This is a genomic window from Paracnuella aquatica (assembly GCF_003332885.2).
Lineage (GTDB): Bacteria > Bacteroidota > Bacteroidia > Chitinophagales > Chitinophagaceae > Flavisolibacter > Flavisolibacter aquaticus.
On sequence record NZ_QOWJ01000017.1, the window covers coordinates 57,672 to 115,342 of the forward strand.

A 57,671-nucleotide genomic window follows, 5' to 3' on the forward strand; every position below is an offset into this window, starting at 1 on the left:
CAGCGTGGGCATTGTTGATGTTAGAAATCCTGATGCCTGGATTTATTCTGAAGCTGAAAAGAAGTAGAGCAAAAAGCAAGTGCCATGAGGAACGAGTGGCTCTTGCTGTGGGAAGCCGAAGGTGGCTAATGTTCTGCCTTGTGGGTTAGCTTAGCTACCGCAGGCTGAAGCTAAGCTGCTGAATAGAGTTACGGAACGTACAAGTGAGTGACACAACGAAAGTTGAATAGAGATCCTGTTGCTGATAAATAAAAATCAAGATAAAACTTGTACTAAACGAAAGCTATAGTTGTATGTTGGTTGATGTATTTGCTTTGCTCCTATTGAAAATCCAATCGAATATTTTGGTTGAACCGGTAAATCTGCAACTCATTCTGACGTATATAATAATAGCAGAAAGAAAAGTTAGCAGAGCAATAAAGAGTATTGCTGTATTGAGGTTAAAGAAGTCTGCAATAATCCCTGTAAGTATTGCACCAATCGCATAACCTAAATCTCTCCACAATCTGAAAATGCCGATGCTTTTTGCCCTGTCCTGCGGATTGGTGTTTTCTGCAACAGTGGCAAGAAATGTAGGATAAACCATTGCTGTACCCCATCCAAGAATGGAAGAAAGTATTATGAAATGCAACATGGTATTTGCCCAAACCAGTAACAATAAAGCAATTGCCTGTAAGAACATGCCGAGGTAAAGCATATCCTTTTTACAAAACCTATCTGCCATCTTTCCAGTGAATAACTGACCGATGCCCCATACTGCAGGATAGATTGCCGTTACAATTCCTATCTGGCTAATGGTAAAGCCTTTTGTGGCAAGCAATATCGGAAATATGCCCCATACCATGCCATCGTTGAGGTTACTGATTAAGCCTGCCTGTGTTACCGAACCTAAGTTTTTGTTTTTCCACGTTGTTTCCCAGAAAATGTTTTTGAGACCGGGAACATTGTTCGTAGTTGCTTCTTTTGCGACATGATGCCTTGTGTCTTTTACAAAGAATATGCTGCCCAAAAGACCAAAAAATGCCAAGACAATTCCTACATAAAAAGGGTATGGTCTTATACCAAATTCACCTGCAATCCAACCTGTAAGAAATGCAATTACTGCTACAGCGATGTAACCGGCAAACTCGTTCAGCCCCATAGCAAAACCTCTCTGCTTTTCTCCTACAAGGTCAATTTTCATTACTACTGTACTTGACCAAGCCAAACCCTGGTTGATGCCTAAAAGAACATTGGCTGCAATGATCCAATTCCAATCTTTTGCAAACATCAAAACAAACGGAATAGGTAAACCAATTATCCAGCCTGCGATCAGTAAGTTCTTCCTGCCAAACCGGTTTGCTAATGTTCCTGTATAATAGTTAGTAACCGCTTTCACTATTCCAAATACAATAATGAAAGAAAGGATTGCTGTTTTAGCTGCTATGGCAAATTCTTTCTCTGCTATTTGCGGCAGAATTGTTCTTTCTAAACCTACCATGCCACCGACAAAAGCATTGATGATAACCAGTATCGTAAACTGCTTCCAGTTTTCCTTCAATCCTAAACGAACGTTTTGCATAAAGCCCATAATGATTTACTTATGAAATTGCACACCTGTTCGCGCCTGCTTCTAACTCTACAGGGTTTACATCGTCGTATTCTCCCTTTATGTTCTTTTCAACTATAGCAAGGTAGTTTGCTGGGGTTCGAGGAATGCGTTGAAGTATGGTTTGAACAAATTCTTCCTCTTTCAAATGAAGCATTGAAACATTTTGCTTTATGGAAGACAATGAGGCTTGTATAGGAATGCTGTTGAACTCGACAGGTTTACTTGTATGCCCAGGCAGCACTATAATGTTTTCATTTAGTGCTATCAACTTTTGCAAGGAGTGATAAAGTAAACTCGCCTTGTGTCTTGCTTCTTCGGGACTTGCCTTTAAATCTGGTCTTCCAATGCTTTCTATAAAAAGGGTGTCGCCAGTAAGTAATAGTTTGTCATCTATCAAATAAGATGTGCTTTCTAATGTATGACCAGGTGAATGAATTGATCTTATTGATATGTTGCCTACAGTTACAGTAACATTATCGCCAAGAGGCTTGAAGTTGAATGTGATTTTATCCTGAACCGGCAGGTAAAAAGGAATGTTGAATTTTTCAGCCAATTGCTTTGATCGAGAAAGATGGTCGGCATGAATATGCGTATCCATGACGAACTTTAGTGTTATCCCTCTTTCAGAAAGGAATTGCTCATAGTCTGCAACAGGTAATGAAGCATCTATTATTACTGCTTCTTTACGTGAAATAATCATGTACGACAAACAACCCTTTCCGGTTCGTCTGAACTGTATTACTTCAAAGTTTTCGAAAGTAAGCACAGCTGTGTTCCATGCCATGCTCCAAGCTTTCATGCCGCCTTCCAAAGAATACGCTTCAATGCCCTTTTTCCTTAATTCATTTGCAGCTATCATACTGGTTCTGCCTGCTGCACAAACCGTAACGACAGGAACATTCTCGGGAATAGCCACGTTATCTAAAACGGATGCATCGTTATTATTCAGCCGCTGGTAGGCATCTAAGTAAATACTGCCAGGTATCTGCCATTCCTCCCGTTGCTCTTTTGGTCTTACATCAAGTACAATAACGTCTTTTTTGTCTTCCAGCCAGGTTCTTAGCTGTTCTGCACCTACAGACAATCTATTATTCTCCATGTTGTGATATTTACATCACAAAGGTGGCATTAAGCCAAGACTATCCATTTATCATATGATAAATAATCAGCGTTGCCCTCTGATACGGCTAAGACTGACTTGTGTAATTCCTAAATAAGAAGCAATGTATTTCAGCGGCACTCTTTGTATGATGGTGGGAGCTTCTTCTAATAGTGCTTTGTAACGTTCTTCTGCTGTGTGAAACTGTATGCCTTCAATGCGGTTAACCGTTTCTACGTGGCTGGCTTCAAATATTTTCCTAAATAGACGTTCAATTTCCGGATAGCTATCATACAGCTTGAAAAGTTTGTTAGCATCAATTGCCACAATTTCTGCGTCTTCTAAAATCTGAATTGCTTTGCGGCTTGGTTTGCCGGTAAATAGACTTTCTACCCGTGCAATTACGTTGTTTTCGGTGGCGAAGCCATCTGTTATATCTATGCCGTCTTTGTAGTAGTAAATCCTTGCTATCCCTTTGTTGATAAAATAAACTGTTTTGCAGGTATGACCTATGGGCTGCAAGTCTTTATTTTTTTGAATATGGACAAGTTTGCTTATCCCTTCTATTGCCTCTTTTGCCTCATCCGATAAAGGACTAAAGCGATTGAAATATTCAAAAAGCTGCTTCATGGGACGATGGTTGTTTTGAGTAGATAACTTACTAAGGCGAGTGTATCAATGCTGCCCATTTCTTCTCCTTTCTCAAAATCTCCTTCTGACTGTGCCATTGAATTTGTAAGGTGAGCAAAGCAAATAATGTTATATTCTTTTACTGTGGCTAAGGCATACAAAGCCGCTGCTTCCATCTCTACACAAACAATATTTTGCTGTTTGTGAATGTTGATTGCAGATTGTGTCTCTCTGTATGGTGCATCTGTTGTCCAGCTACTTGCTTCAAAGAATGGACATCCCTTGTCTTTGAAAAAAGGTGTTAGTTGCCGGAGTAAGGTTTGCGGTAATAAGGATGGCTGGTCCGGAGGCAGGTAATGGTAACTTGTTCCTTCGTCCCTGATAGCATCTGTGATTAGTGCAAATCTTTTTGTATTGTTTGGTTGATTAATAATACCCGCTGAAGTGACACTGATTAATAGTTTGCAACCTGAAACAAAAAGCTGCTCTGCAACCAGCACAGCGTAAGAAGAGCCCACGATGCAAGGAATGATGCCTATCTGAACGCCATCTACATCAAATGTGTAAAGAACAGAGTGATAGCATGCCCAACACTCGTCTTTGGTTGCCTTTCCGTGTCTCAACAGATAGTCGGCTAAATCACCGTCAGGATCAAGAAGACAAATGACAGGAACACTGCATTCTTTCTTGCTTTTCTGTCTCCTGGCTTCCCGAAGAAGGTTTTCAGGCAGAAAGACAGACTGCTCATCGTAGTATTTATTAAGTAATATTTCACTCATCAGGTAAAAGGAAATTATATCTTGCGACAAATTTAGTCAATGAAAAAGCTGTCAATATTAAAGCTATTAATCCTAGCGATTATTTTGTCTTTAGGTGTTGATGGCTATGCTCAAAATCCTGTGAATTGGACTGAAAAACAACTTCTAGAACCGGGTGATTTGGCAAACGCTATCAATACGAAGAAAGATATTCCGGTAATTATTAGCGTCGGACCAGGTGCAACAGTACCAAACTCTGTAAATGTGGGCATGGTGAATACTCCCGAAGGCTTGGCAAAGCTAAAAGCACAACTGAAAACGATCGACAAGGACAAAAAGATAGTTGTTTATTGTGGTTGTTGCCCCTTTGAGCATTGCCCAAATGTGCGTCCTGCTATTAATGCTTTAAAAGAGCTGAACTTTACAAGTTACTATTTATTGAATTTGCCTCACAACATAAAAAGGGATTGGATAGACAAAGGCTATCCTACAACTTAGGCTCATCGTGATTTTGGTTAAAGGAGCCAATGGGATTTATCCTATTACCGCGACGCAAATTGAACAACATTGCAAATTCAATATCAGTAGGAACTTAATTCGCTTTGAAATGGCTGAAGAAACGGAAAGTGTCAATCGTCGCATTTGAAACTGGTGCTCTTCTGTAACGCCATCTTTACTTATGTACTGATAGTTGCCTTCCATAGGAACCGCCAGGAGCCATAGGCAACTTTCCAACGTTCATAAATGGGTGATTATACAAGGCAACCATATTGGTTTCAAGCTGCGGTATTGGTCTGTAGCTTGCGCAACAACTCGGGGGCAAATTGGGTATGAGAAAGTACCGTAGTTAATAATAAGGCCGATATGCTAAATAGTTCTTCATGATTGCCTTCTCAAATCAATGAATAATTTGTTGGCTGATACTATTAGAGGAAAGGTGCTAAGGTTGGCGTCTACCGGGCCATTGGTCACCTGTCCTTTGCTGTTAAACTTACTCCGGTGCGCCGGGCATTTCAACACATCGCCTGAAGCCTGCAGTTCTGCATCCTGATGGCTACATTTCATTCGCAGGGCAGAATATACAGTTTCGCTAAATCCATAAAGGCAGATCGGAAATTGAAGAGCATTGTTGCGCAAAATGAAGAAAGAACTGTACACTATACCACCTCTCTACCTTACGCGAAATTCGATACGGCCGTAACCTTCTGGGCATAAGAAGTGCTTCAGTATGCTTAGTAATGAGTCTGCGGGCAATGTTTTGCTAGCTTAATAAGATTTACAGAACTACTTTCTTTGAATGGTAATGAATGCTACAATTATCTAAAACAGCGCAAATTTATTAATTTGCGCCTGCAATGAAGGTTTTCGGCTTTATGATCGCTTTTTATATCCTTTTCCTGTCTGTCCAGCCAGGGTTAAGTGATATGATTAGCCTTACTAGCCAGAGTGTTGAGACTTGCTGTGGTGGTGCATGTGAACCGTTTGAAGAGGAGGAGCCCACGAAAGAACCTGAGCGCAATGGGTGTGACGAAAACTCTAACTGCAATCCTTTTCAAACCTGCAAGGGTTGTCCTGCTTTTACAAGCAATTTCTCTTATCAAAATATTTCACTAATTCCTTTGTTTTCTAAACATCGAATAGGAAATAATGATAGAGTGCCTCCGCTGATTACCCTCGATTTTTGGCAACCGCCTAAGATAGTCTGACTGTTTTTCCATTAACACCGGACAATATGCTTAAAACAGACATTATCTTATCCATTTTCAAAAATCATTTAAAATGAACGCAAAATTCTTCTATACACTAACCGTGACGTTAGCTTTCACACTGGCTGCTTCAACATCATCTTTTGCTCAAACAGCAAAAGACCAACCGACAACAGCCGCACAAACCCAAAAGCTGCAAACAATTAAAATAAAAGTAAGTGGAATCACTTGCAGCGGCGATTGTAAAGACATAGAAAAAGCAGTAAGCAATGCCAATGGCGTTACGTCATCAAAGTTGGTGAGCAAACCATCAGCAACCAGCGCTTTTGAAATCACTTTTGACCCGACGATAGTTTCTGAGAAAGAGATACGGAAAATAGTAGAAGCTACACCGGGTTGTGAAAACCCTAATGATAGACCCTACAAGGTAAAGCAAGGATAAACACGATTTACATGAAACAATTACTGGTAGTATTACTGATACTAACAGTTCCTTTCATATCCTTTGCTCAACCGATAAAGGGAAAAATAACCAATGATACAGGAGCACCATTACAAGGTGCTACCGTTGCATGGATCAATAGTAAGAAAGGAACCGTTACGAACGAAATGGGTGAGTTCTTAATAGACTTACCTAAGAAAAGCCCCCATAGCTTACTAATCAGTTATGTGGGGTATAAAACAGATACCATACAGGTTACTGATACTTCATTTCTCGAAATTGCTTTGCGTGCTGTATCGGCGCTGCACAATGTGACCGTAGAGGGGAGAAAAAGAGCTTCTTATATCTCCGCCAACCCGATAAAAACAGAGGTAATCACCTCGTTGGAACTGAAGAAAGCAGCTTGTTGTGATTTGTCGGGGTGCTTTGAAACACAGGCCTCCGTGCAACCACAAACAACAAACATCATTACCAATTCCAAAGAGTTGCGAATACTGGGGCTATCTGGTATCTACAACCAGGTTTTGATTGATGGTTTTCCGCAAATACAAGGTTTAACCTACACCTATGGCATCAGCAGCATACCCGGTACACTGGTGGACAATATCTGGGTGGCGAAAGGTGCCAATTCCGTGTTGCAAGGTTTTGAAAGCATCAGCGGACAGATTAATGTACTTACAAAGGAGCCGGACAAGGCGGACAAGCTTTTGCTGAATGCCTATATCAACAGCTTTGGCGAGAAACATCTGAATGCTAACTATTCATTCAGGAAAGGCAAATGGAGTAGTTTAACTGCTTTGCACATAGTGCAACCAGCAGGAAGGGTTGACAGAGATGACGACCGTTTTTTAGACCTTCCATTACTTACCCGCTATGCCATTGCTAACCGGTGGAAAAAAGGAGATGAAGCGAAGTGGGGATGGAGTACACAATTTAATGTCCGTTACCTGTCTGAGAAAAGAATCGGTGGGCAAACCGGTTTCAATTACGATAGAGACAAAGGAACGGGTAACGCTTACGGACAGGCTGTAAGCATAAACCAGCCGGAAGCTTGGTTTAAAACAGCCTTTCGAATGAATGACGAGCACAGGTTTGCTCTTTATGTTTCCGGTTCTCATCAGGATCAGCAGTCCTATTTCGGGGTAACGGCTTACAAAGCGAAGCAAGCAGCCGGATATGCTAACCTGCAATATGAATTTGGGTACAAAAACAACAGCGTATTAAAAACCGGCATAAGCTATCGACATCTGAATTTGTCAGAGAAAATTTTGTTTAGTAACAATAGCCTCAATAGAACGTATGCTGGCATTTATAACAAGGTTGAAAACATTCCTGGTGTTTTTGCTGAAAACATCATCAACAGTGCAAACGATAAACTTACCTGGATAGCCGGCATCAGGGCAGACCATCACAACCGTTTTGGTTGGGAAGTAACACCCAGAACCTTGCTTAAATATGCTGCAACGCCAAACCTAACCTTTAGAGGGTCAATCGGTACAGGATGGAGGACGGCAAACATTTTTAGCGAAAACGTTGGCTTGTTGGTAAGTTCCAGGGATATCATTTTTGCAGAAGCGTTACAACCGGAGAAAGCATTGAACGTAGGTTTCAACGCAACGCAAAAGTTCAAAAGCAAGAATGTTGAAGGATATGTTTCGCTGGATTTTTACAGAACGTCCTTTCAAAATCAAATCTTTCCGGAGTATGATGCAGACCCTACCAAAGCAATCATCAAAAACTTTACGGGCAAGTCAGTATCCAACGGGTTTCAGGCAGAAGTGAGCGGCACATTCTATAACAGATTTGCAGCCAAAGCAGGTTATGTGTACCTCGATGTTTACCAGATGAAGGATGAAGGCAAGGATATTCTGCCTTTCAACCCCAATCATAGGCTGCATACCTCCGCATCGTTTATGCCACTGAACAGAAAGTGGCACATCGATGCGAATGCTCATTGGTATGGAATCCAGAAGCTTCCGGATACAAAAAACAACCCCGTACTGTACCAGCGGCCAGGTGAGTCAAACCCCTATACGGTGGTTAGTACGCAATTCACGTACAACATCAAGAGATTTGAAGTGTATGCCGGGGTAGAAAATATTTTCAATTTCAGGCAGAATAAACCGCTTATTGGGTGGCAGGACCCATTCGGCAAATACTTTGACACCCAATTTGCGTGGGGGCCTACCAGAGGAAGAGAGGCTTATCTCGGAATTCGATACACGGTGAAATAAATAAAAAAGGCTGCTCGGTAAGGCAGCCTTTTTGTTTTATCCAAAACTGTAAAAATTAGAGCATTGTTGCAAGTGACGTTTATGATCTTTAGCAATACACTTTTTCTATGGTTAAAATGCAGCGATTATAATGAATAGAGATATAAAAGAAGTAGCCCTACTCTTTACTAAACTCGGTATTGTCGGCTTTGGTGGTCCAGCCGTTCATATTGCCTTGATGCAAGAAGAGGTGGTGAAGAAAAGGGCATGGATGACCGAAGAACATTTTCTGGATCTGGTGGGTGCTACGAATTTGATACCGGGTCCTAATTCTACTGAACTGACAATGCACATTGGTCATGAAAGAGCGGGTTGGAAAGGATTGGTGGTAGCCGGAGCTTGTTTTATTCTTCCCGCTGTCATCATTACCGCGTTTTTTGCATGGCTTTACCAGCAGTACGGACAATTGCCGCAGGTGCAGCCGTTTATTTATGGCATCAAACCCGCCATTATAGCCGTTATTGTAGCGCTAATGATAGGGCTTGGCAAGAAAGCGTTAAAGAGCATTGAACTTGGTGTGTTGGGTGTGGCTGCTGCCGCAGCGGTTCTGGTTGGCGCCAACGAGATATTGGTATTGTTTGGTGGCGGCGTATTGGGTATGCTACTTTACTGGCTAAAATCGTCCGGCAAAACAGCAAATGGTTTTTTTCCTTTCGTGCTGGTGCAAAGCCAGTCGCCAAAACTTCTGTCCGATGCCGGATTGTTTTTTACGTTTTTGAAAATAGGTTCCATTCTTTACGGCAGCGGCTATGTGTTGTTTGCTTTTTTAGATGCAGAACTGGTCAGCAAAGGGTTGCTCACAAAACAACAACTGACAGATGCCATTGCCGTAGGCCAGTTTACGCCAGGCCCTGTTTTCTCGTCGGCTACATTTGTTGGCTGGCAATTAGGTGGTGCATCGGGTGCAGTCGCAGCTACTGTCGGAATTTTTCTTCCTTCTTTCTTGTTTGTTGCACTGCTTAATCCATTGATTCCGTTCTTACGCCGCTCCAAAATCATGAGTGCTTTTCTGGATGCCGTCAATGTGGTTTCCATTGCTATCATTCTTTCCATGGTTGTTGAAATTGGAAGAGTCACGCTGCTCGACTGGAGAACCGTTTTGATTGCAGGTATCAGTTTTGCCGTGACGTTTTATTTCAAAAAGCTGAACACGGCAATTTTTATTTTTGGAGGCGCTTTGTTGGGCTATATTTTATCCCGAATGTAAGGTGATACTTTAAGTCATGACTTTTTTCGTATTATGCCAGATAATCAAAAGCAGCATTGGGACCACATTTACAATACGAAAGCCGAAGATGAAGTAAGCTGGTTTCAGTCTTACCCAAAAACATCAATGGAATTTGTAGAGATGTTTAATCTTCCCTTAGACGCCAATATCATTGATATCGGTGGTGGCGACAGTCATTTTGCAGATGCACTGCTGGACAAGGGCTATCAGAACATTTGGGTGCTCGATCTTTCTGCGGCTGCCATTGAAAAAGCAAAGCAACGTTTGGGTGAGAACGCATCAAAAGTACATTGGATTGTGTCAGACGTCACCGATTTCGAACCGCCCGTTCCATTTCATTTTTGGCACGATAGGGCCGCTTTTCATTTCCTTACTACCGAAGAAAAGATTTATAGGTATGTTGCCATTGGCGAGGAAGCTATTGCGAAAGATGGCTACCTGGTGCTTGGAACCTTCTCAGAGAACGGCCCGAAAAAATGCAGTGGGTTGGAAATAAAGCAATATTCAGAAACATCCATGTCAGCCAGATTTGAAGTAGCATTTAATAGAATTAAGTGCATTCAGGAAGACCATACTACACCGTTCAACACTGTACAAAATTTTCTATTCTCCAGCTTTCAGAGAAAGTGAACTCACACCTATGAATGGGTTTGTAAGATAGCATATCACACTACAACAACGTTCTTCATTTCTAATTATTCAAATCCTCATCCTCTGTATCCGTACCGCATTTAAAATAGCCAACAATGCAACCCCTACATCCGCTATCACCGCTTCCCACAAAGTAGCTATGCCTCCGGCACCCAAGATTAGCACAATTACTTTTACCACCATTGCCAGGATGATGTTTTGCCAGACAATACCCCTTGTAATTTTACCCGCTTTGATAGCAGACACGATTTTTGAAGGCTGGTCGTTTTGAATCACGATGTCGGCTGTTTCAATCGTGGCATCACTTCCTAGGCCGCCCATTGCAATGCCGGCATCTGCCAAAGCAACAACCGGCGCATCGTTTACTCCATCGCCTACAAAGGCAATATGCCTGCCTTCGCTTTTTAGCTTTTGCACTTTTTCTACTTTTCCTTCGGGTAATAAATCACCATAAGCTTCATCAATACCTACCTTTTTTGAAACCTGGTCAACCACGGATTGTTTGTCACCTGAAAGCATGACGGTTTTGATGTTGAGGCTGTGCATTTCATTTATCGCTTGAGCGGCATCTTCTTTTATTTCATCTGCAATGGTGATGTAACCGGCGTATTGATCGTCTACTGCAACAACCACAATCGTATCGATGACTTGCTCAATCTCGGTAGGATAAGAAACATTGAACTTGCGCAGCAGCTTCAGGTTGCCTGCAAGCACTTCTTTTCCTTCAATCTTTCCTCTCAGTCCATGACCGGCAATTTCTTCCACGTCGGTTGCTTTTGTGCCTTTATCTAACTCACCGGCATACTCGGTTACGGCTTTGCCCACCGGGTGGGTAGAATTTCGTTCCAGGGCGGCTGCTAATCGAATTAATTCATCTTTTTCAATGTTGTTGGGCACAACCTGTTGCACTTTGAATACACCCTTGGTTAATGTTCCGGTTTTATCCATCACCACGGCGTTCACTTTCGTCATCACGTCCAGAAAGTTGCCGCCTTTAAAGAGAATGCCATTTCGGGAGGCAAGACCGATGCCGCCGAAGTAACCCAACGGAATAGACACTACCAAGGCACAAGGGCAACTGATAACAAGAAACACCAATGCACGATAAAACCAGGTTTGAAAATCATACTCGTCAACAAAAAAATAAGGTACGAGGCAGACGGCAAGGGCCAGGAAGAAAACAATTGGCGTATAAACCTTGGCAAAGCGGGAAATGAAAAGCTGCGTTTGTGATTTACGGGCCGTGGCATCCTGCACCATTTCCAAAATCTTGCTCAATTTACTGTCTTTGAACAAGGCAGCTACCTTTACTTCAGCAACCGTGTTCAGGTTAATCATCCCGGCCAAAATCTTTTCGCCTTTGTACTTAGTATCGGGCTTGCTTTCACCGGTTAAGGCAGCCGTATTGAAGGATGCGGTTTCGGAAAGCAGGTCGCCGTCAAGCGCCACTTTTTCGCCTGGTTTTATTTGAATGGTTTCTTCCAACTGTATCTGTGAAGGGTCAACTATTTCGCTACCGCCGTTTCGCAGAACGGTTACCTTATCCGGCCTTATGTCCAGTAATGCTTTGATGCTTCTTTTCGCCCTGTTGACGGCTGCGTCCTGAAACCACTCGCCAATTTGATAAAATACCATCACGGCAACGCCTTCCTCGTATTCACCAATCACAAATGCTCCGATGGTGGCAACGCTCATAAGTACAAACTCATTGAAGAAATCGCCACGTTTTGCTTTGCGAAAGGCAAGATCTAAAACCTTTCTGCCCGCTAAAATGTAGGCAATCAGATTAAGAACAAGCGCAACAACATTCGGAAGTTCGGTTCTGAAGCCATATTCCAGTACAAGCAACGCCACCAAAATAAGGAGCGCCAATAATAAATCCCAATGGCTTTTCCATCCGGCCTCGTCCTTCTTAACACCGCTTCCTGCGTGTTCATGATCGTGCCCGTCGTTTTCAGCGTGTTTCTTTTCTTCCGATGTCTCGGCAATTTTCGAAAGCTCATTCAGTTCTAAGCCTTCGCCTTCTTTGGGTTTATATTGCATGCGTTTCTTATTGAACAAAAAATGTGATAATACCTGTGGCCACCAACGTCAGTCCGGTAATAATGCCTGCATTGTGCTCCCATCGGTGCCAGTTTAGTTTTAGAAGTCCCTTGTAAACAATGCGGACCCAAAGGAGCATCCCACCTAAGGTGATAGCCGAATACATAATGGCTATAAAAGCCATCAAATACCATCCCTTTGTACCAGCCAAAAGAAAATAGGCTTCTATCTCCATACAAGGCGAAAGAAACATGGCTATGACCAATGCCGTGATGATGGAGCGTTTGGACTTTTTCTCCAGCTTTTCTTTTTCCACCGCAAAATGATGGTGGTGATAGTGCTGGCGAATGAAATAAAAGCCAAGCAGTACAAGGATGGACGGTGCGATGACGTGAGCAAAATGGTCAATGTGTGCTGTAAGTTCGCCACCAATTGCTCCCAGCAAGCCGCCAATGATAACCGTGCTGATGACATGTGACAAGCCAGCGATAAAAGTGATCCGGCTCGTCTCGCCCAACGTCCATCCTTCTTTTCTTCCAATCGCCAATACCGGTAACCAATGGTTGGGTATCAGCGCATGCAGCAGGCTAATGATTAAGCTTCCCGTAATGATGCTGACCATCTTAGGCTATTGTGCCCATCAGGGCTAACAGAGAGGACAGGAGCACCACGCATTTCCAGCAATTCAGTTTCATTTCAATGTTTTTAATACGCAAGATTTAATCAAAGGCATGGGCCAGGTTTTTCAAAATCCCATGCTCGTGAATTTAATTTCGCAGGGTTACTTCATTTGCTGCTGACCATGATGTTCGTGGCAAGCTTGTTCGCATCTTCTGCATGCCTCGGCACAGCGTTTACAATGGTCATGGTCGTGCATGCCGCACTCCTCGGCGCATTTGCGACAGGCTTCTTCACAAATGACCAGGAATTTGTGTGCCAATTCGCTGTCCCGCATGAGCAGCTTTGCACCAAGTAAACAGATTTCCGCACAATCCCTGTCCAGTTCAATACAATGCGCCATCGGTGTTACATTGTCTTCGTCGAGGCAGGCGGCAGCGCACATTTCACATGCTTTGGCACAATCCAAAAGAGTTTGAATGAGGGATTCGTGATTGTGGCCTGAATGGTGATGTCCGGGTTGTTGCTGTTCCATGTTGTTTGTTTTTATGGTTAAATCAATCGTCTTACTTTCTTCCTGTAGTTCACATAGGCTGCTCCATGCTGCTTTTGCAAAAAACCTTCTTCTAACCGCATGGTCACATGCAGTATAATGTAGGCGGCAAACAATACTGCGAGTGTTAGCGCATTTGGTAGTACCAAAAAAAATCCTGCCAAAGCCGCCAGCAAGCCTACATAAATCGGGTTCCGTGAAATACTGAATAAGCCTTTTGTGATCAATTGCGTCCTGTTTTCGAAGTCAATGCCAATGCGCCAAGATTGCCGCATTTGGTATTGTGCAATGATGATGAAGAGCAGGGATACATGCCCTAATAAAAGGCCTGTGATTTTCAAGCCATTTGTCTGCATGTAGGTAAACGGAACTAAATATTGATACGCCGTTCCCGAAAGTGAATACAGTAAAACCGACGTTAACAGGAGGAGGATAAACACTTTCATGGATGCTCCAATGTAGTCGTGGGCCTCATCGTGTTTGGTAGCAAAGCGAAAAGGATTGATGCCGGTTTGCCGGTACACTCTTACGCTCGGAACAACAAATACCAATAGGATAAACACAACAAAGAAAAGCGGCAGGTAAATTTTCAAAAATGCATCCATAAAATTTGCTTTTTCTATGACCAAAGCTATTTCAGCTCCTCGTGCAACTGAATTGCATTGTTTTCGCTGCATGTGTTGCAGATGCCTTTTGCAATCAAATTCAACTCTTTTAATATAAACGCTTCAGGAAGCAATACATCCGGAACTTTGTGTTTCGGCAGGCAGAACGTCTGTTTGCAGGAATAGCAATAAAAGTGCAGGTGCAAATCGTAGTGGGAACCTGCTTTGCAGGCTGCTGCACACAAGGCATACTTGGTTGTTTCCGTACCATCTTTTATCTCATGAACCAGCCCTTTTTCTTCAAAGGTTTTCAGCGTCCTGTACAGGGTAGTCCTGTCCGAGTAGGAGAAATCCCGTTCCAGATCCTGAAGACTTGTTGTGGTAGTTTGCTTTAGCAGATACTCCAACACCAATATCCTCATGGCTGTAGGACTAATTCCTTTTTCCACAAGCATTGCTTCCAATTCTTCGTTCATGGTTATACCGTTTGATTAATGTTCATGCCCACCCGTATTGGTCATTTTAGCTAATACAAAAAAGGCTCCCTTGGTAATGATGGCCGTCTTCGGCGGAAGGTTTTTCACCGGCGTGATTTCCGTATATCCTACATCCAATGCCCCTTTTACCACCTGCACCCGTTCAAAATTTGTCATTGCCTGTTCATCGTGTTCACGTCCGGCCTTTTCGTCCTTGTGCCCGCCTTCTTCTTCGTGGTGGTCTGCTGCTGCCTGGTCTGTTTTTATAAAAATGAAATCCTGTCCCTGGTTGCTTACAATGGCATTGGTTGGCACGGCAGGCAGTACACTGGTTCCAATGCTGACCAATGCGGTAATGTTCATGCCTTCAATTAGCCCCTCCTTGTCGCCAAATACCATTGCATGTATCGGGATAGTTTTGCTTTCGCTGGCAAAAGCAGTTCCGATCGAATAAATCTTTGCATCATATTCCTTACCCGGATTGTTGGTCAACGTGAAGTGAATAACCTGGTTTTTGTGCAGCTTCGGCAAATCCTTTTCGTACACAAACAAGTCAAGGTGCAGCAGCGAGTTGTTCACGATTTCAGCAATGGGGGTGCTTTGGTCAACCGGAGAACCGATCTGCGCCGACACCGTGCTAACCGTGCCGCTGATGGGTGCCGTTATGGTGATGGTGGTAACAATGTTCCCCTTGCTTACGCTTGCTGCCGATATGCCCATTGCACTCAACTGCTTTGACAGCGCATTTCGTGTAGCCCGCAGGGTAGCCAGTTCTGTTTGCAATCGCTGCACGTTCTTTAACGGTGCTGCATTACCCTCTACTAACTCCCGCTGCCGCCGCAACTCAATTTCGGCAAGATTGATTTGCGCATTGGTTGTTTGCAACTCCTGTTGCAGTTGGGCCACATCGGGATTGACGATGGACGCAATGGCTTGTCCCTTCCGTACATAATTACCTGGCTGAATGAGCAGGGTTTTCAACACTCCGCTGTTTACAGACGTTACTAGGGCTTTGTTTTGATTGGGGACCGTAAGCGTGCCGTTGGCCCGGATGGATGTTGTCAGGTTTTTCAATTCTATTGTACCCAACTCAATCCCTGCCGTTTTCATTTGCTCCTCGGTAAGTGATACAATGTTTCCTTCCGCCTCGCTATGCCCTTCTTCCGCATGTTCTTCGGTTGCCGGTTCTTTTGCCTGCTCGTTGGTGGCTTCTTTGCCACCGCAGGAGAGCAGGAGAACTATTGCAGTGAAAATGATGATAACTCGTTTCATTTCTTTTATCGATTTAGATAGTAATTGAGTTGAATGGCTGACTGGTTGTACTGGTTTAGCACGTCCAGATAGTTCCGTTGAATGTCTATGGCCTGGGTTAAAAATTGCGCCAGCTCGGCAAAGCTGATTTCCCCTGCCCGGTAAGAAAGGTCGGCGGCCTTTATGATGGCATCGGCCTGCGCTAATCCGGTTGTTTCATAAAACCGAAGCAATTCCTCATCCTTCCGGAACTGTTGCAAGGCCTGGTTGTACTGGCTATTGAGATTCGCTATTTCGTATTGGGTCAGCGATTGTTGATAGTCCTTTTCCAACTCGGCTGCACGAATGCGGCTCCGCACTGCTCCACGATTAAATAAGGGAATGTTGGCCGTTACCGAAAAGCCGGAAAACAGGTTGCGGCTGCTGGTTCCTCCGGCATTGGCCTTTGGTACCAGCATTGGATACAATCGCTGTGTAAAAAAGCGGCCATCGAACGAAGGCTTATAGGCTTGTTGCTGCACCTTCAATTCTGCCGCAGCTATGTTTACGTTTTGCGTTTGTACCTGGATGGCCGGATGATTGCGAAGGCTGTCGGCCTGCGGTTCTACGCCAATTTTTTGCAAGGGTTGTTGCGGCGGCAAAAAGCCGTTCGCTGTGTTTGTCAGTCTTCGCAGGATTTCCTGCTGTGCGGCAATATCTCTCCCCAACAAGTTGAGCTGCACACTCATTTCCCTTGACTTGGCAATCGCCGCAATGCTGTCCAGTCCTGCGCTTTCGCCGGTGCGTACTTTCAACCGTGCTGCATCTGCCAGCGATCGGTAGATACTATCCAGCCGTTGAAAAAGGGTTTGCCGGTTTTGCAAGTACCAAATGGTGAAGTAGGCTGACTGAACATCACGCCTGATTTCCAATACCCTCAACTGTCGGCTCAACTGTGTGGCTGTCAATTGTTGGTCCAGCAGGTTTCGACGGGCTTTGTAAACCGTGGGCCAATCTAGGCTTTGCAGCATTCCTATCTTCAAAATGCCCACTGGGTCGGCCTGGCTTAGATCTTCGTTCTCCACAAAAAAGCCTGTACGGGGCAATTCACTTGCTGACCCCACCAACGTGCGGCCTCGCTGTATTTGAATGTCTGACGCCTTTATTTGCAGGTTGCCGCGGATGGCGGTGTCATACACAGCATCCACCGATGTGCGTTGCGGAACCGCACCCATTGAACCCGGTTGGGAAAAAGCTGCCGGTGAAAAAAGCAACAGTACCAACACGGTGGCGGTTGTGACAATCGTTTTATTCGGTTTCATTTTTTGTTTGCTGAAAATGATATAGAGTAAAGGAATGACGAATAAGGTGAGGACGGTGGCTGTGACCAACCCGCCAATAACAACAGTAGCAAGCGGCTTTTGCACTTCAGCGCCTGCGCCTGTTGAAATAGCCATTGGCAGGAAGCCCAATGAGGCAACCGTAGCCGTCATCAGCACGGGCCGCAAGCGGATTTTGGTTCCTTCCATCACCCTGTCAATCACGTTATCCATTCCCTCTTGTGCCAGTTGGTTGAAGGTGCCGATCAACACAATGCCGTTGAGCACCGCCACACCAAACAAGGCAATAAAACCAACACCGGCCGAAATGCTGAACGGCATTCCACGCAAGAGCAAAGCAAAGACGCCGCCTATTGCCGCCATTGGGATGGCTGTGAAAATGAGCGTTGCCTGCTTCACCGAATGGAAAGTGAAATAGAGCAATGAAAAAATGAGTAACAGGGCAATGGGAACAGCAATCTTCAGTCGGGCAGAAGCCTGTTCCAAATTTTCAAAGGTGCCGCCGTAGGTGAGGTAATAACCCGTTGGAAGGATGGAAGCATTCGCCAACTTCTCCTGAATATCTTCCACCACTGATTGTACGTCACGATCCTGAACATTGAAGCCCACAACAACCCTGCGTTTGGCATCCTCGCGGCTGATTTGTGCCGGGCCTTCTTTAAAGGCTACGTTGGCTACCTGGCTTAGCGGAATTTGTGCACCGTTACTGGTTGGAACAAAAAGATTCGCTACGTCTTCAATGGAATTTCGGTAAACGCTGTCGAGCCTGACAACCAAGTCAAACTTGCGTTCGTTCTCAAACACTACCCCTGCCGACTGGCCGGCAAAGGCGGTACTCACTACCCGGTTCACATCTTCTATGTTCAGCCCATAGCTGGCAATGCGTCCCCGGTCGTAAGTGATGGTGATTTGCGGTAACCCGGCAGTACGCTCAATCTGCGGTTCGGTGGCACCATCCACGGAGCTAATCACTGCTGCGATGCGTGGTGCTAACGCAGCCAACGTATCTATGTTCTCGCCAAAAATCTTAATTGCCACGTCCTGCCTCACGCCGGTCATCAGCTCATTAAAGCGCATCTGAATGGGCTGGTTGACTTCAAAGAAAACACCGGGGATAGCTTCCAGCTTTTCTTCCATCAGCCGGGCCAGTTCGTTGTAATCATTGGTGGTTGTCCACTCGTCCTTATCTTTTAGCGTAATGATTAAATCCGATGCTTCGGGTGGCATGGGGTCGGTAGGCACTTCGGCACTGCCCGTTTTTGCTACCACGTCTTTCACCTCGGGAAAGGAACGTATGATGCGGGAAGCCTGCATGGATGTTTCTATACTTTGCGACAGTGATGAGCCTTGCGGCAGGATGCAGTGAAAAGCATAGTCGCCTTCCTGCAATTGCGGGATGAATTCGCCACCCATGCGGGAGAAGACGATAGCAGTTAATGCCATCAAGGCAACCGAAATACCTACGATCAGGTATTTCAACCGGATAGCTGCACGTAAAGCCGGTGTGTACAGCCGTTGAAAAAAATCCATCATTTTGTCGGAAAAGTTTCGCTTGTGACTAACCGTTTTTGGAAGAAAAAGCGCCGACATCATGGGGATATACGTAAGCGATAAAAGCAAAGCCCCCAGGATGGCAAAACCTACCGTTTGCGCCATGGGGCGGAACATTTTTCCTTCAATGCCCACAAGTGTAAGAATAGGTATGTAAACAATCAGGATAATGATTTCGCCAAAGGCGGCGCTGTTTCGGATTTTGGAAGCCGATTGAAATACTTCTTCATCCATTTCGGCCTGCGTAAGCTTTGTGTTTCCTTTGCGTAATCCCAAATGGTGCATGGTAGCTTCAACGATTATCACTGCGCCATCTACGATCAAGCCAAAGTCAATGGCGCCAAGGCTCATTAGGTTTGCCGAGACACCAAAGACGTTCATCATGCCCAAGGCAAAAAGCATTGCCAACGGAATGGCAGAAGCGACAATCAACCCAGCCCGCAAATTGCCCAGGAAAATAACCAGTACAAAAATCACGATCAGGGCACCTTCAATAAGATTTTTCTCCACTGTAGAAATAGCCCGGTTCACCAATGATGTTCTGTCCAGGAAGGGTTCAATTTCCACATCGGCAGGCAGGGATTTTTTGATGGTTTCCATCTTGTCCTTTACTCTTGAAACCACATCGGCACTGTTGCTGCCTTTCAGCATCATCACAATGCCACCAACCACTTCGTGCTCACCGTTGTGCGACATGGCCCCGTAACGAATGGCATTGCCAAACCGTACCGTTGCTACGTCACTAATCAGCACCGGGATACCGCTTGTATTTTTTACCACAATGCGGCCCACGTCTTCCAACGACGAAACCAAACCAATGCCCCGTATAAAATAAGCATTGGGCTTTCGGTCAATGTAGGCGCCGCCGGTATTCTCATTATTTTTTTGAAGGGCGGAGAAGATTTCGGCAATGCTGACGTCAAGTGCCTTTAATCGGTTAGGGTCAAGGGCTACCTCGTATTGCTTCAACATACCGCCGAAGGAGTTGACCTCTGCCACACCGGGGGTACCGTAAAGCTGCCTGGCCACAATCCAGTCCTGCATGGTACGCAAGTCCATTGGCGTGTAGTTGTCCTCGCTGCCTTTTTTGGGATGTATCATGTACTGATACACTTCGCCCAAACCCGTACTTACTGGCGCTAATTCCGGTGTGCCCATGCCTTCAGGAATTTGTTCTTCGGCTTCTTTCAGCCGTTCGTTGATGAGTTGGCGGGCAAAATAAATGTCCACCTTATCGGCAAACACTACTGTTATAACCGACAGTCCGAAGCGGGAAATCGACCGCATTTCAATGAGGTCGGGAACGTTGGCAAGCGATTGTTCAATGGGGTAGGTAACAAACTGCTCAACCTCCTGGCTTGCCAGTGTAGGGGCAGTGGTGATGATCTGTACCTGGTTGTTGGTAATATCTGGTACGGCATCAATGGGGAGTTTGGTGGCGCTCCATACTCCCCAAATAGCAAGGAGCAAGGACATGAGGCCAATGATCAGCTTATTTTTTATACTGAACCGTATAATTCTATCTAGCATTCGATAACCTTTCTAGTGCGTGAACAAATAGGTACACTTCAGCCATAAAGGGCCAAAGGCACGATTACGAAAATGAAAAGGTTACACTAATTGAGGGGGCTGCCAGATGGGAAGGACAATGCTGTGAAGCCTATCCGGGAGATAAGAAGATTGAGAGCTTTGAATGGGTAGGGTGATAGTTATAGCTGCAGCAAGCCTGGTAATTACCGAGAAACTTGCACAGCAAGCACAAATGCAAAAAGGGGAACACGCATCCTCATGGCTTCCATCGCCGGGCTCCGGTATGGATTGGGTAAGTTCATAGCTGGCTTTTCCGCTGGCAACCTTAGCAACGTCGCCACAAGGAAGCATACTGAATGCCAGTACCAAAAACGCCATGATATAGCCCAAAACAATGTTCACCGGGTGCAAATGTAAATCTTAAATATTGGAAAACGCCATCATAAAATGAAACATCGTTGCAGGGGGTAATTTGTGTTTTGTTAAAGGTGTTTATAAAGACAACCGCTCTGGCAAGTGAAGGCTGCCAGGCTGGTGAGGTCGGCATCGTAAAGCATTGTTATATTCAAGTTGGCTGCTGAGATCTTGCATTTGAACGATGTTGGGCGGTATGGACAGTTCTGCCTCGACCATGTTTTTCTCCAGCGACGCTAAACCTTCTTTTACAAATTCCGGATCAAAAACGGGCATACAGCGGCTGCAAACTATGTTTTTGATGTAGAGATGCCTTGGGCAACGGTAAGCTTTGTGTGCGATGGATGCCAGGCGGTAAAAAGAGAAACAAACGCAATAAGGAAACTACCTATACGCAGCAAAACATTTCTCTTTAAGCCTTATTTTCACCCTTTTATAAACGACCAAAACAATGGCGAAAGAAAGGGAAAGAGAAGAGCTGCACCGGACCATCTGGCAGATAGCAAACGACCTGCGGGGAAGCGTGGATGGCTGGGATTTTAAATCTTACGTTTTAGGCATGCTGTTCTACCGGTTTATTTCCGAAAACCTAACGGCGTACATCAACCGGGAAGAAGCCCGTACCGGCAACAAACACTTTAATTACGCAAACATCACCGATGCCGAAGCCGAATTTGGCCGGGCCGATACGGTAAAAGAAAAAGGCTTTTATATCCTGCCTTCGGAGCTTTTTGTAAACGTTCGCAAAAAGGCTAAAGGCGATGAAAACCTGAACGAAACACTTAGCCGTGTATTTAAGCACATTGAAGCCTCGGCAAAAGGCACCGATAGCGAAGATGACCTGAAAGGTTTGTTTGATGACATTGACGTAAACAGTAACAAACTGGGCGGCACCGTACAGCGGCGAAACGACCAGCTACGGAAAATCCTGGATGCGATTGGCGGCCTGAAGCTGGGCGACTACCAGGAAAACACCATTGATACCTTTGGCGATGCCTACGAGTTCCTCATGACCATGTACGCCAGCAATGCCGGCAAATCGGGTGGCGAGTTCTTTACGCCGCAGGAAGTATCGGAACTGTTGGCAGAAATTACTGTAGTGGGCAAAAAGCAGGTGAATAAAGTGTACGACCCTGCCTGCGGTTCGGGTTCCCTGCTCCTGAAGTTTGCCAAGGTGCTGGGCAAGGAAAATGTGCGGCAGGGCTTTTACGGACAGGAGGTGAACATTACCACCTACAACCTTTGCCGCATCAACATGTTTCTCCACGACATCAACTACGAGAAATTTGACATTGCCCACGGCGATACCTTGCTTGACCCCAAACACTGGGACGATGAACCCTTTGATGCCATTGTTTCCAATCCGCCTTACTCCATCAAATGGGAAGGCGACGCCAACCCGCTTCTTATTAACGACCCCCGTTTTTCTCCGGCGGGTGTGCTGGCACCCAAGAGCAAGGCCGACCTGGCTTTTACCCTACACATGCTGCACTGGCTTTCCACATCGGGTACGGCGGCCATTGTTGAATTCCCGGGTGTGTTGTACCGGGGCGGTGCGGAGCAAAAAATTCGCAAATACCTTATTGACAACAATTACATAGATGCCGTTATACAATTGCCGCCCGACCTGTTCTTTGGAACCACCATTGCCACCTGCATTGTTGTATTGAAAAAGAGCAAGAAGGACAATGCGACGCTGTTTATTGATGCCTCTGCCGAATATGTGCGGGTTGGCAACAAGAATAAGTTGACAGAAAACTATCGCAAAAAAATACTGAACGCCTACATTGAACGGAAAGATTCTGACCATTTTGCCAAGCTGGTTTTGAACAAAGACATTGCCGATAACGATTATAACATTGCAGTTAGCAGTTATGTAGAAGGAGCAAACAATTCGGAAGCGGTGGACATACAAAAGCTGAATGCCCATATTGCCGAAATTGTTATCAAGCAGAACAAGCTGCGTACGGCCATTGATGAAATTGTTGCGGATTTGGAAGGAGGCAGTTTATGAGTAAGATTGATGAATTGATTGAACAGCTTTGTCCAGATGGTGTTGAGTTTACGGACTTAGATAAGCTTTTAGAATATGAGCAACCTAGAAAATACATTGTTTCAACCGTAGATTACGATGACAACCACAAAACCCCAGTGTTAACAGCAGGACAATCATTTATCCTTGGATATACTGATGAGCAAAGCGGAATTTATGAAGCAAGTAAAGAAAAGCCAGTTATTATTTTTGATGACTTCACGACTTCATTTCATTGGGTAGATTTCGATTTCAAAGTGAAGTCATCAGCCATGAAGATGCTGTTACCTAAGAATGATGCAAACATAAACTTTCGATTTATTTACTACGCAATGAAGTGTATAAGTTATAAACCTCAAGACCATGCACGACAGTGGATTTCCTTTTACTCTAAATTTCAAGTACCCATTCCGCCGCTCGAAATACAAAATGAAATTGCCAACATATTGGATAAGTTTAAGTTATTGGAAGCGGAGCTGGAAGCGGAGCTGGAAGCTCGTAAAATTCAATACGAGCACTATAGAAATGCTTTGTTAAGTTTTGAAGCAAAAAATGTGGAATGGAAAACGCTTGGCGAAATCGGCGAATTCACCAGAGGAAAGCGTTTTGTCAAAACCGATATTTTATCTGAAGGCGTGCCTTGCATTCACTACGGTGAAATGTACACCCACTATAAAATTTGGGCAAAAAACGCAAAGTCTTTTTTAGACCCGGCTTTAGCAGCAAAACTTAGAGTAGCAAAGCCTGGCGATGTTGTTATTGTTGCAGCCGGAGAAACAATCGAGGACATTGGGCAAGGTCTGGCATGGCTTGGCGAAACCGATGTTGTAATACACGATGCCTGCTTTGCGTTTTCACATGACATGCACCCCAACTATGTATCTCATTTCCTGCAAACAGACCTTTTTCATTCGCAAATCAAAAGGCACATTTCTTCCGGTAAAATATCATCCATCAATGCTTCCGGTTTGAGCAAAGCAAAAATTCCGGTTCCACCGATAGAAGAACAAAGGCGCATTGCCTCAATCCTTGACAAATTCCATCTGCTGATAAATGATATATCTGTAGGCATACCCGCAGAAATTGAAGCCCGCCGGAAGCAGTATGAATATTACAGAAACAAGTTGCTGACATTTAAAAATGCGGCCAATGGATAAATACAAAATCGTAGCCGAAAACCCGGAGAGCACCGTTGTTGCCGAATACAGCTCGCCTTACAAAAGGGAAACGGCCTACCAAACAGAAGATACCTTGGAAAAGGCATTCATTCAGCAGCTACAAACACAGGCTTACGAATACCTGCCCATCGTTAGCGAAGCAGCACTCATCACCAACCTTCGCCAGCAATTGCAACGGTTAAACGATTACACCTTTAGCGATAACGAATGGAACCATTTCTTTCGGAGCAAAATTGCAAATCAAAACAGCGGCATTGAAGAAAAAACAACCCTGATACAGGAAGACCATGTGCAGCTCTTGACCCGTGACGACGGAACGGTAAAGAACATTTACCTGCTGGACAAAGCCAATATCCACAACAATCATTTACAGGTTATCAATCAATACGAAGTAGCAGACGGGCAGCGGCCCAACCGGTATGATGTAACCATCCTGGTTAACGGCCTGCCCCTGGTGCATGTGGAACTAAAACGGCGTGGCGTTGACATTAAAGAGGCCTTCAACCAAATCAACCGCTACAACCGGGAAAGTTTCTGGAGCGGTTCCGGCTTGTTTGAATACGTGCAGCTCTTTGTTATCTCCAACGGAACCTATACCAAGTATTACAGCAACACTACCAGGTCTTCACATATCAAAGAGCAAAGCCAGAATGGCGTAAAGAAGAACAAACAACGGACCAGCAACAGTTACGAGTTTACCTCCTGGTGGGCCGATGCAGCCAACCGTCCCATAACCGATTTGATGGATTTTGCCCGTACATTTTTTGCCAAACACAGCTTATTGAATATTCTTACCCGGTATTGTGTGTTTACAACCGATAAGCTGTTGTTGGCCATGCGTCCTTACCAGATTGTTGCCACCGAACGCATTTTGAGTAAAATGGCTGTGGCCAACAACTACAAAACCTATGGAACAATTGACGGCGGCGGTTATATATGGCACACCACCGGAAGCGGCAAAACCCTCACTTCGTTTAAAACCGCCCAATTAGCCAGCAAATTGCCCTTCGTTGAAAAAGTATTGTTCGTGGTAGACCGAAAAGACCTGGACTACCAAACCATGAAGGAGTACGACAAGTTTGAAAAAGGCGCTGCCAACAGCAATACCAATACTTCCATCCTGAAGAAACAACTTTCCGACCCAAAGGCAAGCATCATCATCACCACCATTCAGAAGCTTTCCATTCTTATCAAGAAGGAAAGGGCTCACGCTGCCTTCAGCCAGCCTATCGTCATCATTTTCGATGAATGCCACCGCTCCCAATTTGGCGACATGCACACAGCCATTACCAAGGCGTTTAAGAAATACTTCCTTTTTGGCTTTACCGGCACACCCATTTTTGCCAAAAATGCCAGTAGCAGCAACCGGCCCGACTTAAAAACCACCGAACAAGCCTTTGGCAAAAAGCTGCATACCTACACCATTGTTGACGCTATCAACGATAAAAACGTGCTGCCGTTTCGTATTGATTACATACGAACGATGAAAGAGCAGGAGAACATCAAAGACCAAAAAGTCTGGGACATTGACAGGGAAAGGGCATTGGCCGCCCCGGAACGCATCAACAACATTGTCACCTACATCCTAGGCCATTTTGAACAGAAGACAAAGCGTAATAGCAAATCTTACAGTTTCACTTCGTTGAAGAATGTTTACGAAGTAGCTTCGGCAGGAGACCGTAATAAAGTAGAAGAAGTAAAGCAAAAAATCCGGCTGAGTGGCTTCAATTCCATTTTTGCCGTCAGTTCCATTGACTTTGCAAAAACCTACTACAACGAGTTCAAGAAGCAGCAGGCAACACTGCCAGAAATCTCACGTCTTAAAATCGCCACCATTTTCAGCTTTGGCGTAAACGATGACGAGGATAATGGCGTAATAGACGATGAAAATTCAGAAAGCACAGAACAACTAAGCGCAACTGACAGAGATTTTTTAGATGCAGCGATAGCGGATTATAACGTGATGTTCAAGACGAACTACGACACGTCCGCCGACAAGTTTCAGAACTATTACAAAGATGTTTCGCTCCGCATGAAGAACCGGGAGATTGATTTGCTTATTGTTGTCAATATGTTTTTGACCGGTTTTGATGCGACTACCTTAAATACGCTGTGGGTTGACAAAAACTTACGGCTGCATGGTTTGTTGCAGGCATATTCCCGGACCAACCGGATTTTAAACTCGGTTAAGACTTTCGGCAACATCGTTTGCTTTCGCAATCTGGAAAAGGCCACGAACGAAAGTATAGCGCTGTTCGGTGATAAAGAAGCTGGTGGCATTGTGTTACTGAAAACCTTTGATGAATATTATAACGGCTATAAGGACGGTGCTAAAACAATTACCGGTTACGTTACCCTGGTGAATGAGCTGACAAGCAAGTTTCCAGTAGGCGAATCCATTATTGGAGAAAAGGCACAGAAAGAGTTCATCCGTTTGTACGGTTCTATTTTAAGAGCAAAGAATATCCTCACCACGTTCGATGAATTTACCGGCAGGGAAATACTGAGCGAACGGGATGTGCAGGATTATCACAGCATGTACATTAACCTCTATCACGAATTTCGCAGCAGGTCTGGCGGTGATGCCGAAAATGTGAACGATGACATCGTATTTGAGATGGAGTTGATCAAGCAGGTAGAGATTAACATTGATTACATCCTGGAACTAATTAAGAAATATCATGAAGGGAACTTAAAGGACAAAGAAATCATCATTAGCATCAATAAAGCCATTGATTCGAGTATTGAGTTGCGGAACAAGAAAGACTTGATCCAGAAATTCATTGATTCGCTAACGCCAGGTAAAAATGTGGACGACAATTGGCAAACCTTTGTTGACGAGAAGAAGAAAGAAGAATTAGGCCAGATTATCAGAGAAGAAAATTTGGATGCCGATGAAACACATAAGTTCATTACGAATGCTTTTAGGGACGGCTATGTGCAAACTACCGGCACAAGCTTAGCCAAGATTCTACCGCCCGTTTCCCGGTTTACACCTACAGGAGAACGAACGCAAAAGCGGGAAACCGTGATAGAGAAGTTAAAAGCGTTTTTCAACAGGTTTTGGGATATTTCAAGGCCTGAGTAAATGTGAATGGGCTGCCGACTGTTGGATATTTCAGCCTTTAAATGGAAAAGTAAATAGCCTAATGGGATTGAAGCTGGGCATAAAAGTTGGAGCACATTTTTGAGCGGATGATAGGGTCCGTGAAAGTTGATTAGAAAAAGGATTGGTTAAGCTCATCAGTACAAAATAGGAAGCCTATCAATAGGAGGTGCCGAATACAACTTTATAAGGCCTTTTACCGCTGTGTAAATGTTCTGCTATGATTAAGGCTGATTACAGTGATAAAGAACATGTAGTTGACATCCTTGCCAAATCTTTCGACGGCAACAAGAGCGTCAATTACATTGTAAAGCAAGACGGCAAACGAAAGCAGCGGCTGCGAAGCCTTATGGCATACTCTTTTGACGTTTGCCATGCCTTTGGAGATGTGTTTCTCTCAGAGGATAAGAAGGGTTGTGCTTTAGTCCTTTTACCGGATAAGAAAGAAACGACACTGAAATCATTGTGGTGGGACGTTAAGCTCATCACCAGCTGCATCGGACTTTTCAACATCAAAAAAGCGATGGACAGGGAAGCGAAGATTAAGAAGCTGCAGCCCAAAGACAAAATGTATTACCTCTGGTTTATCGGTGTAGGCCCGGAAGATCAAAACAAAGGCACTGGAACTGACTTGCTGCAACAGGTTATTAAAAAGGGTGAATTATTGAACAGGCCTGTTTGCCTCGAAACGTCTACAATGAAAAACATTCCTTGGTACGAGAAGTTTGGCTTTAAAATTTACAATGAACTGGATTTAGGGTACCGCTTATATTTTTTAAAAAGGGAGTAAATAGTGAGGAGGGGTCGTCATGCTGCTGCCGGGAACCCAGATGCATATCGTCACGTTCATCTTCGTGTGTATAGAATTAGTCATCTTTTTCTACCTGGTTATTTACAGGCTGGCCCGGCCGGATGATAAAACAACCTTTTTGAACATCATCCTCATTTTTCTGCTACTTTGCTACAACATTACCGGCGGCTTGTTGCCTGACCCGAACCTGCCCGGTTCCTTTTTTGTGCAAATGGCCATTGCGTATGCTACCGGGTTTATTGTGCCTTGCTATTTTCCTTTTTACGTGTACAAGGCGTTTGGGCTGGAAAAGATGAAATTTCATGCATTCAAGGGCGTCTTTTTGTTTTTGCTGTTGCCATACATTCTCTTTGTGCTCACCTTTGCCGTAACAAATGATCTCAACAAGGCCAAAGACCTGCTGGTGCTGCCAGTAGCCTATGCGCTTTGGGTTATTTATACACTTGGCAAAGCCATACGGCATAAGTACCACAATACATTTCATAGTTACGACTCCAGGGAAGAAATTACTGTCCTGTTGTTTAGTTTAACACCTTGGGTGGGCCTGCCCATTATTGACTTCTTAAACCTTGGTCAGGCAGTAGAAGCTTCTGTAACAAATACCGGCTTTTTATTGCTGCTCGGTCTGCACGTGAAACGACATATCAGGCAACTGCGTGAAGAACACCAAAAGCTTATCGACTCCGAGCAGCGATTAATGAATTGGAATACCAGCCTGCAGAAAGAAGTGGCGAAACGAACAAAGGAGTTGGAACGAATAAACGAGCAAAAAACAACTACATTCGTCAACCTCGCCCACGAAACGAAAACACCACTTACTCTAATAAACAATTACCTGGAAGAGTATATCAGCAAGAATGGAACCTCCGATGAGATGAACATCATCAAACGGAACATGGACAAGCTTTCGCACGACATCATTAATTTTTTTGATCTGGAACGGTTCAACAAAGGCATGGTGGTGTACAACCATGATTTGGTATCGAACTTCAGCGAGATACTGAAAGATGCTTTGATACTGTTTAGGGAGTTTGGGAAAAAAAGGAAGATTGAAATCCATGGTAAGGTTGAAGATGACGTTTACCTGAAGGCAGACCCGGTTGCTATCATTCGTGTTGTCAACAATCTTATCGAAAATGCCATCAAGTTTTCTAATGACGATTGTATAATCGAAGTTGTGCTTCAAACCCAAGATGATCAAGTCTTCTTTTCCGTAAAAGATTGTGGCATCGGCATTCCGCCGGAAATGCATAAAAAGGTTTTCGAACCCTACTACCAGATTGCGAACCTGAAGCGAAACACGCAAGGCATGGGACTTGGCCTTCCCATTGTTAAAAAGGTGGTGGATGACTTAAATGGAGAAGTTAAGCTGGAGAGTGACCCGAAGATGGGACCCGGTACCACCATCACCGTTGCTTTGAAGAAGCATGTTCTGGCTATAGGCGAAGAAGTTTTAGCTATCAACCAATCGAAGAAACCGTTGGCCCCAATGCCTGATGTCGGTATAAAAGAGAATGTTTATGACGCGACCAAACCGGCTATCCTGGTAGTGGAAGACAATACTGCTATGGTTAATTACCTGATTAAAAAATTGAGTGAGTGCTACAATGTATTTGCGGCGTTGAACGGCAACGATGCTTTGAAAAAGATAAAAACCCTGCCGGTGCTGCCGGACCTCATCATTTCTGATGTGATGATGGACAAAGTGGACGGATACACGTTCGTCAGAATTCTTTCTAACGACCCATCTTACAGCCACATTCCGTTTATTTTCCTTTCTGCCAAATCTACCCGTGATGACAAACTACAGGGGCTGAGGCTGGGTGCCATTGATTTTATCCAGAAACCGTTTTCGTTCCAGGAGTTGGCTGGAAAGATCAGCTCTATATTGGCCCACGCCGGCAAGCAAAAACGTGCTGTGCTAAGCTCTGCATTAAATGCGTTGGCCGGACCCGATAATACCCGCCTTCGATCAACTACAGATGACTTTGAGAAAAATTGCAAACTTTATCATCTTACCACGCGGGAAAAAGATATTGCTAAGCTCATCTGTGAAGGCTATAAGTACAAGGAAATTGGCGATACGTTATTTATCTCCGAGAGGACGGTAACCAAACACGTACAGAACATTTTTGAAAAAGTCGACGTGTCAAACAAAATAGAGCTCATCAATAGATTAGAAGGTTAGTATAAAATCAGTTCCGCCGTATTTACTAAACACGCTTGCATTCTCCATATTGCGCCAGCATCACGGCTTTTGTGCTAAAGAAATAGTCATTTCTACGTAGGAAATTAGTATGAAAAGCGTAGTTGCTCAACCGTTTAAACTTTCATCTTTGTTTCCAAAGGCTTTCTAATGTTTTAAGCCTCAGCCCTTTTGTAGGGCTGTGGCCGATATGGGTTCTTTTTAGAGAAGTAACCGATGCTATTCCCCTAAACAAGGAATTCCAAATAATCGATGATGAACCTGAGGCATGGAATTGAGGTATGATGTGGAAAATCCAACCAGAATTGAACTAAATGCATAAGACAATAGCTGGTTCATGGTCAACATACGTTGAAAAACACCTGTGCTATGCCAGTTATCTTAAATAAATGGGATGAGCTTATTTCCAATACACTGAACCCAACCAATATCAATCTTATTCCTTTGACCGATGAGGTGATACGTGGCTTTATTTATCAATCGGAAGCAGAAAGGGAAAAGGTTCGAGGCCTCCTAATGGAGGGCATGATCAACCGCCCCAAAATACGGGACAAACAGCAATATGTTCAGGTTAACCAAGCACTGCTCATCCGGCTGTTGGACCGGGTGTATTCCTATAAGCAGGTTGAAGGTTTGGATGAGAAAATCATTCACCTGTACAATACCATTAGTGCACATTTGGAAGCCACCTTGAACTTTATAGAGGACTTTTTCAGCAACTATTTCGACCGAAACGAGAAGGCGCCAGCCTCGTATTTCTTAACCTCTATTGATGAGCTTTGCCGAAAGTTGGAGTTGCTGAAGGTGGCCTTGGAGGGCAGCACGACCATTGACCCTCAATTAGGTACTATCCTGACCGGCAACTTTGAACGCTTTTGTTTCGGTAAGAGAACCGGTGCAACTTACAATGAACTTTACTACCAACGGAGTTTGATGAATGAATTGCTGACGGAAGATACATTGTCGGCGGAAACATCAGTGAGACAGGTTCTGTTCTCTCTAAACTTTAATGATGACAGCTACATAGCCTATTTGATCGAAAAACTTACTGCTCTTACGGAGCAACTTGACACCAGGCGGGAAAAAGTTGCGGCGTTGCGCTTTGAACAAAAAAACATCAATCAATCAAGAACAAAGCTCAATACCATCCTGAATAGCAACATGCCGTCGATCAAGGAACAGGTGAACCAGTGGATTGACGAAGAGATAAAGTTTTTGGAAGCGGACACAACCCCTGAGACAACTCCTAAAACCGAAACGGAACAGGAAGATAAAATTCAGACGGCCTTATCAGTCGCAAAGCTTGCGTTGCTGCTCCGGCTTATGATTATTGATAAAATGATTGTGAACAGGGTGGTAGCACAAGTGTTGCGGATAACGGTAAAAACAGTAACGACTTTACAAAAGGAAAATATTGCCTTCGGCAGCTTGGAAACAAAGTATCACAATCCGGATAGAGGAACCATCAGCGCTGTGAAAGACATGTTGTTCCGGTGGATTAACATTCTCAATAAACTATGAATTGGTTGTTTTAAGGAGTTGCAAGCCGTTCAGGGAAATAAGGAAATTTCTCAGTTCCTGGTAATGATGTTGTGTAAAGTCTTCATGCATGAGCAACACATTGACTGGCCAGTTTAAAACATCTTGCAATGTTCTGAAATCATGACGGTGGGCCATCTCCTTGAAACTATCGGATAGGTTCAGCTCTGGGATTGGCTTTTGCAAAATAGAAGGGTCCATGTGTGCGCTAAAGTTATCAAAGTAACGAACAAATTAGGCGTTGCGGTCTTTTTAGACCGCACTTTTTTTATCCCTTTCGGTCAACTTACGTCGCTTATTCAAAACTATTGGTTAGAGACAGCGACAAAAAATATTTAAAAAAGCTTGGAGCAAATATTAAACGGCTGCGGGAGGCGAAGGGATTAAGCCTTCGGCAGCTTTCTTATGCCTGTAATTTAGACAATAGCAAGATTGCTAAAATCGAAAAAGGGCAAATCAACATTACGTTTACGACCCTCATGCAATTGGCAACGGCCTTGGAACTGCACCCTTCCGAACTTTTGAGCACAGATTTCGAGTAGAATTTTAAAAAATTATCTTCTTGACTATCAGCACCGTAAGTGGGGTTGTCCTACCTCGTTTACTGGTTTCATACCTCTAATCCAAAACATATTTGCATTGCAAAAGGCACTGGCGTATTAGTCAGTTCCGCTCTTCAAAAAATGCAAACTATGTTAAACAACATCTCTTGGGCTAACTACCTTTCATTTGTCATTCTTCTGCTGGTGATGTACTACGCCGTGGTTGGCGTAAAGTTTTACTCTCAGGAAATAAAAGACTTGTTATCCGGCAAAACCAAATTGCGTTTCCGGTCAACTACGTCGAATTACAGTGGAGATGAAGTTACCAATGCAGAAGGTCAATCATTGCAGTCTGAGCTGTTTCCTTCTAATCTAAACTACGTTCCAGCTACAGAGGAGCCGAACGACACGCTTCAACAAACAAAGGAGTTAACCCACAGCCTCCGGGAAACCATTGCTGAAGCGGTTGAAAAATCTTACATAAGGGAAGAATTTATCCTTTCGCTCCAGCTGCTGCTTAAAAAATACTCTTTTCTAAAAGGCACACCCTCGCTATCGGCTATCAACAACCTGATTGCATCCGAATGCGAAAAATATGGCTACGTCCAACTCAGTGCTGAAGAGCGTGTGATGTTATGGAATGAGTGACCGGATGGAAAGCCATTTCCCGAAGCCTCTCTGCCTCCGGGCAGAGGGGTGGCTGGGAAAAACTAAGTCTCAACTTTTAATTTTTAAATAGTGATGTATGAAAATGAAGCGTTTGACATTTAAGAACCCGAGCAAAAAACAATGGTTGATGATCGGCATGGCCATCGCATGTACCCTGGGTGAACTGACTACGCTGGCGCAGGACGCCAATGCCGGCATTAACGAAGCCAACCAAAAAGTGCGAAGCTATTTCGCCGCCGGAACAAACCTTATGTATGCTGTGGGTGCCATCCTTGGGTTAATTGGGGCCGTGAAAGTATACCAGAAATGGAATGCGGGTGACCCGGATACGTCAAAAGTGGCTGCAGCGTGGTTTGGCTCCTGTGTCTTTTTGGTTGTTGTCGCTACAGTCATTAAATCCTTCTTCGGTGTGTAAGCATCCGACTAATCCACTTTAAAAACTTGTGCAATGGGGAACAGTGTGTATCAAATCAACAAAGGCATCAACAAGTCCATTGAGTTCAAAGGCCTGAAGGCACAATACATCTGGTATCTGGGTGGTTGTATTCTGACACTACTCATTGTCTTTGCCGCCCTTTACATCATCGGTGTAAACACATTTGTTTGTCTCGGCTTGATATTGATCGCCGGAACGGCATCCGTTATCAAAATTTATAGCCTGAGCAACCGCTACGGAGAACACGGCATGATGAAAAAGTTGGCTAGACACAACGTTCCCCATTCTATCAAAAGCTATTCACGAAAAACCTTCAAAAGCAGGCGCCATGGAAAAACATCTTGAAGAACTGTTTCCCATTATGGGAATAGAACACGATTGCATCTTGTCCAAACAAGGGGATATCACCATTGCCTTCGAAGCAAAACTCCCGGAAATTTTTACGCTTTCCGACCAGGAATACGAAGCCTTTCACCAGGCATGGGTTAAAGCGATTAAAGTGCTGCCACGTTACAGTGTCTTTCACAAGCAGGATTGGTTTACCAGAAGCAAATACAACCCCGATTTTGCCAAAGACGATACCAGCTTCCTTTCCCGAAGCAGTGAACGTTTTTTCAACGAACGTCCTTTTCTCGACCACAGATGTTATATCCTGCTTACCAAAAAGCCACTGGGCCGGAAAGTGTCTACGTCGCTTTTCTCCAATCTGCTTCGAAAATCCGTCGTTCCGTCCCAAGTCCTGAACCATCAACTTTTGCAGGATTTCCTTGACAGTGCCGGGCAGTTCAAACGCATCATGGAAGATAGCGGCTTTGTAACCGTAACCCGATTGAAGGAGGAGGATTTGTTGAGCATGGAACGAAAAATTGGGTTGATTGAAAAATATTGCTTCCTGTCGGAGAACGAAAACGAATTTCTGATCAAGGACATTCATTTTAAAGAAGGTATTCAGGTGGGTGATCAGCACTGCCATTTGTACACTTTGGGTGATGCGGAAGATCTACCTGCCTTGTGTGGCTCTCGTATCAACTACGACAAGTATTCCACCGACAAAACAAAATTCAGTGTTGGATTTGCGTCGTCACTTGGGCAACTGTTGCCGTGCAATCACATTTACAACCAGTACATCTTCATTGAAAATGCACCGAAAACCATTCAAAAGCTGGAAAGTAAGCGGTTACGCCTGCAATCCCTTTCGGCTTACTCCCGTGAAAACACCATTGCCCGTGACGCTACCAATGATTTTTTGAACGAAGCGATCAGCCAACAGCGGTTGCCGGTTAAAGCACACTTTAATTTGTTGGTTTGGACCGACAATGGAGAAGAAGCAAAGGATTTGAAAAACCTCGTGTCGTCTGCTTTGGCACAAATGGATGCAACGGCCAAGCAGGAAACAATTGGTGCTCCGCAAATCTTTTGGGCCGGTATTCCAGGAAACGAAGGTGATTTTCCCATCAACGATACGTTTGACACGTTTGCCGAACAAGCCACCTGCTTCCTAAACATGGAAACGGCTTACCGTTCTTCCATTAGTCCGGTCGGCATCCGCTTAGGCGACCGGCTGACCGGCAAACCGGTGCACGTTGACATTTCAGATGAGCCGGTGAAAAAAGGAATATGCACCAATCGCAACAAGTTCATTTTGGGTCCCAGCGGTAGCGGCAAGTCTTTCTTTACAAACCACATGGTGCGTTCTTACTACGAGCAGGGAACCCACATCGTGCTCGTAGACGTGGGGCATAGCTACAAAGGTCTGTGTGACATGGTTAAGGGATACTATTTCACGTATGATGAAAAGAACCCGATTAGGTTCAATCCGTTTTACATCAGCGAAGGCGACAGCCTGGACACGGAAAAGAAAGAAAGCATCAAAACGCTGTTGCTTGCCCTTTGGAAAAAGGATAACGAAAGCTTCAACCGCTCGGAGTATGTTGCGTTAAGTAATGCCTTGCAGCTTTATTACGAAAAGTTAGAGAAGGAGCCCACCGTTTTCCCCTGCTTCAATACTTTTTACGAGTTTCTTCAGGAAGATTTCATCGCCGTACTGAAAACAGACAAGGTAAAGGAGAAAGATTTTGACGTCAACAATTTTCTCTATGTACTAAGGCCGTATTACAAAGGCGGCGAATTTGATTACCTGCTGAATGCTACTCAAAACCTGGAGTTGCTAAAAGAGCGTTTCATTGTTTTTGAACTGGACAACATCAAAGACCATCCCATTCTGTTTCCGGTTGTGACCATCATTATCATGGAAGTATTTATCTCCAAAATGCGCAAGCTGAAAGGCGTCCGCAAAATGATTTTGATTGAAGAAGCATGGAAAGCCATTGCCAAGGAAGGAATGGCCGAATACATAAAGTATTTGTTTAAAACAGTGCGAAAGTTTTTTGGTGAGGCAGTAGTGGTGACGCAGGAAGTAGAAGACATTATTAGCTCACCCGTGGTAAAGCAAGCTATTATCAACAACTCCGATTGTAAAATATTATTGGACCAATCCAAATATCAAAACAAGTTTGAACAGATACAAGAATTATTGGGACTAACGGAAAAAGAAAAAGCATTAATCCTCTCGGTCAATAAAGCCAATGATCCCACTAAGAAGTACAAGGAAGTTTTTATTAGTCTCGGCGGAATGCTTTCAAAGGTGTACCGAACGGAAGTAAGTCTGGAAGAGTATCTGGCTTACACAACCGAAGAAACCGAAAAATTGAAGGTGATGCAATATGCCCGGAAATACGGCAGCATTGAAAAAGGAATAGCAGCCATAGCAAATGAAGCAAAAAGCGAATTGCTGCATGATAATTAAATCATCGAGAACCTTATTCGTTTGCGCAGCAAAGCAATTCAGGAAAGTAAACAACTAAACTATTCGTTATGAAAGGAAAGTTATTAGGTCTAAGCCTTCTATTATTGGTGTCTCTGGCACCAGTCACTAAAGCAAATGCGCAAGATCCCATTGCCCTTATCATCAAGCAGGCCATTGTAAAAGTGATCAAAGCAGTAGACCTAAAAATTCAACGCCTGCAGAATAAAACCATCTGGTTGCAGAATGCACAAAAGGTCATTGAGAATACAATGTCTAAAGTGAAGCTGGATGAAATTACCGATTGGGTGGAAAAACAGCGCACCTTGTACAAGGATTATTTTGATGAACTCTGGACAGTAAAAAACATCATCTCGTATTACCACCGCATCAAAGAAATTACCGAGAAGCAGGTATTGATGGTTGCAGAATACAAAAAAGCTTGGAGGCTGTTCAAGCAGGATAAAAATTTCACGCCTGAGGAGCTGGCCTACATGGAACAGGTGTACAAAGGCATGCTTGATGAAAGCGTGAAAAACCTTGACCAGTTGTTCATAGTCATAAATTCTTTCTCAACCCAAATGACGGACGCCAAGCGATTGGAGATTATCAACCATTCGGCTGATATGGTCGAAACATCTTACAGTGATTTAAAATCTTTCAACCAGCAAAACATGATGCTCAGCTTACAACGGGCTAAATCGCTGAACGACGTTGATGTGGTAAAGAAATTATACGGCCTTCAATAACAAAAACATGAATAAATCTATTCTCACCAGCCTGCTTTTTCTTGCAACCACGCTTTGCCAGGCGCAAACATTCGATGAATGGTTTCGCCAGAAAAAAACGCAAAAGAAATACCTCATTGAGCAAATCGTAGCCCTAAATGCTTACCTGGGCTACGTCCAGAAAGGATATTCAATTGCCCAGAAAGGCTTGAATATGATTGGCAGCGTTAAGCAAGGCGACTATGATCTTCACAAGGGATTTTTCCTGGCGCTTTCAGACATAAATCCCAACATCGGGAAGTATGCAAAAGTGGCTGACATTGTTGCACTTCAACTTAAGGCATTGCAGCAATACAGGAATGTTACAAAACAGGTAAAAGCAAATGGCCAGTTCAATGGAGAGGAGGTTGATTACATTAATAAAGTATTTAGCTCCGTACTTGAAGATTGTGCTTCTATCATTATTCAATTAACTGATATTATTACACCGAGTGCATTGGAGATGAAAGACGACGAGCGGTTGGGGCGAATCGATGCACTTTATGCAGACATGCAGGAGGCCTATACGTTTGCCCAAAGTTTTGGCGCAGAGGTCAATCTTCTTGGTGTACAGCGGATAAAGGAAAAAGCTGCTATTCAAACAAGCCGTGTTTTGCATGACCTTAAAAAACAATAGCGATGAAAAAGATCGTTTTTCTTTTCATACTTGCGGTATCAATGGTGCCAATGAAGGTAAAGGCGCAGGAAGCAGAGATTGAGCAATTGCTTTTGAACGTGGAAAAGCTGGCACAATTAAAGCAAATCCTTAGCGACTTGAAGAAAGGATATGAAATCGTCAGTACCGGCTACAACACCATCAAAAACATTTCGCAGGGTAATTTTAACCTTCACAAAGATTTTTTAGACCGCCTGCTGGATGTAAGTCCTGAAGTAAAAAATTACCGCCGTGTAGCTGACATTATTAACTACCAGCTTCTGATAGTAAAGGAATACAAGAATGCATTCCGACGCTTCAAGCAAGAAGGAAACTTTAGCCCGGATGAGATAAAATATTTGGGAAGCGTGTATGCCAATCTGTTTAACCAGAGCCTTGCTAACCTGAATGACCTTATTACGATCATCACGGCCGGAGACCTGCGAATGTCCGATGATGAACGCATAAAGGCAATAGATGAAGTTTTTGCATCTATTGAGGACAAGCTACTCTTTTTGCGGCACTTCAACAACAATACAACGTTACTGGCCATCCAACGAGCAAGGGAAAAGAAAGACATCGGTACCGCACAAAAAATCTATGGCTTAACTCAGTAAAATTTTGATATGGTGAACTACACGAAAGCTGCTATTGTAGCGGCTGTGGGGATGTTTTTGCCTTTACTTTCCAAGGCGCAAAGCTTATCCGACCAGGCGAAGGGGCTTCATGCCGTGCTGGAACAGATTTATGATGAAATGTTGCCCCTGTGCAGTAAGCTGATTGGCGTGGGGCAAGGCATTGCCGGTTTTGCGGCCACCTGGTACATTGCTTCCCGTGTGTGGCGGCACATTGCCAATGCAGAGCCGATTGATTTTTATCCGCTGTTCCGGCCCTTTGTGATCGGTTTTGCTGTGGTCATTTTCCCCTCTGTCATTGCCATGATCAATGGCGTGATGAAGCCGACCGTTACGGCCACAGCTTCCATGGTGACTGACGCTGACAAGGCAATTGCCGTACTGCTGAAACAAAAAGAAGAAGCCATCAAAAAAACGCAGGTGTGGCAAATGTATGTGGGCGAAAGCGGCAGCGGTGATAGAGATAAATGGTATCGGTACACGCACCCTGACGATCCGGACCCAGACAATGAAGGCTTTTTTGCAAGCATCGGCAACGACATCAAATTTGCGATGTCAAAAGCCTCTTATAATTTCCGCAACTCTATCAAAGAGTGGATGAGCGAAGTGTTGCAAGTGCTCTTTCAGGCAGCAGCGCTTTGCATCAATACACTACGAACATTTCAACTGGTTATTCTTGCTATATTAGGTCCGCTTGTCTTTGGTATTGCCGTTTTTGATGGCTTTCAGCATACCCTTACGGTTTGGATAGCCCGTTACATCAATGTCTTTCTCTGGTTACCTGTGGCTAACATCTTCGGCGCCATCATTGGAAAAATCGAGGAGAAAATGCTGCAACTGGACATCCAACAGGTGCAGGATTACGGCGATACCTTCTTTAGCTCGACGGATGTGGCTTACCTCATTTTTATGATCATTGGCATTGTAGGCTATTTCACCGTGCCATCAGTTGCCAATTACATTGTTCATGCAGGTGGTGGTAATACGTTGCTCTATAAGGTAAGTAGCCTTTTTAGCAGTACGTCAAGGAGCGCTGTGAATACTGTTACCGGAAGTGCCGGCATGGTGGCCGATGCCATGGGCAGTGCTGCCGGAAGAGTAAGCAATAGCATCAGCAGTTATGCAGCCAACAGTGGCTATTTCAAAGAGCAACAGCCGTCTTCCGGCGGCTCAAACTACATGCAGGAAAAGATTTCCGGAAACAGCTAAAACCTCCTATTAAGATGTTCAAACAAATGAAAAATATTGACACGGCTTTCCGACACGTTCGTGGGTTCACCTTATTGGTCATTGTGGGCAGCCTTGCCCTCTGCGGCTTTACGCTGTATAAAAGCTATCAACTGGTCGGCAGCGTTCAGAGCAAGGTTTACATTTTGGCAAATGGCAAAGCACTGGAAGCCTATGCTTCTGACCGCAAAGACAACATTCCTGTAGAAGCAAGAGACCATGTAAAGACTTTTCATGAATACTTCTTCACCCTGGACCCGGACGACAAGGTTATACAGGCCAACGTGACAAAAGCCTTGTACTTAGCCGATGCTTCTGCCAAACGAGCTTACGACAACTTGAAAGAGAATGGCTTTTTCACCAACATCATATCCGGAAATATTAGCCAACGTATAAAGGTGGACAGTGTACAGGTGGACGTGAATCAGTATCCATATTACTTCCGGTGTTACGCTACACAAAACATTATTCGCACCACTAGCACGGTTTCCAGAAGCCTAGTCACTGAGGGTTACCTGCGCAACGTAAGCCGCTCAGATAACAACCCACACGGCTTTCTCATTGAACGGTGGACGACAATTGACAACCGGGATATCAAAACGGAAAATCGATAAGAAATGTACTTATTTAAGAATAAAAAGAAAGAAGTGTGTCGGGAAAACAACATTCCCGACAAAGTAGCTGCAGGTATTGTGCAGAAGTGCATCAAGCTGCAATCGAGATGGGCTGACTTTATGCAGCAAAAAACCGAGAAACTTTCCCTTAAAGCAAGAAAATGGGGCTTGCTTCTGTTTTGCTGCCTTTCAGCAGGCTGCAGCCTGTATCTGGTTGTAGAAAGTCTGCGAAGTAATAAGAAACCGGTCCTTGCTCCCTCACTGATACAGGTGCCTATCCATTCAACCCAAACCGGCGAAGAGAACACTCGGAGCATTCTTTTGATTACAAAAGGCGAATACCAAAAGATAGAGCGGTTTCGGCGCTATATGGACAGCTTGGGCGGAAGCCCGCAGGGTGTTGCAACACGAGACAGCCTTCTTTTCCATCGGCCGGGACTTATGGACAGCATTCGTGCCATTGAAAATATCTACCGTTTACAAACGCAAAAAAAGTAAAACCATGCAAACAAAAACACAATCACCGCGATTCTTAAGGAGGCGTCGGTTCTTCCTCGTTCTTCCGTTATTAGCACTGCCGTTTACAACGCTGATGTTTTGGGCAATGGGTGGCGGAAAAGGAAGCGGAGCAGAGGCGGGCCAAACCACTCCAAAAGGTGGTCTCAACATGCAACTCCCCGATGCGTATCTAAAAGATGACAAGAGCTTGAATAAGCTAAGTTATTATGAAAAAGCGGCGTCCGACGCGCAAAAGCTGCATGAGCAGCTCAAAAACGATCCATATTACGGGAAGGGCAATACTGATGAAACATTAATGGCTTCATCTGATACCGCCATTTCGCCGATGACCTATAACAAGAATGTCTTAGGCAAAGGACTGAATACCTCGCCTTACAATGCTGATAATATGGACCCGAATGAAGCGAAAGTGTACAACAAACTGAGTGAGCTAAATAAGGCTTTAAATGGAGCAACATCGCAAACGACCAAAAGGAGTTCTTATCCCAATTTGAACCGTTCCGGCAGCGTGGCGGTAAACAGCGCTGATGTGGACCGCTTGGAACGGATGATGAACATGACCAGGAATGAAGATAACAGCGAAGACCCTGAAATGAAACAACTGAGCGGAATGATGGATAAAATACTGGACATTCAGCACCCGGAACGAATAAAAGAAAAGTTTGAGAAGAAAAACGAAACGGTTACTGCAAACATCTATTCCGTACAGGCAAGAATTGAGGATAATAATCCTTCGTTAGTCACCAACAATCCCGCATCAAGCGAAACACGCCAAACCAATAGTAGTCCTTCTAATGGATTTTTCTCGCTGGTAGATGACATGGAGAACGCCACCGAGACGCCGAATTCCATTTCAGCTGTTATTCATGAAACGCAAACGGTTGTGGACGGTGCTGTTGTCAAGCTGCGCCTGACGAGCGACGTTTTTGTCAACGGCGCCCTTGTGCCGAAAGGAAGCTTCGTGTTTGGGACAACCACCCTAAATGGCGAACGGCTGACCATTAAAATTAACTCCATCCGTTACAAGAGTTCTCTCTTTCCGGTGCAACTCTCTGTCGTGGACATGGACGGAATGGATGGTGTATACGTTCCCGGAGCGATTACCCGTGACGTTGCCAAGAATTCCGCTGATCGTGCCATACAAGGTATCGGCATCGCAACGCTCGACCCATCCCTCAAAGCACAAGCCGCCAGTGCCGGCATTGAAGCAGCAAAGACATTGCTGAGTAAGAAAGCAAAGCTCATAAAAGTGATCCTGAAGGCAGGCTATCAGGTTTACCTGCAAGATGAGAAAACGAAAGGAGCCTCTTGATACAATTCTTCTTCTTCACAGCACAAAAAGTCATTCAACATTCAAATTTCTATGTGTATGAAAAAATCAATTGCTGGAGCGGTTGCAGCAGTGAGCGTCTTGCTCTTCACCATCACAACGCATTCACAAAATACCAGTGTACAGTACAAAACAACCATTGTTCCATCGTATCCTTTGTCGCTGGCATACAACAAAACCACCAACCTGGTTTTTCCCTATGCCATAAAAAGTGTGGACAGAGGCAGCCGGGATGTATTAGCCCAGAAAGCAAAAGGGGTAGAAAACATACTGCTGGTCAAAGCCGGAAGAGAAAATTTTGCTGAAACCAATTTAAGCGTCATCACCACCGATGGAAAACTCTATTCCTTTTTGTTGAATTACAGTGTCAACCCAGTCTTGTTAACTATCTCTTTTGCGAAAGACACCGCCGTTGATGGCAGATACACATCGCAATCAGGAAGCAACGAAGCGGAAATGGAATTTACTGCCGAAAAGATCAGCCGTGAAAAACGAATGCTTCATGGCATTAAGCACAAGAAATTTGAAATGCGTCTTCGCTTAAACGGTCTTTACATCAAAAGCGATGTCCTGTACTTTCAATTGGAAGTGCGAAACAACTCCAACCTTACTTACGACGTTGACATGCTGCGCCTCTTTATACGAGACCAAAAGAAAGCCGAGCGGACCGCTTCTCAGGAGATTGAATTGTTGCCTTTATATGCATACGGCGATACATCATCAGTAAAGCCTCAGTCAACAAGCGTCGTTGTCTTTGCCTTTCCGAAGTTCACGATACCGGACAAAAAATACCTGCTCATTCAACTAATGGAAAAAGATGGCGGCAGGCATTTACACCTCGATGTAGGCAACAGAATGATTGTAAAGGCAAAGCCCTCTGAATAACAATTCTTATTTATTCATACGTTAATTCAATTTTATGAACCAGAAAAACTTTGATTATCTGAAAGACCAGGTAAAGTTCACAGGCTTCGGTGATAGCCTAGAGCCCGAAATGAAAGAAAAAATGCAAAAGCAAGTGCCGGAATTTCAATTGTATCACAACGCCAAGTTTGGAAATGATGTGTCAACGGCTGTACTGCATTTTAAAAAATCGGAGCAGACCGACATGTACTTTTTCAACAAGTACGAACTGACCCTGAAGCTGGAAAACAATGCTGACATGATGAAGCAAACCTTCTTTATCGGAAAAGCTAATAACGTCACACTAAAAGAAGCATACAACCTCATGAACGGCCGAGCGGTGAATAAAGACCTAAATAATAAGGAAGGTCAAGCATATAACGCCTGGTTACAAATGGATTTTAAGGAAACAGACAAAAACGGCAACTACCAGCTTAAGCACTTTCATCAAAATTATGGCTTTGATCTTGCGAAAGAGTTGGCAAAACACCCCATCAAAGAACTAGCCAGTGAGCAAGATAAGACAAGGCTGCTGGAGTCGCTGCAAAAAGGCAATCGTCAGGCGGTAACCTTCTTAAAAGAAGGAAATGAGCAAAGAATGTATGTTGAAGCCAACCCACGGTTCAAATCCGTGAACATCTATGATGGCTCTATGCAGCGAGTGCACAGCCAGTCACAAAAGGAAAAGAATACTTCCGAACAATCGGTGAAGCAAAACGCAAAAAAAGAAAACCAGAAGCAGGAGGTGGGTGATGAAGGCGGAGATTTTGATCAGCCAAAGCAAAAGCGAAGCCGAAGAAAAGGACAGTCGATTAGTTAAAAGTCGTTCACAATGCAAGAGTGGGACAAATTTTCGGAATTCTTTGCTGCCATCGTGGATGATCCACGGGTCAACACAACCCACGTCAGCCTGTATATGGCTTTATTGCATTACTGGGAGGAACATGCTTTTCTAAGTCCGATCAGGGTATTCAGCCATGACATCATGCCGCTTGCTAAGATTTTGTCCACGGCAACTTATCATAGAAGCATCCGTGCACTAAGCGATTTCGGTTATATACGATATGAGCCTTCCTTCAAAAGAAATCAAGGCAGCAAGGTATACATCTTACTCAAGTAAACTAGCAAATAAAGAATTTATGAATGTAGAAGTCATCACCAAGGAAGATTTGCAGGCATTTCGGATGCAACTGCTAGAAGATATAAAATCACTTCTGCAGCAGGGTAGAGACACTTCGTTGGGACACATTGAAGGTTACAAAACAGCGAATGTTAGAAAAATATTGGGTTGCTCAGTGAACAAACTGGTTTCTTTAAGAGTTGCTAGAAAAATACGAACAAAGAAAATTGGCGGAACGGTTTATTACAACAAAGAGGATGTCAAGCGGCTTGTGGAGGAAGGGTTTTGATGAAAGGCTCTTGGTTGAGCCTTGTAGACACGTCAGACCTTATTGGAACACTTTCCTAATAATAAAATTTGAATTGAGTTTATTAATTCGTTCCTTTTGACCATCACGGTCTCAAATCTTCCCGAAACGGACATTCCTAGCCCCAAGGGTTGAAAACTCGAACCAAATACTTAAAGATTTACGGGATTTCTGTCCTTTGTTGGGTATTACTGGGTAAAACTGACCAATAAAAAGTTCGAGTTTTTTGAGGTCTATACCGTCGTGTTCAATAATCTTTTCGAGAACCCCACGTTCAATTACGCTATTAAAGAATGGAAACCCTAAAATTTTATATCTGGTTGATTAACCTTTTAAAGAGGCGCTTCATTCAATCTATCTACAACAGGGTTCCTTCAATAACTTTTCGTAAATTGGTTACCCTTTTTGTTATTGTCTTTACCATTAAACCAAGCAGAGCACGTGTTGAAAGAATTCGGATTTGACTATGGATTAAAACCGCGGCTAATTTTAGTCTCTGATATCTCCTTCCCTGAATATTTTCAAAAAGCGAAGTGTATTGCAATCGCTTTTATTCATTGTCCTGACAGCCTCGACAATTTAATTACGACTGAAATTGGTTTTCTGTGCGAGGTCGAGGAATATGCCGAGAAATTTATGGATTGTCTCATGCAATGGGTAAAGGATTCTGGTGATGATGGCGATGCAGTAGAGCTCGAATTTATTGAACTCCTTGATGGTGAATACATGTTGGGAATTGCTCCAAACGTTGACCGTTTTTTAAAACGAATGATAGAACCTATGTTGATGGAAAGGGTTGATCCCATGTTCAGCATGGCGACACAAGGAAAAGGAGGAATGAGAATAGGTGAAAATTACTCATTGTTCAAAAGCCAGTATGTAAAGGGAAGACGCATTCCAGTCCGGATATTTTATGGCAGCAAGGATGGAAAAATTCAAAAAAACAGCGAAAGGTACTTCGTCAAAACCGAATTCAAATTTAGTAAAGAAGGTGAGCTGCCGAATGAGTCGTTAGGCCATGGGCTGTTAGCAAAAAAAGATAAGCCCTTTAACCCGAAGAACTTTAAACGAAAAGGTCCGGTTGACATGGCGCCCATAGAAAAAAGAAGAATGGAAGAACTCAACCATTTTTTTCCTTTGATTTTGGACAGAATTGAAAGGGAAAAATGGTTGGAAGGAGTGATCGCCAGTATTCCACCACACATAAGCCGTCCAGAGGTGATTCAGGCTATCTGCAACATTGTTCTTTTGGAGCGACTTAAACAAAACAACCCTCTAAGTATAAACACCGATGGTCCGGGTCACGATATGAACCTTTTGCAACACCTGCTTCAACAGGTCGAATCCTTCAGCAGCTATTTTCCGCCGCCGGAGCTTTTTACGAAAGCCCTGATTAAAAAACAGGCAAAGCTGGATAAAAAGTATTTAACCGAATACCTACAAAAAATATAACACATGGTAATTACCACAACCTTATTTGCAGGACTTGCTGATTTTTTTGAGCACCACAAAGGAGATATCGCTAGTAAAATGGCTGCCAGCGCCGGTTATGACATCTTGAAAAAGAGCCTCAACTTCAAAGGTCTGGCTGCAAAAATCAAAGGTTACTTTAAAAAAGAAGAACAGGCGGATCAATTTATCGAACAGGTTTGTAACCAACCCGTTCAGGAAGGAGAGGATCCACAAGCGGCTCTACGTAAGACGTATGAAAAATTTACAGGTGAAACATTTCCATCGGAATTTCTGCAGGATTTAAAGACTTGGTTTGCGGACAATCGTGAGGCAATCCAACAGACAACCACTGTTAGTTTCAGTCATTCATCTGGTTTCAATATAGGTGCACAGCAAGCAAAAGGAAATATTTATAACGTTCAAGGTGACTACAATAAGGGCAATGAGCGAAAAGAAGATTGAAAAACAAGAAAGCGGACGTGACATCTACAATGTGCTGGGTGATTTCAATAATAACGGTGGTACCGTGCAAATTGGAACACTAATTCTTGAAAACAGTGCAGGAGCGGAAAGTGCGCTATTCAAAAGCGAACAGAAAAAGTTAGCAGCGAGTTATTCCACATCCTACTTAGATTTCCTTAAAAAGCAATTTGAAACCAAAACGCTTATTGAACGCCCCCTTGTAAATGAGATTTGGCAAAAGCTCTCGGCTGTCTCCCAGTTGCTGTTGACGGGTAAACCTGGTTCCGGTAAAACATGTGCTTTATTTCAGCTTTCTTCTTTGGCTCCTGAGGCCATTTATATTTCCATTCGGAAGCGGCCAATACTTAGCGTCGTCAATCACCTGATAAATAAAATACGAATAAAGCAGCAGGACACGCTTCTGTCGGCAAGCGATCCGGAAGAAGCGCTAGAGATCCTACAGGGTTTGCTACAAGGGAGTGAAATGGTTTTCTTTATTGATGATTGCGAAGCAGAACCCAGTATTGCATCCCGCTTGATTTCGCTGCACAAGGCTAGCAACCGTTTTATTTTCGCATCTCGCGATACGACTTCATTTGAGAGCACCAGCATTGAAGCCTTTCCTGTTACGGCTTTTTCAGAAGAAGAAACTAAAGACTTTCTTGCCCGTAACGCCATCGTTTTGGACTTGCTTCCTTTCTCTGAATTATACCGGGCTTCCGGGGGTAATGCGCTTTATCTTTTCTATTTCTCCAAATACCAGATCCGTCCCTTACCGATTGATGTCACTACTTACCACAAAGCCATTTGGGCAGACCTGTCGCCCGAAGAACAAGAATGCCTTATCTACGTTGCGCTCAGCTATCGCGGCCTACGTATAAACGATCTTTCGCGGGTAATGGGTGATGCAAGATTGACCGATACAACCCAGCGCTTAGCCAGGCTGGCAAGCCTTATCAATAACGAGGAAGGCCGATTACAAATCTTCCATCCTGCGTTTACCGAATATGTCCTAGAACGGATTCGGCAGGAAGGACTGTCAACTGCCTACAGTGAAAAACTGGGAAATTATTTATTGGAGCAAAAGCGCTTGGTGGCCGCGGCTTGGCTGTTGATCGATTCGCAACCCGAAAAAGTGAACGAGTTTGGATTGGAGGCGATGTCGGCGGTCATCATCACCGGCGATTTGCACTTTGCCGTAAAACTGATTTCGACGCTGTTGCAGTACAAACGACCCCGGTTGGAAGAAGGCTACCTAGAATACCATCTCTCCTGCGTGTACCGCTTCTTACATCAAGAAACATTATGCGATCATCATCTTCAGAAGGCAATTACACTCTTTAAAAAAGTCAAAGATAAAACTTGGTTGCTGGCTGCAGAAATGGTAAAAGCAATGAATCTGGTAGAAGAAGGAAAAAGAAGCGAAGGGTTGGCACTCGCGGATTCTATATTCGAACGGGCTGAAAAGTACGGGGACCGGTTTAAAGGACGAAATCTGGTCAATCTTTCCAAGATTTACGTTGACTTATCCGAATACAAAAAAGGAGCTAAAGCAAGCAAAGAAGCGTTTGATTTATTCGAGAAGTTGAACGACAGAGAAGGGATGGTGTCGAGCCTTGCTAATCTTGCTTCCTGTCTCGCAAAAATGGACGATTATTCGGACCTCGCAGAATCCTATGCGCAAAAGTTGCTAGAAGTAACACATTCCGCGGTCGAATTCACTGTAAAACTGATAGCCTTAAATATTCTTACATCTATCAACCGGCAAAAGCAGCGGTATGGGGAAGCCAAAAAATACGGATGGGAAGCAGTAACTCTCTGCCAGCAATACGACCTTCCAGACAAACTGATTTTAAACCTCATTAACTATGGCAACATTATAAGGGATGAAGAAGATATAACCGGCGCAAAGGCAGTTTACGAAGAAGCACTTGTTCACGCCAAAGAGCTTGGGCTGAAAAAAGAAGTAGGGCGCATTAACCGAATACTTGCTGCTATCTACTATGATTTGGATGAACTGGACAAGAGTATTGAATTTTCGGATAGGTCTATAGCAGCTTGTAAACAAGTGAGCTACCAGTACGGTATAGCACATGCGTTGGAAGAAAAGGCCAAGGCTCTGGCAAGGAAAGAAGAAAAGCTCGGTGCTGCTACCGCCTACGAGGAAAGTGCCCGGATATTTTTGACAATTGAAAATTTTTCAAAAGATACCAAGAGCAGCTTTACAAAAGCCATACAATACTATTTTGAAGCAGGAGCCGTAGAAAAAGCCAACAACCTGATCTCACTTTCTATCACGGACGTGCCGAACAATGATGCGATAGCAATAGAGCAGTTGGTGAGAAACCCCGCAGACCTCAATGTTAAATATAAAATCCATGAAAGTTTCCAGAAACTTGCTGCTAAGTACGGAGAGGCCGATTTTAATCAGAACACAATCCGCAAGTTCTTGGTGTATTTAGACTATTGCCATAAGAATACGAAGACAGCCACAAAAGAATATTACGAAGTCCTTGCCACACTCGCGGGATGCCTCGCTACGAACCGTTTTGCTTTAACCACACTTGGCATTCTTGTAGAACAATCACGCACTCTCTTAGATACCGATAGCCTTGTAATGTTGTTTGCAGTCATCGAAAAAAAATTGCCAGGCTTTTATTACCGCGAAACTTATGAAGAAGCTATCCTGTTGGCTTCCGTTACCACCGACTTGAAACTAGAAATACACATTTCGAAGGACGATCTTTTAGGTTGCAAATTGGGACTGACGGCTGCCTTATTCTTCTTTGCGGCCCCAGAATTGGTTAGCAGCAGAAAAAAGCGAGTCGAATCATTTTACAGGTTGTGGATTGTTAACTTGCAGGAACTCATTACCGGTGACAACAGCCTTAAAATACCTGAGTCAACCTTCTCGCAACATAGCCAAACGGTTATGCTTTCGTCACGTCAGCCCGGTTTAGGAGATTCGGTGTGTATAAACACAGGATACGAAAAAGCAGGGGATCTTATTCTCCATCCAAATAACAAATGCCTAATGTATTTTATCGGGATGTTGGCCATGCAAATGACGGCCCATTTTTACAAGGATAAAAAGGGGCTAAACGGTAATGCTCATAAATACGTACCCCGGAAACTCGCTTATTTTTTTGACTATACGAACATTGAAGAGATCAATAACCTCGACAAAGAGTTCGGAATTAATCTTGAAAAATTAGACCTAACACCGAATGGAAACAAAAAATAGACGATTAGAGTTTACATCCGCTATAAAATATGCTTTTGCTCTTCGTTTTGGCGCACCCTATTCGCCTAATGATGTGCCAAATATAGGAATCGTTTTTGGCGGCCCGAAACTAGCTACTCTGTGCCAAGAGTATATAGACGGAGCCTATGACAACGATGAGTTGAGACTTGATATTGTTCCTGGTTTTGTGACAGCGAAGGTCGAATTAAAGGAAGTGAACAGCGATAAAACTGTATTTGCTGCTGAACTCAATTACGATGGGCCGGAGTTAATGAACTTTCAAAACAAAACACCCTACGATGGCCGAGTAGCGTTGATTTTTGGTTTTAAACGAAGCTGCGACTATTATGTTACCGGCAATGCAAATGATAAAGTAGAAGACTTTTCTCCAATTGTATTAGCCGGCTTTAGTATTCATCAATAAAAGTTCGTTCTCGAATTCTGAGCAGAACAACAGTAACGTAAAGAATCGTGCTTCATACTTTTCAAAGCAAGAGGAATCGAAGAAGTTTGTAGGAATTATTGACCCTTTTTGAACATTACAGTCCCAAAACTGCCAAAACCTTCCCATTTCTGCCCAAAACGGACATTTGTAGCCCCAAGGGTTGAAAACTCGAACTTTTTGATTCAAGATTTACGGCAATTGTGTCCATTATTGGGTATTTCCGGGTAAAACCGACCAGCAAAAAGTTCGAGTTTTTCGAGGTCTATCCAAAATAAATGTGAGCCAAAAGAGAGTCCAAGACGAACGAAATTCTCTTGTTGCGAGAATTGCAAGCCGTACAAGTGAGTGACACAACAGAAGTTCAATCAGGGCGTTGTAGCTGGTAAAACAAAAAAGGAACAATCGCCTTTACAGCAATTGTTCCAATCGGGGTATTTCAATGATTTTACTTGTAGCTGTTATATTCTTCGTCTGACACCGGTTGCATCCACTCTACTACTCCGTTTTCTGTATTTGGATTGATAGCAATGTGAGTAAACTCGCTATCTCTTGAAGCACCATGCCAATGAACAACGTTTGGGGCAATTCTTATTACATCTCCCTTATAAAGCAACTGTATTGACTTTTCTTTTTCCTGATAATAACCAACACCTGCTGTAACTATGAGTATTTGTCCTGATGGATGTTTATGCCAATTGTTTCTTGCACCTGGTTCGAATACAACATCGCTAATGATGGTGTTATATGTTGTATCATCGGGAACTAAGTTCTTTACCCATGCTGTGCCGGTAAAATAATCGGCAGATGCTTTCTCGCCTTTTGGAAAAATGCTTTTGTCGTTTTCTGTACTCATACTGTTTTTTTGTTTACAAGCTGCCATCACAACAACCAATACAAATAGCAGCGTAAGTTTTACTTTATTCATGTTTCACTCACTTTCGGTATTTTATTCTTCTTAACTGTTTTTCAGCGAAGCCATATCAATAACAAACCTGTACTTTACATCACCCTTTACCAGACGTTCGTATGCTTGATTGATATGTTGAATGTTGATCATTTCTATGTCTGAAACGATATTGTGTTTACCACAGAAGTCGAGCATTTCCTGTGTTTCAGCAATACTTCCAATTGTTGATCCTGCAAAACTTTTACGTTGAGGAATTAAACTGAATGCAGCCACTGGAAGAGGATGTTCGGGGGCACCTACCAAAGCCAAAGTGCCATCAACTCTAAGCTGGCTTAGGTACTCGTTGATGTCGTGACTTGCAGAAACGCAATCCAACACAAAATGAAGTTTACCGGCATAACGTTGCATCTGGGCTGCATCCTTGGACAGCACCACATCATCTGCACCCAATCGTTTTGCATCTTCAACCTTTGACGGCGAAGTAGTAAAAACAATCACTTCTGCACCCATTGCTTTTGCGAATTTCACTCCCATGTGTCCTAAGCCACCAATACCAACTACCCCTACTTTCTGACCGGGACCAACTTTCCAATGCTTCAATGGAGAATACGTAGTAATGCCTGCACAAAGCAAAGGCGCAGTTGCGGCAAGGTCAAGGTTTTCAGGCACTTTTAAAACAAAGTTCTCGTCTACTGTAATGCTTTCTGAATAGCCGCCAAATGTGTGACCACCCAAAAACTTGTCGGGAGAATTATAAGTTAACGTATTGCCTACTTCACAGTATTGTTCCAAACCTTCCTGGCAGTAATCACACTCCCTGCAGCTATCAACCATACAACCAACTGCTCCTATATCACCCACCTTAAACTTCTTCACATGGTTGCCAACGCTTACTATCCTACCAACGATTTCATGTCCGGGAACACAAGGGTAAACTGTTCCATGCCATTCATTTCTTGCAGTGTGCAAATCAGAATGACATACACCGCAAAAAAGAATTTCAATTTCAACATCGTGTGGTGTCGGCTTTCTTCTTTGAATATTTAATTGATTTAAAGGTGCTGTTGCCGCCTCTGTACCAAATGCTTTTACCGGTCTTGCATCAACGGTCTTTCCACCTTCTGCTGCGATTGCTGTTTCCATTATTTATTAGTTTATGTTATTGAGTTTTTGTTTTACTGAATTAATTAGGCAGGATCTATTCTAACCGTTGCAGTACGACTACGGTTGCTAATCATTGGTGATAAATATGGGCTTGTGCTGTACTTCGTCTTATATGCCTCGTCAATTGCATTGTTTATATCTCCCTGCACAGGTTCAAATCTTACTTCTTTGGTCATACCTGCAGCAATAATCTTTCCTGCTTTTCGACTTAATGCTGCTTTGTACCATTTTGAGTTAACACCGTTATAAGCTCTAACATATAGATTGCCTTCTACAACTACTTCCCAAATCCAGGTCGGAGTACCATAGGTTTTTCCATCTTCCCGTAGAGGGGAAATATGCAGATCATCTGCTTCATCAATGCTTTTGAGTTCGTCTTCTGTGAATTTGTTATTTATAGTAAGTGACATTTATTTTTATTTTTCGGTAATTGGATAGCACGGGTAACTTATGTTCTCATTTAAGTGACAGGTTATTTCTTAACCATATTCTGTTGTAAGAAGTTGTCAACAATATCAAATGCTTGCTTTGTCCAAAATTCAGAACTGCCGTGGTCTGCACCTTTCAATTGGTAAAACTGATAACGATACTTTTTGCTCTCGAGTGCATCAGCCATTAATACACTTTGCTTAAATGGCACTAACCTGTCTTTAGAGCCATGCATTATTAATATTGGTGCTGCTGTCTTTGGGTCTTTTACGTAATTGATAGGATTTGTTGGTGCTGCTTCTGGTTTGTTCTCAAGCACATTCTTACCTCCAATTAATTTACCTTCCGGGCTTTCGGCACTAATATGATCCCAGGTTGAAGGTTCATAGTTCATTTGGGTAATATCTGTAGGACCATAGAAATCTACTATAGCATTTACTTTTATAGAATACTGATCAAGGTCTTTCGTATCCAATTCAGGATTGTTCTGTGTTAAACCGACCATTAAGGCTGTATGCCCACCTGAACTGTCGCCCCAGACAAAGACATTGTCAACATCTATATTAAATGTGTCAGCATTTGCTCTCATGAAACGTATAGCAGTCTTGGCATCTTGTAGCTGGGCGGGAAACTTTGCAACAGAAGATGGTCTATACTCAACAATTGCTATTACGTAGCCACGTTTTGCGAACTCTGCTAATTGAGGTAAATTATGGTATACATCCTGCTTCATCCAGGCTGAACCCTGAACGTAAACAATGCAAGGCATCTTTTTCTATGGAGTAACCTTTGGTTCAATAATTTGTAACGTCAAATCCATTCCATCACGGGTAATGTATTTTACATCATGTTTATAGCTTACCAAAGAAGTATCTATACTGATGTTTATAACTTTCATGTTTTTTGACGCAGCTTTACTTTCTGGAAAATCTTTCAGAGTATAGGGCTTAGGCGGAATGGGTTTTTGATCTTGTGCAAATCCATTTAGAGAAATCAAACAAACCAATGTTGATAGCACAACCTGTTTCAAAATTTCAAAGGCATTTTCATTGAACTGCCAAAAGAATATGTTTTTTGAATTATTGCTTTTGTGAATATAGTTTTCCATCCTATTGTTATTTTATGTTGTTATATTCTTCATCCGTAACTTTATCAAACCACTTCACTATTCCTTTTTCACTGTTTGGAAGAATATAGATTTGACTTACATCACTATCTTTTGATGCACCGTGCCAATGAACTACATCAGGCGGACATTTTACTACATCACCTTTTCTGACTACCTGAACGGGCTGACCTTTAATTTGATGATAACCTACACCATCTGTAATGATTAAAATCTGACCGCCGGGATGAGAATGCCAAACGTTTCTTGAACCTGCTTCAAATTGTTCGTTACCAACAACCGTTGTGAACGTAGTATCGTGTTCAACCAAGAGATTATGCCACGACTTACCGGTGATAATGTCCGAAGACAATAAATCACCTTTCTTAAATATTGCATTGTTGCTCTCATTCTTCTTTTCCATACAACCAAAATTTAGCAATGCTGTTGCAGCTATTGCGATTAGAAATGTTCTTTTCATTTTTTGACATTTTTTGCTTCTTGTACCGATTCTATCCTGACATCCAAGGAGCCTTGTCTATTGAAAACATCTATTCCACCGTCCAGTTTGCCCAATACAATTAATCCTTCTGAATAAGGAAATTGTTTGTAGAACAAAGCCAAGTTTCCCCAGGGAGCATAAATTGTAATATCACCGGGAGATGGTTTATAACCTGCAGGTGCATCTTTCGTTGTAAGTTTCTTTGGCAGGTCACTAATCTTCTCTGTGTTGTTGTAATCAGTCAACGTCAAGGATAGTGGCAGAAGGGAAACAAAATCTTTGCTTGTTGAATTGTCATATAGCGAAGCCGTATAAATATTGTCATCAACAATTATTCTTAGTCTCATAGTATCACTTTTTGAATTGGTCTGCTGAACAATTTTGTTTTTGCTGCTGTTGCAGGCAAAGAGGCTAGTGTTAATCAGCATAAACAACATCAGAGATAGTAGTTTCATGTAGAAATGCATTTAAACCTTGCCTGCTTTCAGATGTTCGTTAAAGAAGGATGATAGCTTGTCAAAAGGTATCAAGTCGGTTCTGTCGTACAAATCAATGTGTCTTGCACCTGGAACAACATATAGCTCCTTCGGCTGTGCTGCTCTGTTATAGGCATCGTCGCTAAACATCTTTGAAAATGCTTTTTCACCAACAACAAAAAGAATTGGACGGGGTGAAATGGTGTATACGTCATCCAGCAGGTGGAAGTTAATTAACGACATATCGCTGGTAACTGTAAAAGCACCTTTTGAGTTTGGATGATGCCCACGTTTCATTCCATAGTATTCAAAAAACTCACTTGCCATTGGGTCTAATCCTTCCGGTACTCTATCTACGGGGTGTGCCGGGAACTCTGGTGTTAATTGTGCCGTTCCATTGTCAACATCCTTCCAACGCTGTTCTGCAAGCTGGTCAAGGTGTTTTTTTCTTTGGTCTCCGGTTAAGCTCATTCGCTTAGCAAGGCTCATGTCTACCATACTTGAAGTAGCAACGGCTTTAATTCTTGTATCTACCTGTGCTGCTGCTAATGAGAAAGCTCCGCTACCGCATAAGCCAATCACACCTATTCTTTGCCTGTCAACATAAGGAAGTGTTCCGAGGTAATCAACTCCAGCACTGAAGTCTTCTGTAAAGATGTCTGAAGAAGCTACCCTACGGGTTGTACCACCACTTTCTCCATTGTAGCTTTCATCAAATGCTATGGCAACAAAGCCACGTTCTGCCATTGCCTGGGCGTAGATACCCGCTCCTTGTTCTTTTACGCCACCGTAAGGTGTACCTACTATAAGGGCTGCATAGTTCTTAGTGGTGTCAATGCTTTTTGGCAGATATAAATCTGCAGCAACAGTGATACCATACCTATTAGGGTAAGTAACACTTTGTCTTGTTACTTTATCGCTTAGCTTAAAAGTGTAATATTCTGTTTGCGCTGTCTGTGTCATTATGAATTTTTTTTCTGTTTGTGTTTTCTGTGCCAGCACCTGACTACAGAAAATGAGCCACACTGCTATTAAAATTGAAATCTGTTTCATTTGCCAATAACTGTTTTAGTTGCGGAGTTTCCAATCTCCGCTGTTTTGTTCTGGCTACCCAGTTTCAAACTTTGGTTAAAGAATGTTGTTAGCTTATCAAAGGGAATAACATCCAGCTTGTCGTACAAGTCAACGTGAACAGCGTTCGGAATTATCATTAACTCTTTTGGCTCTGCCGCAGCTTTATAAATGTCCTCACTGAAATACCTGGAATGTGCATTTTCGCCAGCTATCAAAAGCATTGGTCTTGGTGATATTTCCTTTAGGTATGTTAGAATTGGCATATTCATCAACGACAATGACGATGTTGCTGCCCAAGCTCCATTTGAGTTTATCGAACGAGGGTGAAAGCCCCTTGGTGTTTTGTAATAGTTCTGATATTCTGCAATGAATGCAGGTTCCTTACCTGTCAATTTATTTGGCAGGCTTCGTGAACTATCATAGAATGGTGTTCCGTTTTCAGCATCTTTCCATCGCTGTTCTCCGAGTTGTTCTAATGTTTTAGTTCGTTGTTCCAATGTAACTACGTCATTGTACCCTTTTGAAGTTACTCGTGTCATATCGTACATGCTGGTTGTGGCAACAGCTTTTACACGTTTGTCAATGGCTGTAGCGTTTAATGCAAAACCACCAAAACCACAAATTCCGATGATACCAATTTTATTCCTGTCAACATTCTTTTGTAAGCCTAAGAAATCAACTGCTGCACTGAAATCTTCCGTATTAATGTCCGGTGAAGCAATATTTCTTGGTTCGCCGCTGCTCTCGCCGGTATAGGATGGGTCGAAGGCAAGTGCAGCAAATCCACGTTCTGCCATTTGATTTGCATACAGTCCGGAAGATTGTTCTTTAACCGCACCAAAAGGACCACTGATGGCGAGTGCAGCCAAAGGTTGAGCCCCATTTTTTGGCAGATATAAATCGCCTGCTAAGGTGATACCATAACGGTTCTTGAAGGTTACTGCCTGCCGGGTAACTTTATCGCTTAGCTTAAATGTATAATGCTCTTTTTCTTCTTCTTGTTTCATATTTTTTGTGTTTAGACTATTCGATGTTTGAGAATATGTCTGTCCTACTATAAAAAGTGACAGAAGAAATCCTACAGTTGTCTTTATCATATTTCTATTGCTTTAATTAATTGATTTAATGACTTTCGCCGGCACTCCGCCCACAATGGTGTTGGCAGGTACATCTTTAGAAACTACTGCACCCGCAGCAACAACACTGTTTTCACCAATGGTTACTCCGGGTAGTATAGTAGCACCTGCACCTATCCATGCATTTTTCTTGATGTGAATATGACCAGGTACGAGTGATTGCCTATCGGCGTGATTAATCGGATGTCCTTCGGATAAAAGGCTGACTTTGGGAGCAATCAGTACACCATCTTCAATGGTAATTCCGCCTAAATCAAGGAATACACAATCAAAGTTGATAAAGACGTTCTTACCGATTTTTGTGTTCTTACCATAGTTGATGTACAGCGGTGTAAATACAGCAACGCTTTCGTCAATCGTTGAACCTGTGATTTGGCTTAGGACATCCCTAATTTCTGCCGGGTCAAAGGAGTTGTTTAGCTGAACCAACAACTTCTTGGTAGCATAAGACGCATCCCGCAATTTGTAGGCTTCAGGGTCATTAGGCGGGATGGTTTCGCCATTTCTTAGGCGTTCAAAAATGTCTTTGTTATATTGGTTTGATAACATAAAGCAAAGGTCTTACAGTTTATGCCCTTGCTGATAACGATTATCAAACCAATAATTAAGAAATTCAAACTTCCTGTAGTCTTAACGTTTTGGGATTTGTGCCGGTTAGTCTTTTGAAAAAGTTGTTGAAATAGGTAGCGTATTCAAAACCAAGTGCATAGGCAATGTCCGCAATATTCCAGGCGGTGTGCTGTAGCAATGCTTTTGCTTCGCTAACGATGCGTTCGGTTATATGCGTCGTCGTTGATTTGCCCGTTACTTCCTTCACAGCACGGTTCAGGTAGTTGACATGGACGTGTAGAGCATTGGCGTAATCCTGTGCCGTTTTGAGGCGCAAGGGGTTATCAGCACTCTCAATGGGAAACTGTCTTTCAAGTAGTTCAAGAAAAACAGCGGTGAGGCGTGAAGCAGCATTTTTATGCTGGTCATAATGTTCTGATGGTTGAAGTTTTAAGGCTTCATGGATAATAAGATTAATGTAGTTTCGTATCAGGTCATCTTTATAGATATAATCGCTCTTCTGCTCCTCTATCATCTTTTGAAAGATGGTATTGAGAAACAACCTTTGCTGTTCGTCAATCTTTAAGAC

The 57,671-nt window shown here is 43.4% G+C and carries 55 protein-coding genes (1 of these 55 only partly in view); 30 read left to right on the forward strand and 25 right to left on the reverse strand.

What is annotated here, in order from left to right; translation table 11 throughout:
- Positions 1-283: 283 nt before the first annotated feature.
- From DRJ53_RS18675 to DRJ53_RS18690, 4 genes are all read right to left on the reverse strand, one after another.
- Positions 284-1,561: an MFS transporter gene (locus DRJ53_RS18675; RefSeq protein ID WP_114237247.1), complete on the reverse strand. Its 1,278-nt coding sequence runs from the start codon at positions 1,559-1,561 to the stop codon at positions 284-286.
- A 19-nt stretch (positions 1,562-1,580) separates the two neighbouring features.
- Entirely contained in the window at positions 1,581-2,690 is a 1,110-nt protein-coding gene (locus tag DRJ53_RS18680; RefSeq protein ID WP_114237185.1) for an MBL fold metallo-hydrolase, read from the reverse strand.
- A 66-nt stretch (positions 2,691-2,756) separates the two neighbouring features.
- Complete coding sequence (locus DRJ53_RS18685) at positions 2,757-3,320, reverse strand: Crp/Fnr family transcriptional regulator (RefSeq protein WP_114237186.1); 564 nt, start codon at positions 3,318-3,320, stop codon at positions 2,757-2,759.
- Positions 3,317-4,099: a nucleoside phosphorylase gene (locus tag DRJ53_RS18690; protein ID WP_114237187.1), complete on the reverse strand. Its 783-nt coding sequence runs from the start codon at positions 4,097-4,099 to the stop codon at positions 3,317-3,319. The genes DRJ53_RS18685 and DRJ53_RS18690 overlap by 4 nt, the downstream gene beginning before the upstream one ends.
- Positions 4,100-4,138: 39 nt before the next feature.
- Between DRJ53_RS18690 and DRJ53_RS18695 the strand changes: the two genes are divergently transcribed.
- On the forward strand, positions 4,139-4,576 hold the full coding sequence (locus DRJ53_RS18695) for a rhodanese-like domain-containing protein (protein ID WP_114237188.1): 438 nt from the start codon (positions 4,139-4,141) through the stop codon (positions 4,574-4,576).
- A gap of 381 nt (positions 4,577-4,957) precedes the next feature.
- Here DRJ53_RS18695 and DRJ53_RS21900 read toward each other — a convergent pair whose 3' ends face one another.
- Positions 4,958-5,236, reverse strand: coding sequence for a Rieske (2Fe-2S) protein (locus tag DRJ53_RS21900; protein WP_162303927.1), 279 nt, complete (start codon positions 5,234-5,236; stop codon positions 4,958-4,960).
- 621 nt (positions 5,237-5,857) lie between these two features.
- Here DRJ53_RS21900 and DRJ53_RS18710 point away from each other — a divergent pair.
- The 4 genes from DRJ53_RS18710 to DRJ53_RS18725 all read left to right on the forward strand — a co-directional run bounded on the left by DRJ53_RS18710 (position 5,858) and on the right by DRJ53_RS18725 (position 10,357).
- Complete coding sequence (locus DRJ53_RS18710) at positions 5,858-6,226, forward strand: heavy-metal-associated domain-containing protein (RefSeq protein ID WP_114237191.1); 369 nt, start codon at positions 5,858-5,860, stop codon at positions 6,224-6,226.
- Positions 6,227-6,237: 11 nt separating this feature from the next.
- Complete coding sequence (locus DRJ53_RS18715) at positions 6,238-8,460, forward strand: TonB-dependent receptor (protein WP_114237192.1); 2,223 nt, start codon at positions 6,238-6,240, stop codon at positions 8,458-8,460.
- A gap of 130 nt (positions 8,461-8,590) precedes the next feature.
- Positions 8,591-9,706 carry a chromate efflux transporter gene (gene chrA, locus DRJ53_RS18720; protein ID WP_114237193.1) on the forward strand — a complete coding sequence of 372 codons (1,116 nt, stop codon included), beginning with the start codon at positions 8,591-8,593 and terminating at the stop codon, positions 9,704-9,706.
- A 33-nt stretch (positions 9,707-9,739) separates the two neighbouring features.
- Positions 9,740-10,357 (forward strand): class I SAM-dependent methyltransferase, encoded by a 618-nt coding sequence (locus DRJ53_RS18725; RefSeq protein WP_114237194.1) that lies wholly within the window; start codon positions 9,740-9,742, stop codon positions 10,355-10,357.
- 69 nt (positions 10,358-10,426) lie between these two features.
- On the opposite strand, the gene DRJ53_RS18730 is transcribed toward DRJ53_RS18725, so the two are convergent.
- From DRJ53_RS18730 to DRJ53_RS21905, 8 genes are all read right to left on the reverse strand, one after another.
- Complete coding sequence (locus DRJ53_RS18730; protein WP_114237195.1) at positions 10,427-12,421, reverse strand: heavy metal translocating P-type ATPase; 1,995 nt, start codon at positions 12,419-12,421, stop codon at positions 10,427-10,429.
- 7 nt (positions 12,422-12,428) lie between these two features.
- Entirely contained in the window at positions 12,429-13,043 is a 615-nt protein-coding gene (locus DRJ53_RS18735; protein WP_114237196.1) for a hypothetical protein, read from the reverse strand.
- A 159-nt stretch (positions 13,044-13,202) separates the two neighbouring features.
- Positions 13,203-13,574: a four-helix bundle copper-binding protein gene (locus DRJ53_RS18740; RefSeq protein ID WP_114237197.1), complete on the reverse strand. Its 372-nt coding sequence runs from the start codon at positions 13,572-13,574 to the stop codon at positions 13,203-13,205.
- Between the two features lie 17 nt (positions 13,575-13,591).
- On the reverse strand, positions 13,592-14,269 hold the full coding sequence (locus DRJ53_RS18745) for a methyltransferase family protein (RefSeq protein WP_114237198.1): 678 nt from the start codon (positions 14,267-14,269) through the stop codon (positions 13,592-13,594).
- The gene (locus tag DRJ53_RS18750) at positions 14,224-14,673 is read right to left on the reverse strand and encodes a Fur family transcriptional regulator (protein ID WP_114237199.1); all 450 of its coding nucleotides are present in this window, start codon (positions 14,671-14,673) and stop codon (positions 14,224-14,226) included. Before DRJ53_RS18750 ends, DRJ53_RS18745 begins: the two co-directional genes overlap by 46 nt.
- Before the next feature lie 15 nt (positions 14,674-14,688).
- Positions 14,689-15,945 carry an efflux RND transporter periplasmic adaptor subunit gene (locus DRJ53_RS18755; protein ID WP_175580766.1) on the reverse strand — a complete coding sequence of 419 codons (1,257 nt, stop codon included), beginning with the start codon at positions 15,943-15,945 and terminating at the stop codon, positions 14,689-14,691.
- Between the two features lie 5 nt (positions 15,946-15,950).
- On the reverse strand, positions 15,951-20,270 hold the full coding sequence (locus DRJ53_RS18760) for a CusA/CzcA family heavy metal efflux RND transporter (protein ID WP_241558623.1): 4,320 nt from the start codon (positions 20,268-20,270) through the stop codon (positions 15,951-15,953).
- Positions 20,271-20,405: 135 nt separating this feature from the next.
- Complete coding sequence (locus DRJ53_RS21905; protein ID WP_421911853.1) at positions 20,406-20,726, reverse strand: DUF6660 family protein; 321 nt, start codon at positions 20,724-20,726, stop codon at positions 20,406-20,408.
- A gap of 463 nt (positions 20,727-21,189) precedes the next feature.
- Between DRJ53_RS21905 and DRJ53_RS18765 the strand changes: the two genes are divergently transcribed.
- The 6 genes from DRJ53_RS18765 to DRJ53_RS18790 all read left to right on the forward strand — a co-directional run bounded on the left by DRJ53_RS18765 (position 21,190) and on the right by DRJ53_RS18790 (position 31,592).
- Positions 21,190-22,752, forward strand: coding sequence for a type I restriction-modification system subunit M (locus DRJ53_RS18765; protein ID WP_114237202.1), 1,563 nt, complete (start codon positions 21,190-21,192; stop codon positions 22,750-22,752).
- Positions 22,749-23,927, forward strand: a complete 1,179-nt coding sequence (locus tag DRJ53_RS18770) for a restriction endonuclease subunit S (RefSeq protein WP_114237203.1) — start codon at positions 22,749-22,751, stop codon at positions 23,925-23,927. Before DRJ53_RS18765 ends, DRJ53_RS18770 begins: the two co-directional genes overlap by 4 nt.
- The gene (locus tag DRJ53_RS18775; RefSeq protein ID WP_114237204.1) at positions 23,920-27,036 is read left to right on the forward strand and encodes a type I restriction endonuclease subunit R; all 3,117 of its coding nucleotides are present in this window, start codon (positions 23,920-23,922) and stop codon (positions 27,034-27,036) included. The genes DRJ53_RS18770 and DRJ53_RS18775 overlap by 8 nt, the downstream gene beginning before the upstream one ends.
- A gap of 238 nt (positions 27,037-27,274) precedes the next feature.
- Positions 27,275-27,844 (forward strand): GNAT family N-acetyltransferase, encoded by a 570-nt coding sequence (locus DRJ53_RS18780; protein ID WP_114237205.1) that lies wholly within the window; start codon positions 27,275-27,277, stop codon positions 27,842-27,844.
- A gap of 139 nt (positions 27,845-27,983) precedes the next feature.
- On the forward strand, positions 27,984-30,053 hold the full coding sequence (locus DRJ53_RS18785) for an ATP-binding response regulator (protein ID WP_162303928.1): 2,070 nt from the start codon (positions 27,984-27,986) through the stop codon (positions 30,051-30,053).
- Positions 30,054-30,440: 387 nt separating this feature from the next.
- On the forward strand, positions 30,441-31,592 hold the full coding sequence (locus DRJ53_RS18790) for a hypothetical protein (protein WP_114237207.1): 1,152 nt from the start codon (positions 30,441-30,443) through the stop codon (positions 31,590-31,592).
- Here the strand turns inward: DRJ53_RS18790 and DRJ53_RS18795 are convergent.
- A complete protein-coding gene (locus DRJ53_RS18795; RefSeq protein WP_114237208.1) occupies positions 31,587-31,811 on the reverse strand; it encodes a hypothetical protein in 225 nt (74 codons plus the stop codon). The two genes, DRJ53_RS18790 and DRJ53_RS18795, sit on opposite strands and share 6 nt — an antisense overlap.
- A 107-nt stretch (positions 31,812-31,918) precedes the next feature.
- Here DRJ53_RS18795 and DRJ53_RS18800 point away from each other — a divergent pair, with 107 nt between their 5' ends.
- The 19 genes from DRJ53_RS18800 to DRJ53_RS18895 all read left to right on the forward strand — a co-directional run bounded on the left by DRJ53_RS18800 (position 31,919) and on the right by DRJ53_RS18895 (position 49,719).
- Positions 31,919-32,152 carry a helix-turn-helix domain-containing protein gene (locus DRJ53_RS18800; RefSeq protein WP_114237209.1) on the forward strand — a complete coding sequence of 78 codons (234 nt, stop codon included), beginning with the start codon at positions 31,919-31,921 and terminating at the stop codon, positions 32,150-32,152.
- Between the two features lie 150 nt (positions 32,153-32,302).
- On the forward strand, positions 32,303-32,800 hold the full coding sequence (locus DRJ53_RS18805) for a hypothetical protein (RefSeq protein WP_123893696.1): 498 nt from the start codon (positions 32,303-32,305) through the stop codon (positions 32,798-32,800).
- Positions 32,801-32,897: 97 nt separating this feature from the next.
- Positions 32,898-33,236, forward strand: coding sequence for a DUF4134 domain-containing protein (locus tag DRJ53_RS18810; RefSeq protein ID WP_479680809.1), 339 nt, complete (start codon positions 32,898-32,900; stop codon positions 33,234-33,236).
- Between the two features lie 33 nt (positions 33,237-33,269).
- Positions 33,270-33,602: a DUF4133 domain-containing protein gene (locus DRJ53_RS18815; RefSeq protein ID WP_114237211.1), complete on the forward strand. Its 333-nt coding sequence runs from the start codon at positions 33,270-33,272 to the stop codon at positions 33,600-33,602.
- Positions 33,586-36,063 (forward strand): TraG family conjugative transposon ATPase, encoded by a 2,478-nt coding sequence (locus tag DRJ53_RS18820; protein ID WP_114237212.1) that lies wholly within the window; start codon positions 33,586-33,588, stop codon positions 36,061-36,063. The genes DRJ53_RS18815 and DRJ53_RS18820 overlap by 17 nt, the downstream gene beginning before the upstream one ends.
- Positions 36,064-36,131: 68 nt before the next feature.
- Positions 36,132-36,809, forward strand: a complete 678-nt coding sequence (locus DRJ53_RS18825) for a conjugal transfer protein TraI (RefSeq protein ID WP_114237213.1) — start codon at positions 36,132-36,134, stop codon at positions 36,807-36,809.
- Between the two features lie 7 nt (positions 36,810-36,816).
- The gene (locus DRJ53_RS18830) at positions 36,817-37,464 is read left to right on the forward strand and encodes a hypothetical protein (protein WP_114237214.1); all 648 of its coding nucleotides are present in this window, start codon (positions 36,817-36,819) and stop codon (positions 37,462-37,464) included.
- Positions 37,465-37,466: 2 nt separating this feature from the next.
- The gene (locus DRJ53_RS18835; protein WP_114237215.1) at positions 37,467-38,099 is read left to right on the forward strand and encodes a TerB family tellurite resistance protein; all 633 of its coding nucleotides are present in this window, start codon (positions 37,467-37,469) and stop codon (positions 38,097-38,099) included.
- A 9-nt stretch (positions 38,100-38,108) separates the two neighbouring features.
- Positions 38,109-39,326, forward strand: coding sequence for a conjugative transposon protein TraJ (gene traJ / locus DRJ53_RS18840; protein ID WP_114237216.1), 1,218 nt, complete (start codon positions 38,109-38,111; stop codon positions 39,324-39,326).
- A gap of 14 nt (positions 39,327-39,340) precedes the next feature.
- Entirely contained in the window at positions 39,341-39,958 is a 618-nt protein-coding gene (gene traK / locus DRJ53_RS18845) for a conjugative transposon protein TraK (protein ID WP_114237217.1), read from the forward strand.
- Between the two features lie 3 nt (positions 39,959-39,961).
- On the forward strand, positions 39,962-40,456 hold the full coding sequence (locus tag DRJ53_RS18850; protein ID WP_114237218.1) for a hypothetical protein: 495 nt from the start codon (positions 39,962-39,964) through the stop codon (positions 40,454-40,456).
- A 4-nt stretch (positions 40,457-40,460) separates the two neighbouring features.
- Positions 40,461-41,789, forward strand: a complete 1,329-nt coding sequence (gene traM, locus DRJ53_RS18855) for a conjugative transposon protein TraM (RefSeq protein WP_114237219.1) — start codon at positions 40,461-40,463, stop codon at positions 41,787-41,789.
- 57 nt (positions 41,790-41,846) lie between these two features.
- Positions 41,847-42,692, forward strand: coding sequence for a conjugative transposon protein TraN (traN, locus tag DRJ53_RS18860; protein WP_114237220.1), 846 nt, complete (start codon positions 41,847-41,849; stop codon positions 42,690-42,692).
- Between the two features lie 34 nt (positions 42,693-42,726).
- The gene (locus tag DRJ53_RS18865; protein ID WP_114237221.1) at positions 42,727-43,530 is read left to right on the forward strand and encodes a hypothetical protein; all 804 of its coding nucleotides are present in this window, start codon (positions 42,727-42,729) and stop codon (positions 43,528-43,530) included.
- Positions 43,531-43,774: 244 nt separating this feature from the next.
- Positions 43,775-44,119 (forward strand): helix-turn-helix domain-containing protein, encoded by a 345-nt coding sequence (locus DRJ53_RS18875; RefSeq protein ID WP_155523226.1) that lies wholly within the window; start codon positions 43,775-43,777, stop codon positions 44,117-44,119.
- Positions 44,120-44,578: 459 nt separating this feature from the next.
- Positions 44,579-45,589, forward strand: coding sequence for a hypothetical protein (locus DRJ53_RS18880; RefSeq protein WP_123893698.1), 1,011 nt, complete (start codon positions 44,579-44,581; stop codon positions 45,587-45,589).
- Between the two features lie 3 nt (positions 45,590-45,592).
- Entirely contained in the window at positions 45,593-46,051 is a 459-nt protein-coding gene (locus DRJ53_RS18885; RefSeq protein WP_114237225.1) for a hypothetical protein, read from the forward strand.
- A complete protein-coding gene (locus DRJ53_RS18890) occupies positions 46,032-49,295 on the forward strand; it encodes a tetratricopeptide repeat protein (RefSeq protein ID WP_114237226.1) in 3,264 nt (1,087 codons plus the stop codon). The genes DRJ53_RS18885 and DRJ53_RS18890 overlap by 20 nt, the downstream gene beginning before the upstream one ends.
- Positions 49,279-49,719: a hypothetical protein gene (locus DRJ53_RS18895; RefSeq protein WP_114237227.1), complete on the forward strand. Its 441-nt coding sequence runs from the start codon at positions 49,279-49,281 to the stop codon at positions 49,717-49,719. The genes DRJ53_RS18890 and DRJ53_RS18895 overlap by 17 nt, the downstream gene beginning before the upstream one ends.
- A gap of 466 nt (positions 49,720-50,185) precedes the next feature.
- Here DRJ53_RS18895 and DRJ53_RS18900 read toward each other — a convergent pair whose 3' ends face one another.
- The 11 genes from DRJ53_RS18900 to DRJ53_RS18950 all read right to left on the reverse strand — a co-directional run.
- On the reverse strand, positions 50,186-50,665 hold the full coding sequence (locus DRJ53_RS18900) for a (R)-mandelonitrile lyase (RefSeq protein WP_241558626.1): 480 nt from the start codon (positions 50,663-50,665) through the stop codon (positions 50,186-50,188).
- Between the two features lie 30 nt (positions 50,666-50,695).
- Positions 50,696-51,790, reverse strand: a complete 1,095-nt coding sequence (locus DRJ53_RS18905; RefSeq protein ID WP_114237228.1) for an NAD(P)-dependent alcohol dehydrogenase — start codon at positions 51,788-51,790, stop codon at positions 50,696-50,698.
- A gap of 44 nt (positions 51,791-51,834) precedes the next feature.
- Complete coding sequence (locus tag DRJ53_RS18910) at positions 51,835-52,221, reverse strand: DUF2255 family protein (RefSeq protein WP_114237229.1); 387 nt, start codon at positions 52,219-52,221, stop codon at positions 51,835-51,837.
- A 62-nt stretch (positions 52,222-52,283) separates the two neighbouring features.
- Positions 52,284-53,009 carry an alpha/beta hydrolase gene (locus DRJ53_RS18915; protein ID WP_114237230.1) on the reverse strand — a complete coding sequence of 242 codons (726 nt, stop codon included), beginning with the start codon at positions 53,007-53,009 and terminating at the stop codon, positions 52,284-52,286.
- Positions 53,010-53,015: 6 nt separating this feature from the next.
- Entirely contained in the window at positions 53,016-53,348 is a 333-nt protein-coding gene (locus DRJ53_RS18920) for a hypothetical protein (protein WP_114237231.1), read from the reverse strand.
- 7 nt (positions 53,349-53,355) lie between these two features.
- A complete protein-coding gene (locus tag DRJ53_RS18925; protein WP_114237232.1) occupies positions 53,356-53,826 on the reverse strand; it encodes a cupin domain-containing protein in 471 nt (156 codons plus the stop codon).
- Positions 53,823-54,302, reverse strand: a complete 480-nt coding sequence (locus DRJ53_RS18930; RefSeq protein ID WP_162303929.1) for a cyclophilin-like fold protein — start codon at positions 54,300-54,302, stop codon at positions 53,823-53,825. Before DRJ53_RS18930 ends, DRJ53_RS18925 begins: the two co-directional genes overlap by 4 nt.
- A 12-nt stretch (positions 54,303-54,314) precedes the next feature.
- Positions 54,315-55,376: an alpha/beta hydrolase gene (locus tag DRJ53_RS18935; protein WP_114237233.1), complete on the reverse strand. Its 1,062-nt coding sequence runs from the start codon at positions 55,374-55,376 to the stop codon at positions 54,315-54,317.
- Entirely contained in the window at positions 55,373-56,404 is a 1,032-nt protein-coding gene (locus DRJ53_RS18940; RefSeq protein ID WP_241558627.1) for an alpha/beta hydrolase, read from the reverse strand. The genes DRJ53_RS18935 and DRJ53_RS18940 overlap by 4 nt, the downstream gene beginning before the upstream one ends.
- Before the next feature lie 102 nt (positions 56,405-56,506).
- Entirely contained in the window at positions 56,507-57,082 is a 576-nt protein-coding gene (locus DRJ53_RS18945; RefSeq protein WP_114237235.1) for a sugar O-acetyltransferase, read from the reverse strand.
- A gap of 64 nt (positions 57,083-57,146) precedes the next feature.
- A protein-coding gene (locus DRJ53_RS18950) for a helix-turn-helix domain-containing protein (RefSeq protein WP_114237236.1) crosses the window boundary here: on the reverse strand, positions 57,147-57,671 show its 3' portion. It continues 354 nt past the right edge of the window; 525 of the gene's 879 nt are visible here — the last part of the coding sequence; its start codon lies off the right edge, out of view; it ends in the stop codon at positions 57,147-57,149.

Coding starts and splice junctions, on each gene's coding strand:
- DRJ53_RS18710 (WP_114237191.1), top strand. CDS start 5,858: ATGAACGCAAAATTCTTCTATACACTAACCGTGACGTTAGCTTTCACA.
- DRJ53_RS18920 (WP_114237231.1), bottom strand. CDS start 53,348: ATGGAAAACTATATTCACAAAAGCAATAATTCAAAAAACATATTCTTT.
- DRJ53_RS18775 (WP_114237204.1), top strand. CDS start 23,920: ATGGATAAATACAAAATCGTAGCCGAAAACCCGGAGAGCACCGTTGTT.
- DRJ53_RS18865 (WP_114237221.1), top strand. CDS start 42,727: ATGAACCAGAAAAACTTTGATTATCTGAAAGACCAGGTAAAGTTCACA.
- DRJ53_RS18715 (WP_114237192.1), top strand. CDS start 6,238: ATGAAACAATTACTGGTAGTATTACTGATACTAACAGTTCCTTTCATA.
- DRJ53_RS18925 (WP_114237232.1), bottom strand. CDS start 53,826: ATGAAAAGAACATTTCTAATCGCAATAGCTGCAACAGCATTGCTAAAT.
- DRJ53_RS18765 (WP_114237202.1), top strand. CDS start 21,190: ATGGCGAAAGAAAGGGAAAGAGAAGAGCTGCACCGGACCATCTGGCAG.
- DRJ53_RS18835 (WP_114237215.1), top strand. CDS start 37,467: ATGAAAAAGATCGTTTTTCTTTTCATACTTGCGGTATCAATGGTGCCA.
- DRJ53_RS18890 (WP_114237226.1), top strand. CDS start 46,032: ATGAGCGAAAAGAAGATTGAAAAACAAGAAAGCGGACGTGACATCTAC.
- DRJ53_RS18810 (WP_479680809.1), top strand. CDS start 32,898: ATGAAAATGAAGCGTTTGACATTTAAGAACCCGAGCAAAAAACAATGG.
- DRJ53_RS18690 (WP_114237187.1), bottom strand. CDS start 4,099: ATGAGTGAAATATTACTTAATAAATACTACGATGAGCAGTCTGTCTTT.
- DRJ53_RS18905 (WP_114237228.1), bottom strand. CDS start 51,790: ATGGAAACAGCAATCGCAGCAGAAGGTGGAAAGACCGTTGATGCAAGA.
- DRJ53_RS18915 (WP_114237230.1), bottom strand. CDS start 53,009: ATGCCTTGCATTGTTTACGTTCAGGGTTCAGCCTGGATGAAGCAGGAT.
- DRJ53_RS18740 (WP_114237197.1), bottom strand. CDS start 13,574: ATGGAACAGCAACAACCCGGACATCACCATTCAGGCCACAATCACGAA.
- DRJ53_RS18760 (WP_241558623.1), bottom strand. CDS start 20,270: ATGTCCTTGCTCCTTGCTATTTGGGGAGTATGGAGCGCCACCAAACTC.
- DRJ53_RS18735 (WP_114237196.1), bottom strand. CDS start 13,043: ATGGTCAGCATCATTACGGGAAGCTTAATCATTAGCCTGCTGCATGCG.
- DRJ53_RS18730 (WP_114237195.1), bottom strand. CDS start 12,421: ATGCAATATAAACCCAAAGAAGGCGAAGGCTTAGAACTGAATGAGCTT.
- DRJ53_RS18830 (WP_114237214.1), top strand. CDS start 36,817: ATGAATAAATCTATTCTCACCAGCCTGCTTTTTCTTGCAACCACGCTT.
- chrA (WP_114237193.1), top strand. CDS start 8,591: ATGAATAGAGATATAAAAGAAGTAGCCCTACTCTTTACTAAACTCGGT.
- DRJ53_RS18795 (WP_114237208.1), bottom strand. CDS start 31,811: ATGGACCCTTCTATTTTGCAAAAGCCAATCCCAGAGCTGAACCTATCC.
- DRJ53_RS18790 (WP_114237207.1), top strand. CDS start 30,441: ATGCCAGTTATCTTAAATAAATGGGATGAGCTTATTTCCAATACACTG.
- DRJ53_RS18930 (WP_162303929.1), bottom strand. CDS start 54,302: ATGAAACTACTATCTCTGATGTTGTTTATGCTGATTAACACTAGCCTC.
- DRJ53_RS18675 (WP_114237247.1), bottom strand. CDS start 1,561: ATGCAAAACGTTCGTTTAGGATTGAAGGAAAACTGGAAGCAGTTTACG.
- DRJ53_RS18685 (WP_114237186.1), bottom strand. CDS start 3,320: ATGAAGCAGCTTTTTGAATATTTCAATCGCTTTAGTCCTTTATCGGAT.
- traJ (WP_114237216.1), top strand. CDS start 38,109: ATGGTGAACTACACGAAAGCTGCTATTGTAGCGGCTGTGGGGATGTTT.
- DRJ53_RS18825 (WP_114237213.1), top strand. CDS start 36,132: ATGAAAGGAAAGTTATTAGGTCTAAGCCTTCTATTATTGGTGTCTCTG.
- traM (WP_114237219.1), top strand. CDS start 40,461: ATGCAAACAAAAACACAATCACCGCGATTCTTAAGGAGGCGTCGGTTC.
- DRJ53_RS18885 (WP_114237225.1), top strand. CDS start 45,593: ATGGTAATTACCACAACCTTATTTGCAGGACTTGCTGATTTTTTTGAG.
- DRJ53_RS18940 (WP_241558627.1), bottom strand. CDS start 56,404: ATGAAACAAGAAGAAGAAAAAGAGCATTATACATTTAAGCTAAGCGAT.
- DRJ53_RS18745 (WP_114237198.1), bottom strand. CDS start 14,269: ATGCAGCGAAAACAATGCAATTCAGTTGCACGAGGAGCTGAAATAGCT.
- traK (WP_114237217.1), top strand. CDS start 39,341: ATGTTCAAACAAATGAAAAATATTGACACGGCTTTCCGACACGTTCGT.
- DRJ53_RS18945 (WP_114237235.1), bottom strand. CDS start 57,082: ATGTTATCAAACCAATATAACAAAGACATTTTTGAACGCCTAAGAAAT.
- DRJ53_RS18680 (WP_114237185.1), bottom strand. CDS start 2,690: ATGGAGAATAATAGATTGTCTGTAGGTGCAGAACAGCTAAGAACCTGG.
- DRJ53_RS18755 (WP_175580766.1), bottom strand. CDS start 15,945: ATGAAACGAGTTATCATCATTTTCACTGCAATAGTTCTCCTGCTCTCC.
- DRJ53_RS18725 (WP_114237194.1), top strand. CDS start 9,740: ATGCCAGATAATCAAAAGCAGCATTGGGACCACATTTACAATACGAAA.
- DRJ53_RS18900 (WP_241558626.1), bottom strand. CDS start 50,665: ATGAATAAAGTAAAACTTACGCTGCTATTTGTATTGGTTGTTGTGATG.
- DRJ53_RS18850 (WP_114237218.1), top strand. CDS start 39,962: ATGTACTTATTTAAGAATAAAAAGAAAGAAGTGTGTCGGGAAAACAAC.
- DRJ53_RS18695 (WP_114237188.1), top strand. CDS start 4,139: ATGAAAAAGCTGTCAATATTAAAGCTATTAATCCTAGCGATTATTTTG.
- DRJ53_RS18820 (WP_114237212.1), top strand. CDS start 33,586: ATGGAAAAACATCTTGAAGAACTGTTTCCCATTATGGGAATAGAACAC.
- DRJ53_RS18805 (WP_123893696.1), top strand. CDS start 32,303: ATGTTAAACAACATCTCTTGGGCTAACTACCTTTCATTTGTCATTCTT.
- DRJ53_RS18875 (WP_155523226.1), top strand. CDS start 43,775: ATGAGCCTTCCTTCAAAAGAAATCAAGGCAGCAAGGTATACATCTTAC.
- DRJ53_RS18895 (WP_114237227.1), top strand. CDS start 49,279: ATGGAAACAAAAAATAGACGATTAGAGTTTACATCCGCTATAAAATAT.
- DRJ53_RS18815 (WP_114237211.1), top strand. CDS start 33,270: ATGGGGAACAGTGTGTATCAAATCAACAAAGGCATCAACAAGTCCATT.
- DRJ53_RS18935 (WP_114237233.1), bottom strand. CDS start 55,376: ATGAAACAGATTTCAATTTTAATAGCAGTGTGGCTCATTTTCTGTAGT.
- DRJ53_RS18910 (WP_114237229.1), bottom strand. CDS start 52,221: ATGTCACTTACTATAAATAACAAATTCACAGAAGACGAACTCAAAAGC.
- DRJ53_RS18750 (WP_114237199.1), bottom strand. CDS start 14,673: ATGAACGAAGAATTGGAAGCAATGCTTGTGGAAAAAGGAATTAGTCCT.
- DRJ53_RS18780 (WP_114237205.1), top strand. CDS start 27,275: ATGATTAAGGCTGATTACAGTGATAAAGAACATGTAGTTGACATCCTT.
- DRJ53_RS18770 (WP_114237203.1), top strand. CDS start 22,749: ATGAGTAAGATTGATGAATTGATTGAACAGCTTTGTCCAGATGGTGTT.
- traN (WP_114237220.1), top strand. CDS start 41,847: ATGAAAAAATCAATTGCTGGAGCGGTTGCAGCAGTGAGCGTCTTGCTC.